Origin of the sequence: Chryseolinea lacunae, from assembly GCF_016735595.1 — a bacterium.
Lineage (GTDB): Bacteria > Bacteroidota > Bacteroidia > Cytophagales > Cyclobacteriaceae > Chryseolinea > Chryseolinea lacunae.
On record NZ_JAERRB010000008.1, the window covers coordinates 173,015 to 230,685 of the forward strand.

Annotated in this window: 43 protein-coding genes (2 of these 43 running past the window's edge); 17 read left to right on the forward strand and 26 right to left on the reverse strand. The window is 52.1% G+C overall.

The window, feature by feature from the left end; all coding sequences use genetic code 11:
* A protein-coding gene (locus tag JI741_RS21570; protein WP_202013364.1) for a vWA domain-containing protein crosses the window boundary here: on the reverse strand, positions 1–116 show its 5' end (the start). The gene continues 1,057 nt to the left of window position 1, outside the view; 116 of the gene's 1,173 nt are visible here — the first part of the coding sequence; it begins with the start codon at positions 114–116; its stop codon lies beyond the left edge, outside the window.
* Positions 117–298: 182 nt separating this feature from the next.
* Between JI741_RS21570 and JI741_RS21575 the strand changes: the two genes are divergently transcribed.
* Positions 299–2,287 carry a tetratricopeptide repeat-containing sensor histidine kinase gene (locus JI741_RS21575; RefSeq protein ID WP_202013366.1) on the forward strand — a complete coding sequence of 663 codons (1,989 nt, stop codon included), beginning with the start codon at positions 299–301 and terminating at the stop codon, positions 2,285–2,287.
* Entirely contained in the window at positions 2,284–3,021 is a 738-nt protein-coding gene (locus JI741_RS21580) for a LytR/AlgR family response regulator transcription factor (RefSeq protein WP_202013368.1), read from the forward strand. The genes JI741_RS21575 and JI741_RS21580 overlap by 4 nt, the downstream gene beginning before the upstream one ends.
* A gap of 157 nt (positions 3,022–3,178) precedes the next feature.
* On the opposite strand, the gene JI741_RS21585 is transcribed toward JI741_RS21580, so the two are convergent.
* Positions 3,179–3,565 carry an SWIB/MDM2 domain-containing protein gene (locus JI741_RS21585; protein WP_202013370.1) on the reverse strand — a complete coding sequence of 129 codons (387 nt, stop codon included), beginning with the start codon at positions 3,563–3,565 and terminating at the stop codon, positions 3,179–3,181.
* A gap of 257 nt (positions 3,566–3,822) precedes the next feature.
* On the opposite strand from JI741_RS21585, the gene JI741_RS21590 reads away from it, so the two are divergent.
* Together JI741_RS21590 and JI741_RS21595 are read left to right on the forward strand one after the other, a co-directional pair.
* A complete protein-coding gene (locus JI741_RS21590; protein WP_202013372.1) occupies positions 3,823–4,050 on the forward strand; it encodes a hypothetical protein in 228 nt (75 codons plus the stop codon).
* A gap of 15 nt (positions 4,051–4,065) precedes the next feature.
* Positions 4,066–4,413: a response regulator gene (locus JI741_RS21595; protein ID WP_202013373.1), complete on the forward strand. Its 348-nt coding sequence runs from the start codon at positions 4,066–4,068 to the stop codon at positions 4,411–4,413.
* Between the two features lie 21 nt (positions 4,414–4,434).
* On the opposite strand, the gene JI741_RS21600 is transcribed toward JI741_RS21595, so the two are convergent.
* The 3 genes from JI741_RS21600 to JI741_RS21610 all read right to left on the reverse strand — a co-directional run bounded on the left by JI741_RS21600 (position 4,435) and on the right by JI741_RS21610 (position 6,648).
* On the reverse strand, positions 4,435–5,082 hold the full coding sequence (locus JI741_RS21600) for an ankyrin repeat domain-containing protein (RefSeq protein ID WP_202013375.1): 648 nt from the start codon (positions 5,080–5,082) through the stop codon (positions 4,435–4,437).
* A 5-nt stretch (positions 5,083–5,087) separates the two neighbouring features.
* Positions 5,088–5,573, reverse strand: coding sequence for an ankyrin repeat domain-containing protein (locus JI741_RS21605; protein ID WP_202013377.1), 486 nt, complete (start codon positions 5,571–5,573; stop codon positions 5,088–5,090).
* Between the two features lie 175 nt (positions 5,574–5,748).
* Complete coding sequence (locus JI741_RS21610; protein ID WP_202013379.1) at positions 5,749–6,648, reverse strand: SAM hydrolase/SAM-dependent halogenase family protein; 900 nt, start codon at positions 6,646–6,648, stop codon at positions 5,749–5,751.
* Positions 6,649–6,770: 122 nt separating this feature from the next.
* On the opposite strand from JI741_RS21610, the gene JI741_RS21615 reads away from it, so the two are divergent.
* Positions 6,771–8,390 (forward strand): ABC-F family ATP-binding cassette domain-containing protein, encoded by a 1,620-nt coding sequence (locus tag JI741_RS21615; RefSeq protein WP_202013381.1) that lies wholly within the window; start codon positions 6,771–6,773, stop codon positions 8,388–8,390.
* A 163-nt stretch (positions 8,391–8,553) separates the two neighbouring features.
* Here the strand turns inward: JI741_RS21615 and JI741_RS21620 are convergent, their stop codons facing one another.
* Positions 8,554–9,021: a hypothetical protein gene (locus tag JI741_RS21620; protein WP_202013383.1), complete on the reverse strand. Its 468-nt coding sequence runs from the start codon at positions 9,019–9,021 to the stop codon at positions 8,554–8,556.
* A gap of 363 nt (positions 9,022–9,384) precedes the next feature.
* Here JI741_RS21620 and JI741_RS21625 point away from each other — a divergent pair, with 363 nt between their 5' ends.
* Positions 9,385–11,133, forward strand: coding sequence for an ABC transporter ATP-binding protein (locus JI741_RS21625; protein WP_202013385.1), 1,749 nt, complete (start codon positions 9,385–9,387; stop codon positions 11,131–11,133).
* 343 nt (positions 11,134–11,476) lie between these two features.
* Complete coding sequence (locus JI741_RS21635) at positions 11,477–11,923, forward strand: hypothetical protein (protein WP_202013389.1); 447 nt, start codon at positions 11,477–11,479, stop codon at positions 11,921–11,923.
* 511 nt (positions 11,924–12,434) lie between these two features.
* On the opposite strand, the gene JI741_RS21640 is transcribed toward JI741_RS21635, so the two are convergent.
* The 4 genes from JI741_RS21640 to JI741_RS21655 form a co-directional block, all read right to left on the reverse strand.
* Complete coding sequence (locus tag JI741_RS21640) at positions 12,435–14,333, reverse strand: polysaccharide biosynthesis protein (protein WP_202013391.1); 1,899 nt, start codon at positions 14,331–14,333, stop codon at positions 12,435–12,437.
* Positions 14,330–14,515: a hypothetical protein gene (locus JI741_RS21645; RefSeq protein WP_202013394.1), complete on the reverse strand. Its 186-nt coding sequence runs from the start codon at positions 14,513–14,515 to the stop codon at positions 14,330–14,332. Before JI741_RS21645 ends, JI741_RS21640 begins: the two co-directional genes overlap by 4 nt.
* Complete coding sequence (locus tag JI741_RS21650) at positions 14,516–19,501, reverse strand: DUF8693 domain-containing protein (RefSeq protein WP_202013396.1); 4,986 nt, start codon at positions 19,499–19,501, stop codon at positions 14,516–14,518.
* 790 nt (positions 19,502–20,291) lie between these two features.
* The gene (locus JI741_RS21655) at positions 20,292–21,110 is read right to left on the reverse strand and encodes a caspase family protein (RefSeq protein WP_202013398.1); all 819 of its coding nucleotides are present in this window, start codon (positions 21,108–21,110) and stop codon (positions 20,292–20,294) included.
* Positions 21,111–21,159: 49 nt separating this feature from the next.
* Between JI741_RS21655 and JI741_RS21660 the strand changes: the two genes are divergently transcribed.
* Together JI741_RS21660 and JI741_RS21665 are read left to right on the forward strand one after the other, a co-directional pair.
* Positions 21,160–22,044 (forward strand): hypothetical protein, encoded by an 885-nt coding sequence (locus tag JI741_RS21660; RefSeq protein WP_202013400.1) that lies wholly within the window; start codon positions 21,160–21,162, stop codon positions 22,042–22,044.
* Positions 22,045–22,049: 5 nt separating this feature from the next.
* On the forward strand, positions 22,050–22,970 hold the full coding sequence (locus JI741_RS21665) for a putative outer membrane beta-barrel protein (RefSeq protein ID WP_202013402.1): 921 nt from the start codon (positions 22,050–22,052) through the stop codon (positions 22,968–22,970).
* On the opposite strand, the gene JI741_RS21670 is transcribed toward JI741_RS21665, so the two are convergent.
* On the reverse strand, positions 22,971–25,880 hold the full coding sequence (locus JI741_RS21670) for an IPT/TIG domain-containing protein (protein WP_202013404.1): 2,910 nt from the start codon (positions 25,878–25,880) through the stop codon (positions 22,971–22,973). It abuts the gene before it with no gap.
* 152 nt (positions 25,881–26,032) lie between these two features.
* On the reverse strand, positions 26,033–29,311 hold the full coding sequence (locus JI741_RS21675) for an immunoglobulin domain-containing protein (protein WP_202013406.1): 3,279 nt from the start codon (positions 29,309–29,311) through the stop codon (positions 26,033–26,035).
* A 513-nt stretch (positions 29,312–29,824) separates the two neighbouring features.
* Here JI741_RS21675 and gldC point away from each other — a divergent pair.
* From gldC to JI741_RS21690, 3 genes are all read left to right on the forward strand, one after another.
* Positions 29,825–30,163 carry a gliding motility protein GldC gene (gene gldC / locus JI741_RS21680; protein ID WP_202013407.1) on the forward strand — a complete coding sequence of 113 codons (339 nt, stop codon included), beginning with the start codon at positions 29,825–29,827 and terminating at the stop codon, positions 30,161–30,163.
* Positions 30,164–30,319: 156 nt separating this feature from the next.
* Positions 30,320–33,238 carry a TonB-dependent receptor gene (locus JI741_RS21685; protein WP_202013409.1) on the forward strand — a complete coding sequence of 973 codons (2,919 nt, stop codon included), beginning with the start codon at positions 30,320–30,322 and terminating at the stop codon, positions 33,236–33,238.
* A gap of 20 nt (positions 33,239–33,258) precedes the next feature.
* On the forward strand, positions 33,259–34,782 hold the full coding sequence (locus tag JI741_RS21690; protein ID WP_202013412.1) for an SGNH/GDSL hydrolase family protein: 1,524 nt from the start codon (positions 33,259–33,261) through the stop codon (positions 34,780–34,782).
* A gap of 112 nt (positions 34,783–34,894) precedes the next feature.
* On the opposite strand, the gene JI741_RS21695 is transcribed toward JI741_RS21690, so the two are convergent.
* The 4 genes from JI741_RS21695 to JI741_RS21710 form a co-directional block, all read right to left on the reverse strand.
* Entirely contained in the window at positions 34,895–35,320 is a 426-nt protein-coding gene (locus JI741_RS21695) for a rhodanese-like domain-containing protein (RefSeq protein WP_202013414.1), read from the reverse strand.
* An 88-nt stretch (positions 35,321–35,408) separates the two neighbouring features.
* On the reverse strand, positions 35,409–36,176 hold the full coding sequence (locus JI741_RS21700) for a YdcF family protein (protein WP_202013416.1): 768 nt from the start codon (positions 36,174–36,176) through the stop codon (positions 35,409–35,411).
* Between the two features lie 69 nt (positions 36,177–36,245).
* Positions 36,246–39,305 (reverse strand): ATP-binding cassette domain-containing protein, encoded by a 3,060-nt coding sequence (locus JI741_RS21705; protein ID WP_202013418.1) that lies wholly within the window; start codon positions 39,303–39,305, stop codon positions 36,246–36,248.
* 113 nt (positions 39,306–39,418) lie between these two features.
* A complete protein-coding gene (locus JI741_RS21710) occupies positions 39,419–40,309 on the reverse strand; it encodes a hypothetical protein (protein WP_202013419.1) in 891 nt (296 codons plus the stop codon).
* A gap of 140 nt (positions 40,310–40,449) precedes the next feature.
* Between JI741_RS21710 and JI741_RS21715 the strand changes: the two genes are divergently transcribed.
* Positions 40,450–40,860, forward strand: coding sequence for a response regulator (locus JI741_RS21715; RefSeq protein ID WP_202013421.1), 411 nt, complete (start codon positions 40,450–40,452; stop codon positions 40,858–40,860).
* A 123-nt stretch (positions 40,861–40,983) separates the two neighbouring features.
* On the opposite strand, the gene JI741_RS21720 is transcribed toward JI741_RS21715, so the two are convergent.
* The 6 genes from JI741_RS21720 to JI741_RS21745 form a co-directional block, all read right to left on the reverse strand.
* Positions 40,984–41,751 (reverse strand): LytR/AlgR family response regulator transcription factor, encoded by a 768-nt coding sequence (locus tag JI741_RS21720; protein ID WP_202013423.1) that lies wholly within the window; start codon positions 41,749–41,751, stop codon positions 40,984–40,986.
* Positions 41,748–42,686 carry a sensor histidine kinase gene (locus JI741_RS21725; RefSeq protein ID WP_202013425.1) on the reverse strand — a complete coding sequence of 313 codons (939 nt, stop codon included), beginning with the start codon at positions 42,684–42,686 and terminating at the stop codon, positions 41,748–41,750. The genes JI741_RS21720 and JI741_RS21725 overlap by 4 nt, the downstream gene beginning before the upstream one ends.
* Before the next feature lie 98 nt (positions 42,687–42,784).
* Positions 42,785–43,192, reverse strand: coding sequence for a hypothetical protein (locus tag JI741_RS21730; protein WP_202013427.1), 408 nt, complete (start codon positions 43,190–43,192; stop codon positions 42,785–42,787).
* Positions 43,193–43,342: 150 nt separating this feature from the next.
* Complete coding sequence (locus JI741_RS21735; protein ID WP_202013429.1) at positions 43,343–44,035, reverse strand: tetratricopeptide repeat protein; 693 nt, start codon at positions 44,033–44,035, stop codon at positions 43,343–43,345.
* Between the two features lie 31 nt (positions 44,036–44,066).
* A complete protein-coding gene (locus JI741_RS21740; protein WP_202013431.1) occupies positions 44,067–46,220 on the reverse strand; it encodes a TonB-dependent receptor in 2,154 nt (717 codons plus the stop codon).
* 110 nt (positions 46,221–46,330) lie between these two features.
* On the reverse strand, positions 46,331–46,762 hold the full coding sequence (locus JI741_RS21745) for a hypothetical protein (protein WP_202013433.1): 432 nt from the start codon (positions 46,760–46,762) through the stop codon (positions 46,331–46,333).
* A 139-nt stretch (positions 46,763–46,901) separates the two neighbouring features.
* On the opposite strand from JI741_RS21745, the gene leuS reads away from it, so the two are divergent.
* Positions 46,902–49,682, forward strand: a complete 2,781-nt coding sequence (gene leuS / locus JI741_RS21750) for a leucine--tRNA ligase (protein ID WP_202013435.1) — start codon at positions 46,902–46,904, stop codon at positions 49,680–49,682.
* A gap of 123 nt (positions 49,683–49,805) precedes the next feature.
* On the opposite strand, the gene JI741_RS21755 is transcribed toward leuS, so the two are convergent.
* From JI741_RS21755 to JI741_RS21770, 4 genes are all read right to left on the reverse strand, one after another.
* Positions 49,806–50,663, reverse strand: a complete 858-nt coding sequence (locus JI741_RS21755; RefSeq protein ID WP_202013437.1) for a tetratricopeptide repeat protein — start codon at positions 50,661–50,663, stop codon at positions 49,806–49,808.
* 257 nt (positions 50,664–50,920) lie between these two features.
* Positions 50,921–51,280 carry a hypothetical protein gene (locus tag JI741_RS21760; RefSeq protein ID WP_236676209.1) on the reverse strand — a complete coding sequence of 120 codons (360 nt, stop codon included), beginning with the start codon at positions 51,278–51,280 and terminating at the stop codon, positions 50,921–50,923.
* 401 nt (positions 51,281–51,681) lie between these two features.
* Positions 51,682–53,637, reverse strand: coding sequence for an NUMOD1 domain-containing DNA-binding protein (locus tag JI741_RS21765; RefSeq protein WP_202013441.1), 1,956 nt, complete (start codon positions 53,635–53,637; stop codon positions 51,682–51,684).
* A 151-nt stretch (positions 53,638–53,788) separates the two neighbouring features.
* Positions 53,789–55,768: an amidohydrolase family protein gene (locus JI741_RS21770; protein ID WP_202013443.1), complete on the reverse strand. Its 1,980-nt coding sequence runs from the start codon at positions 55,766–55,768 to the stop codon at positions 53,789–53,791.
* Positions 55,769–56,157: 389 nt separating this feature from the next.
* On the opposite strand from JI741_RS21770, the gene JI741_RS21775 reads away from it, so the two are divergent.
* The 3 genes from JI741_RS21775 to JI741_RS21785 form a co-directional block, all read left to right on the forward strand.
* Complete coding sequence (locus JI741_RS21775) at positions 56,158–56,745, forward strand: Crp/Fnr family transcriptional regulator (RefSeq protein WP_202013445.1); 588 nt, start codon at positions 56,158–56,160, stop codon at positions 56,743–56,745.
* 81 nt (positions 56,746–56,826) lie between these two features.
* On the forward strand, positions 56,827–57,261 hold the full coding sequence (locus JI741_RS21780; RefSeq protein ID WP_202013447.1) for a carboxymuconolactone decarboxylase family protein: 435 nt from the start codon (positions 56,827–56,829) through the stop codon (positions 57,259–57,261).
* Positions 57,262–57,418: 157 nt separating this feature from the next.
* Positions 57,419–57,671, forward strand: the 5' end (the start) of a protein-coding gene (locus JI741_RS21785; RefSeq protein ID WP_202013449.1) for an acyltransferase family protein. 905 nt of this gene lie beyond the right edge of the window; the window shows 253 of its 1,158 coding nt (coding positions 1–253); the start codon lies at positions 57,419–57,421; the stop codon falls past the right edge of the window.

Below are 57,671 nucleotides of genomic sequence, written 5' to 3' on the forward strand. Positions count from 1 at the left end.
TCCTGGTGTGCAGGGTTGGGTTGGGAGCTGGCGGGCTTGCAATCGGCACAGAGCAAAAGAATCAGGGCAAAGGCCGTTCCTTTCAGCAGGCGGGTGATGGCGGACAAGTGGTGCATGACGTTATTGTTTTTGATAAAGCTCACGCGAAAAAAAAGAAATCGGTACCTCAACTTAGGGAAGGCCCCGTTTGGCCGGGTGAAACGGCCGGGGCACTTCGTGAAGGCTTTCATCCTGCTGTTTTTGCTCAAATGGGCATTTGGAATATTGTATTAACTTTCCCGCACAAACATTTTTTTGCATGCGCGCTCACCGTTTTTTTATGCTCTGTCTCCTTGGCATTTTGCTTTGGGAAACCGGCCATGCCCAGAAGAATGAGAAGCCCAAGGCCGCAGAGAAGACCGACGAGATCAAAGAAACCGACAGCAAAAAATCATACAAGAGTTTCAAGATCAGTTCGTCGCGACAATCCATTGCCGCCCTTCTGAAGGAGGCCAACGCCCTGAAGGAAAAAAGCCCGACCGATGCGCTCACCAAAGTGCAGGAAGCCCTGGGGCTGAGCCTGGCGCAAGGCGACGGGTTGAACGAAGGCCGCTGTTACATTCTGCTGGGCGAAATCAACGAAGGCATTCAGGAATGGAAACTGGCGCTCGAAAACTATGGCCGCGCCTACGAGAAATTCTCCTATCAGAAAGCGGTCCCCGCAGAATATCCACGTGTGCTCCAGGGCATGGGCAACGCCAACCTGAAGCTGGGGCTCTATCCCGATGCCTTGAAATATTTCCAGGAAGCCCTCGCCCAAACAACCAACACCTACCAACGCACAGCCCTTCAGCTCAACATCTCAGAGGTGTATTACCAGATGGGGCAATACGACAAAGCGCTGACGCCTTTAAAAGACATCAACACTCCCAAAAAGATTGCCGACGCCTCCACGTCCAACCAGATTCAAAACCAGGAAGCCAAGATCTATGCGCAGCTGAATCAGTTCGACAAGAGCAAAGAACTCTACGACAATTCCGTGAACACCCTGCGCCAAAGCAAAAGTGTGACGCCAAAGGAAAATGAGTCGTTAACGGAAACCAAAGATGAAATTGCCGGTGTGCTGCGCTCACAGAACCGCTACGACGAAGAGATCGACCTGCGCAACAAATCGATTGTCTACAACCTGGAATCGAAAAACCTCGACGAGGTAACAAAAGACAAAGTGGAGATCGGCAAAACCCTGGATGCCAAAGGTCAGCCCAGGGCCGCGTTGCGCGAAATTCAGGAAGCCGCCAACATGGCCGACACACTCAACAACCCGAGGCAGCAGGTGTATGCCTACCAGACGCTGGCCACGCTCTACGAGAAAAACGGCATGAACATGGAGGCCCTCGATGCCTATCACAAATTCAGTTTCTATGTGAACAAGGCCGACACCCTTTCCAATTTGCAGTTGGCCAAACGGGCCGACCTTATCCGAATCCAGAAAGACATTGAAGAGCTTACCAAGAACGTGTCTATCGGCAAACAACAGGAGTCGCTGGAGCAGGCCACGGTGTTCCGGCAGCAGCTCATCATCTATGGCCTGTCGTTTTTGTTGCTGGTGATTGGTGCCGCGTCTGTTTTCTCCTATAAGAAGGCGCAGGCCAGCAAAGTGGCCAATCAGTTGCTCGCGCTCAAATCGCTGCGCAGCCAGATGAACCCCCATTTTATATTCAACGCGCTCAACTCGGTGAATCATTTCATAGCCCAGCAAGACGAGCGGGCCGCCAACAAGTTTCTCTCGGAGTTTTCACAGTTGATGCGCCTGGTGCTGGAAAATTCGCAGGAGGATTTTATTCCCCTGCAACAGGAGCTGGACATCCTGTCGCTCTATGTGAAACTGGAACACTACCGCTTTCGCGACAAGTTCGACTACACCATCACCGTAGACGAAAACCTGAACACAGACGCCATCCAGGTTCCACCCATGCTCATTCAGCCCTATATCGAAAACGCCGTATGGCATGGGTTGCGCTATAAGCACGAGAAAGGTCACCTGCTGCTCACGTTCCGGAAGGAAGAAAACATGCTGGTGGTTGAGATCACCGACGACGGCATCGGACGCAAGCAGTCGGCCGAGTTGAAGACCACACATCAGAAGAAACATCAATCCATGGGCTTGAAGAACATTCGCGAACGGCTCGATATTTTGAACAACGTGTATCGCACCCACTACCGCATCACCCTGAACGATCCGGCAGAAGGCACGGGCACGGAAGTGCGTATCTATGTACCCCTCACCCCAGCAACCCAAGGCGTATGAAAGCGGTGATCGTTGACGATGAAAAAGACAGTCGCCAGATTCTGGCCAACTACCTTGGCAAATACTGCCCCGACGTAGACGTGTGTGGCTTTGGCGAATCGGTGGCCACCGGCCTCGCCGCCATTCGCGAGCACCAGCCCGACATTGTGTTTCTCGACATTGAAATGCCCTATGGCAACGGCTTCGATTTGCTGGACAAGGTTGGACACCCCGAGTTTGAGACCGTGTTTGTTACCGCCTTCGACCACTATGCCATTCAGGCCCTGAACCTGAGCGCTGCCTATTATCTGCTGAAGCCCATCGACATCGACGAGCTGATCAAGGCTGTGGCCAAGATAAAACACGAGCGCACCACAGAAAACTATCGCCAGCACACCCAGGTGCTGCTCGACAACCTGAAGACTACGGCCCCTCAAAAGATTATGTTGCCCACGCTGGAAGGGTTTGAGATTGTGCCCATCAGCACCATTCTCTATTGTGAGGCTGTGGATAATTTTACACGCTTTCACCTCGAAGGAAACGCGCCGCTGCTCATTTGCCGGACGCTGAAATACTTCGAAGATGTGCTGAAGGAGCACGGCTTCCTGCGCATCCACCGCTCGCACCTCATCCACCCGCACCACGTGATCCGCTACTCGAAAGGCAAGGGTGGCTATGTGACCATGAAAGACAATCGCGAACTGGAGGTGTCGCCCAACAAGAAGCAGGAGCTGCTGGATGTGTTTCAGCGCTAACGCGGCGAAGTCATGTTTTCATAGGGAAAAACGAAAAAATTCCGGACGCTGTCCATAACTAAAAAAGCACCACAAGCGAAGCTCGTGGTGCTTTTTTTAGGACTTGGGTGGTTGTGCCCGGCTTGCGCCAGACCTCGTGTCCGTCCCAGGTTGAATGTTACTTCACGTGTTTGTTCACGATTTTAGCAAGCTCGAACATCGAGATTTGCTCTTTGCCGCCGAACACAACTTTCAGCTTTGCATCGCCATTGATCATTCTTCTGTTCTTCTTATCCTGAAGATTGTTCTTCTTGATATAGTCCCAGATTTTCTTGATGATCTCTGTTCTGGGGATGGGCTTGCTGCCAATTACCTCTGCCAATGATGCGCTGGGAGTGAGCGGTGCCATGAAGGCAGCATTAGGTTTTCTTTTGGCTTTCTTGGGAGCTGCTTTCTTAGGAGCGGCTTTCTTTGCTGCTTTTTTAGGAGCTGCTTTCTTTGCGGCCTTCTTAGGGGCTGCTTTCTTGGCGGCTTTCTTAGCCGTTTTCTTCGCTGTTTTTGCCATAGCGTTTTTAATTTTTAGAGTGAATAATGTTTACGGTAAAAGTCTGGTTTTACACTTGGCTGTGAATATACTATAATTTAAATCACACTTACAATTCTGATATCTTTTACGCTCTAAAATTCACCTCTCGAAAACTCCAAATCCCCTATGAAAACAGGTAGTTTTCAACACCTCATCGCCCTTCATTACAACACCTTTCACAAGACAAAACAACGTGATGCATCCACGCATAAACGCACGATGAAGACCATGAAAACATGAACCCCGTCATTGCTTTTCATAGGCGTTTTATAGTACAACACCCTTCACCCCTTACTATAGCTATCCAATCATATACACAAGAAAGAGAACACGATACGTTTTCAAATATTCAGTGCCGGGCGCTGGATTCCATAGGGCAGGGCAGGCAATTCGCCTATGAAAAATTCATTTTTTATCTGCGTGTGGCATTGGAGTTTGTTGCCGGGAGAGATACTTTTGGATGACCAAAACCGACGTGAATGAAGGTGCTTATTCTGGACGATGAAAAGTTCGATTTATTTGTAGCAAAAAAATTAGTGAGTCTGGAGTTTGAAGCCGAGGGATTCACGGTTCCGCAAGAGGCCCTGGCCTGGGCGCGCACCAACACCTTCGACGTGGTGCTCATCGACTACTACCTCACCACCACCCTGCTGGCGCACCATGTGCTGGAACAACTGCGCTCCTTTGTGACCCACCCGTTCAAAGCCTTTGTGCTCACCAACTATGTGGATGGGGAGCAAATTGCCCAACTCAAAGCCGCTGGCTTCGACGCCGTGCTGCACAAGCCTTTCACCCTGGAGAACTTCAAACTTCAGCTGAGCCGGTAGGCATTTCCCGCCAAACATTAATCAGTATTGTAACAACGCGGCAATGTTGTCGTGTCCTTTTTCCAGCGCCATGTCATAGGGCGTTTTGCCGTCGTCGCTTTTGGCTTTGGCGTCGGCTCCGTACTTCAGCAACAGTGTTGTCATTTCCAGTTCGCCGTGATGTGCCGCTTCGTGAAGGGGTGTTACGCCGCCTTGCTGACGCACGTTGGGGTTGGCCTGATGTTCCAGCAACAAGGTCACGATCGCGTTGCTATGGGCCGCAGCCGCCGAATGCAAGGGCGCAACATGGAAGGCGTTGTTGGAGGCGATGTTGGGATCGGCCCCGGCGGTCAGCAGCAAACTTGCCACGGCGGGCTGGTTAAAGAAACAGGCAAAGCCCAACGCTGTGAAGCCGTCGGCGGAGTAGGCATTCAGCAAGGTTGGGTTGGCTTGTAAGTGTTTCTTCACGGCATCGGCATTGCCGGAGGCGCTGGCTTCGTAGAGGTTGATTTCAGTTTTGTGTTGAAGCATGTAGTGGCTCAGCTCCGGCAAACGATAATAGAAACTCAGCATCAGCAGCGACACGCCCTGGGCGTCTTTGCTGTCCAGCTGTGTGGGGTCGCGCTTCAATTCGTCTATGAGCGCGGCCGTGTTTCTTTCCTTTAGAAGTGTTCCGATTCTCTCGGTCATAGACTTTATTTTATGTTTTGGGATTTCAGAAAAGCCAGCACCTCGGCGGCTTCTCCCTTCTGAGCATGCATCAGCAACGTGATGCCATGGGGACCTTTGCAGTTTACGATGGCTGGAAAAGCGGTGAACATGGCTTTCACAATGTCGAGGTTGTTCATCATGGCGGCGGTGAAGATGTCCATGCGCGAACCTTTGCCGATGAGAAATTCGGCGATGTCTTTTCGTCCCATGTGCGATGCGCCACCCAGTGCGGTTTCAAAATCGCCGTTGCCCCAGTCGTAGGTGGCCTGCAGAATGGAAGGCATTTCTTCCAGCATTTGCCTGGTGCCTGGCAGGTCGCTGTGGCCGAGGCTTACAAACTGTTTCACTTTGTCGACGGCAATGGGATCGGGACGTTTGTCCTGTGCGGGCGTGTTTGCCAGGATCGGCATTGAAATCGTGGTGAGCGAAAGTGCCGAAAGGTGGGTGATGAAATTTCGTCTTGAGGTCATGGGGTGGAGTTTTTTAGAGTATACGAAAGATACAGTGCGCACGATCAAAAACGGAGTCGTCAGTTTAAACGCGAAGCATTAGGTGAAACAGCTTCGCCCCTCGCCTGCCTTCCGAAGTATTTAACCCACCAGTATTTAAACGACCAGCATCTAAAACCTTTCACAAAATCACAACTCACCCCTTCTTCAAAACAATCGTCCACTCGGGGCCGGAGCTGACTTTATGCTGCGTGGCGAAATCGCCCATGTTGATGCCGAGTGAAAAATTGAGGAGGCTGTTCATGTAGGCCAGCGGTTCGCCTTCCTTCACGCCCGAAAAGGTGTTGACAAGGGGAGCCGTGCCTTCATAGGCCAGGGTCTGGTTGTGATAGATTTTCACGGCTACTTTATCTCCCTTTTGGATGTTGAGGCGGGCCAGGGTTGGGCCGTCGATGTTGGTCCACACGTTGCCGTATTGAATGTCGAGCACGGGGATGTTGCCGCGGATTTCGTTGTTTTCGACAACGGGTTTTTGGTAGGCAATGCGCACCACTTCGTTTTTGAGTTTGGGGCCAACTTCTTCAAACGTGATGATGCCGGCAGCGAGGCGAGCACCGGTATAGGCATAGACATCGCGGCCGTGGAAGGTGTAGGATTGGTTGCTGTTTTTGAGACGGTTTTTGGCTTCGTCGATTTCGCGCATTTCCTGAATGCCGAGAGCTTCGGCCACCAGGGTGAGCGTGCCGTTGTCGGGGGTGACAACGTAGTGGCCGGATTGTGTTTTGAGCACGACCGATTTACGGTCCGACCCAACCCCGGGATCGACAATGGAAACGAACACCGTGCCCTTGGGCCAATAGGGCGCGGCCTGGTTGAGGCGATAGGCAGCTTCCCAAATGTTGTAGGCCGGAATTTCGTGGGTGAGGTCGAAGATGCGCAGGTCGTCCGACACGGCGAAGGCCACACCTTTCATGGCGCCCACGGCGCCGTCTTTCACGCCGAAGTCGGATTGAAAAACCAGGGCGCGACGCTGGGCGAACGTCAGTGAGGCCATGCACAGGAGACCGGCAACGAGCAGAAAGTTAAGGAGGCGCATAGTGTCGTGAAATTTAAAAGGGAAGATCATAAATTTCGCAGAATTAATAAAGGATGCTTCTGTTTCCGCGCGGCTGCATCGGGCTTTTCTGTATCTTTGCAGCTTGATTATTTTACATCAACATGATTGCTGCTAACAACATCTCGCTTCAGTTCGGAAAACGTGTTCTCTTCGACGAAGTCAATCTCAAATTCACACCCGGAAACTGCTATGGCGTGATCGGCGCAAACGGTGCCGGCAAGTCCACGTTCCTGAAAATCCTGGCGGGCGACGTTGACCCGACGCGTGGAAACATCAGCATTGAACCGGGCAAACGCCTGGCCGTGCTGCGTCAGAACCACTATGAGTTCGACGAGGTGGCCGTGCTCGACACCGTGATGATGGGACACGCCAAGCTGTGGAGCGTTATGAAAGAAAAAGACGCCATCTACGAGAAACCCGACTTCTCCGAAGCCGACGGCCTTCGCGCCTCCGACCTCGAAGCCGAGTTTGCCGAGATGAATGGCTGGAACGCACAATCGGATGCCGCCGCCCTCCTCAGCGGTCTGGGCATTCCCGAAGAAGATCACTTCAAACTGGTGAACGAACTGAACGGTAACCAAAAGGTGCGTGTGCTCCTGGCCCAGGCCATCTTTGGAAACCCCGACATCCTCATTCTCGATGAGCCTACCAACGATTTGGACATCCACACCATCACCTGGCTGGAAGATTTCCTTCTCGATTTCAAAAACACCGTGATCGTTGTGTCTCACGACCGTCACTTTCTCGATACCGTGTGCACACACATTGTGGACATCGACTTCAGCGCCATCCGCCTCTACACCGGCAACTATACCTTCTGGTATCAGTCGAGCCAGTTGGCGTTGTCGCAGCGTTCGTCGGCCAACAAGAAGGCCGAAGAGAAGAAGAAAGAATTGCAGGAGTTCATTGCGCGCTTCAGTGCCAACGCCTCCAAATCGCGTCAGGCCACGAGCCGCCGCAAGCTGTTGGAAAAGATTAACGTGGACGACATTCAGCCTTCCACGCGCCGCTATCCGGCCATCATCTACCAACAGAAACGCACCGCAGGCGACCAGATTCTGCAAGCCGAAAACCTCAGCTATTCGCTCAACGGAAACGTGCTGTTCAAGAACCTTGACTTCTATGTGAACAAGGGCGACAAGATCGCCTTCCTCAGCAAAGACAGCATCGCCATCACCTCGCTCTTCCGCATCCTCATGGAGGAAGTGAAGGCCGACACCGGCGAATATAAATTCGGACAAACCATCACCAAGGCCTACCTGCCCAGCAACAACGAAGCCTTCTTTCAATCGGACGACAACCTCATTGACTGGCTGCGTCAGTTTGCCGAAGAAGAAAATAAGGACGAAGTATATGTTCGCGGCTTCCTGGGCAAAATGCTGTTCTCGGGCGAAGAAGTGTTCAAGCGCTGCAACGTGCTTTCGGGAGGCGAAAAGGTGCGCTGCATGATTTCGCGCATGATGCTGACCGGCGGCAACCTGTTGATCCTGGATGAGCCCACCAACCACCTTGACCTGGAGTCGATCACGGCCTTCAACAACGCCCTGAAAGATTTCCCCGGCGCCATCCTGTTCACCTCACACGATCACGAATTCACCCAAACCGTGGCAAACCGCATCATCGAAATCACGCCCAACGGATTTATCGACAAGATGATGACCTACGACGAATATATCACCAGCGAAAAAGTGTCGGAGCAAAAGGAACTGCTCTACGCCTAAATCTTCGGGATTTGGGAGACGCAAAAAAAGCAAAGTCGTTGTGACTTTGCTTTTTTCTTTTTGTGATGTCGGCATTTTCGCCGGGGCATGAAGACATAAAAAAACCACCGCCTAAAAAGCGGTAGTCTTTAATCCTATCCTGTATCCGATCCAAATATGGTTGCTATTTCACCGACGAGCTCTCTTCGCCGACACGCTGATAGTAATATTTCATTTTGTCGACATGCTGTCCGCCCTTGGCCGACTTTTCTTTTTTGCGTTGGAGGATCATCGTTTCATCCTTGAAAACAATGGTGTATTCGGTGATCAGCTTGGGCGAGTCTTTTGCAACCCCTGGCTTCACATGGCTTTCGAGGTAGAGCAACGCCTGGTTTTCGTTGAGACGATACGACCCGCTGTCGAGAGATGTGGCGTGGTTCACATAGGTTCCGTCGGAACGGAATTCGATCCACTGACCCGACGTCGGATTTTTTGCAACATCCTCTTTTCCCGAAACGATCTTGGAGACCTTCCACGAGCCAACAATAGAAGCAATGATTTTATCAGGAACGTTTTTCGCGTTTTGTGCCATCAGCAGGGTGGTGAACACGGTGGACAAAATCAAGACGGCAATACTTTTTCTGAGTAGCATAAATGTTAAAAGTTAAGTGAGTGAAGAAAGACCCTGCCTGTGCGGCAGGGCCTTTCCTTTCCAAAGCTCTCCCCGACATGTCGGGGCCGAGGCAAAAAGAGTCCCGGGTTGTATAGGAACCTTCTCTATGGAAAGTTGATTAACCTTGTCACAAAATCATGCCGTGTCCGCTGTGCCCCAAAAAGGCGTGTTGGGCTCCTTGCTGAGGAGAAATAATCACACTTTATCGCGTAACTTTTCCACACCGTCCTATGTTGAGCACTGATCGCAGGGCCATCACAAGTCAACGCTGGCTTTCTCCGATCACCTTAAAATAAAAATCATCTCTATTCCGACTTTATAGTGTCATCCCGTTCAACTTCTATGTCTACACCCAAAGCCAAACCGCGCGTTACCATAGCCCACGTTTTCAAGACCATCATCTGGCCCCGTAAAAACCTGTTGCTGCTTGGGCTGTTGCTCATCATCGTCAGTCAACTGGCCAGCCTGGTCCTGCCCTACTCCAGCAAGTATCTTATTGACGAAGTCATTACCAACCACGACCTGCACATGCTGCGCTACCTGGTGGCCGGTGTGATCGGCTCCATTGTGCTGCAGTCGGTCACGTCGTTCATGCTCACCAAGCTCCTGAGCGTTGAGGCCCAGCGCCACATCTCGGTGTTGCGTTCGCAGGTACAGAAGCAGCTGTTGCGACTGCCCATCCGCTTCTTTGACAACAACAAATCGGGCGCCCTGGTGTCGCGGGTCATGAATGATGTGGAGGGTGTTCGCAACCTCATCGGCACCGGGTTGGTGCAGTTGGTGGGCGGTGTGCTCAGGGCCATTGTGGCGCTTTATTTCCTTATTAAAATCAGCCCGATGATGACCCTCTATGTGCTGGTGCCGGTGGTCATCTTTGGCTTTATTTCCCTGAAGGCATTTGCCAAAATACGGCCCATCTTCCGCGAGCGCGGCAAGCTGAACGCCGAGGTGACGGGCCGCCTCACCGAGACGCTTAATGGTGTACGTGTCATCAAAGGATTCAATGCCGAAGCGCAGGAAATCAAGACATTCGAAGAAGGCGTGGAGAAGCTCTTCCTCAACGTAAAGAAAAGTCTTACTTCCACCAGCCTGGTGACCAGCGCCGCCACCCTGCTGCTGGGCCTGGCCAGCACGGGCATCATGGGCATTGGCGGATGGATGATCATACAAGGGCAAATGAGCCTGGGCGACTTCCTGTCGTTCACCCTTTTTCTCGGTTTCATGATCGCGCCCATCGTGCAGATGAGCAACATCGGCAGCCAGCTTACCGAAGCCTTTGCCGGCCTGGACCGCACCGAAGAACTGATGAACATGGATCCCGAAGACGACGGCACCGTGCGCACCATCAACGCCGGCGAGTTCAAGGGCAACATCGAATTTAACGACGTGTCGTTCTCGTATGAAGAAGGCAAGCCCGTGCTGAAGAACATCACCTTCTCGGCACCGGCCGGCACTGTGACGGCCCTGGTGGGCACCTCGGGATCGGGCAAGACCACCATTGCCGGCCTTGCCGCGAGCTTCATCACACCCGACAGCGGCCTCATTACCGTGGACGGATTGGACCTCTCGAAAGTGTCGCTGAATAGCTATCGCAGCAAGCTCGGCGTGGTGCTTCAGGACGACTTTCTTTTTGAAGGCACCATTCGCCAGAACATCCTCTTCCCGCGCCCTGATGCCACAGAAGAAGCGCTGATGAGCGCCGTGCGGGCCGCCTATGTGGAGGAGTTTACCCAACGCTTCGACGACGGTCTCGACACCGTGATCGGCGAGCGGGGCGTGAAGTTGTCGGGAGGTCAGCGCCAGCGCGTAGCCATTGCCCGCGCCATCCTGGCCAACCCCAAAGTGCTCATCCTCGACGAGGCCACATCGAACCTCGACACCGAGAGTGAAACGTTTATTCAGGAAAGTCTGCGGAGTCTGATGAAGGGTCGCACCACCTTTGTGATTGCCCACCGCCTCAGCACCATCCGACAGGCCGACCAGATTCTGGTGGTAGAGCACGGCGAAATTGCCGAACGTGGCCGACACGAATCGCTCATCGAAAAGAAGGGTCGCTACTTTGATCTCTACACCTATCAGGCGCGTATCTGAGAAGAGAAGAATGCGTTTCTCCACTTGAAAAGTGCCTCGCTGCCGAGGCATTTTCGTTTGTGTGGCGCGCGGAAAAATGCGGGGCTGACGGCAGTTTCTCCTCTGAAAATGAACGAAGGAAAAGGAATTGAAGAGGCCGTGTTTGCATCGGTCAGGCTACCTCTTTCGGCGCAAAAAATCGTGCGTTTCATAGGGGAATTTGCCGCTGAAAAGTCGACAAAAAGACAACGCTATGCGCAGCACTACACGCGAAGTTCGCGTAGTGTTTTAAAAATATTCGGGACGATTGTGTTATGGTGCCACATAATTTATTTATCTTTTGGGTACTAAAACATTAATAGCTATGGCAAAAAAAGCTAAGAAATCATCAAAGAAGGTTGCAAAGAAAGCAGCGAAGAAGGCTGCCAAAAAGGTAGCCAAGAAGGCCGCTAAGAAATCACCGTCAAAGAAAACTGCAAAGAAGGCAGTGAAGAAAGCCGTTAAGGCAGCAAAGAAAGCTCCGAAAAAGGCCGCTAAAAAAGCAGCGAAGTCGGCCAAGAAAGCCGCGAAGCCCGCCGCAAAATCCATCGTAAAAACGGTCGCCAAAAAAGCTAAAGCCATCAAAAAGAAGGTGGTTAAAAAAGCTCAGGACTTCACCAAAGCAGCAGCCGAAAAAGCTGTTGAAGTGAAAGACGCCGTAGTAGACACAGCAGCTTCCGTAGCCGAAACCGTCAGCGAAAAAGTGGCGGACGCTAAAGAAGCGATCGAGAACAAAGCAAGCGACGTTCAGAAGAACCTCTTCGGAGCGTAGTCGAGCATCGGTCAACGCATAAACCTAAACCTAACCTTACAAGGGAAGCGGTGATATTTTCATCGCTTTTTTTGTGCCTTGTTGTGAGATATTTATAGTTTGATGACGGGGTTCGTTGAGGTTCATACATGAGGTGGATGGGGATATCTCGTTGGTTAAATGAGAATCTTAGTTGGATTGAAATCGAAGGTTCTACTCGTTCTATGAGTGCCCAAAGTGCCATTCGAAGCTAACGCCATCGATGTTTTTTCAAGGACAGGACTTAGGATTTCTATTGAATGTATTGCTCTCCTTTGTTCGTGTGCTTCAGGAGGCACCTACGGAGCCGATCCGGTGATATTGCTTTGGGCTATAGACAGGGACTCCCGTGGAGCGGGAGTGCAGCGAGAGGACTGCTAGTGACTCTAGCTTGTTCCTAGATGATTCTTAGGACTACTTCTAATTGCAAGTTTGATTTCGGTTATTCTGGAGGCTTCTTACTTCCGCTATTCCAAGGGAGTCGTTTGGAGGCCTAGGGCATATCCAGCACCTCGAAGCGCGAATAGTTGCTCTTGAATTCGGGCACCATTTCTTTCATGAGGGCCACCATCTTCAATTCGTTCTTATCGCCCATGAGGTCTTCGAGGAGATCGAAGTTCTGGCACACCTCGTCGTACATGTATTCCGACACCTGGGCTTTCAGGATCTTTTCGTGGTGGGTGGGGATTGTGTTCTCGCGGTCGTTCAACAGTTCCTCGTATAGCTTCTCGCCGTCTCTGAGGCCCGTAAACACGATCTCGATGTCTTTGCCAAGTTCTTTGCCCGACAGCAGGATGGTCTTCTTGGCGAGGTCATAGATCTTCACAGGCTTGCCCATGTCGAAGATGAATATCTCTCCCCCCTGCCCCATGGAGCCGGCTTCAATCACCAGTTCGCAGGCTTCGGGAATGGTCATGAAGAAACGCGTGATTTCGGGGTGCGTCACGGTAACGGGGCCACCCTTGACGATCTGGTCTTTGAAGATCGGAATCACCGATCCATTCGAGCCCAGCACGTTGCCAAAGCGGGTGGTGACAAACGACGTCTTGCCCAGCCCAAGGCGATTATAGTGACGATCCAGCGACTGCACATAAATCTCCGCGATGCGCTTCGAGCAGCCCATGATGTTGGTGGGGTTCACGGCCTTGTCGGTCGAGATCATCACAAACTTTTTCACCTTGTGCTGCATGGCCAGATCGGCCAGCGTGCGTGTTCCGAAAATATTGACGGTGACAGCCTCCGATGGATTGCTCTCCATCAACGGCACATGCTTGTAGGCTGCCGCGTGAAAGAGGATCTCCGGGCGGAAGTCGCGGAAGATGCTGTTGATGCGTTGCTTGTTGCAGACGTTGGCCACAAACACCAGCAATCGCGTGTGTTGGGCGCGGCTCCGCAGCTCGCGTTCAATTTCATAGAGGGGAGACTCGGCCTGGTCGATGAGGATCAACGTCTGGGGCCGGTAGTTCAATATCTGTCGCGCCAGCTCCGAACCAATGGAGCCCGCTGCACCCGTGATGCAGATAACACGGTTAAAAATCTCTTTCTCAATTTCGGGGTTATCCAGCTTGATCACCTCGCGCCCCAACAGGTCGTCGATGTTGATGTCGCGAATCTGTTTCATATCCCACTCGTTGCGCAGCCACTTTTCGAACGAAGGCACATAGCTCACCTTGAGGTGATGTTGGAGGGCCTGGTCCACAATTTCATTTTTGCGTTCGATGGAAAGGTTCTTGGTGGCTATCACCAACTTCTTCACTTTATAGCGCGTCACAAGCTCCGCCAGGCGATCCTGATAATAGATGCGTGTGCCGCTGATCTCTTTATTATTCTTTTTGATATCGTCGTCCAGAAACCCCACAAGCTTGTAGAGACTGGACACGTCGGCTTCAATGGCCTGCTTCGTGAGGAACCCGGCGGCACCCGCCCCGAAGATGACCACGGGAATGAGCTGAGATGTATCGGACTTATAGTAGGCAAACACATTCTTCACCAACAGGCGATATTGATACAGCAGCAGCGAAGAGATAAAGAACGAAATGAAGACAACCGAATAGGGAATAACGTTTTTACCAAAGTTGTAGTAGTACCACAGGTTGAACACCACCACAATGGTGAGGCTCAGCAACTCTGTGCCCACAATGCGCAAACCATCCTGGATGCCCGTGTAGCGCACGATGCCGGCATAGCTCTTGGTGATGAGCGTGGACGTCATGGCCGCCGCAAGGCAAAGCAAGGCGCCCAACGCGGGGTTGAAGTGACGGATCTCTTCGACGTTGAAATTGAATCGCAGCAGAAACGCCAGGCTCACAGAAAGAACAACCAACACCTGATCGATGAGAATGACCACACCGCGAGGAAGGACTGTGAGTCGGCTAAATACTTTCTGTATCAATCTTTATCAGCTTTGTTACGATTCTTCAAAAGTCTGGAAACGCCGTAGGCGCCGCCACCGATGAGCAAGTATTCCAATCCAGTGATGGGAACGGGGGGAGTGCTGGCCGGATTACCAGGTTGCGCTGCAACCCACAAAACATTCCCAAGAATTAAGCAAACACAAACGAGAAGGGCTTTCATCTATTTTATCTTAACGATTTTTTCTGTAAATCTTTTTTGTCCGTCCACGATCAGGAGATAGTATACCCCGATAGCACGGTTTCCTAAATCAAATTCCGCCTCCTTCACACCCGACTCACCTTTTAGCGAGTGAGCATCAACCTCCACGCCTGCTGCATCAATCAAAGTAGCTTTCACGTCCTTATTTGTAGAGCTCACTCGAACCAACACCTTTCGCACTGTGGGGTTGGGGTAAATGCTTACCGCGTCATTTCCATTCACTCCGGTTTCGTTGGCTGTGATGGTCACTTCACGCGCGGTCGACGTCGTCTTGCAATCGCCTACAGTCACCTCAACCGTGTATACACCGGTCTCGGTTACCTCAAATTTGTTTGTAGTAGCTCCCGTGATTACTGCACCGTTGCGCAGCCACTGGTTGCCTGTGGCATAGCTGGAAGTCAAGGTAGTGCCTGCTCCCGTTACAGTCACAGGTTCAACTTGGGCCACATTTGCTTTAACCGCAATGCGGTCGCCTTCACAGCCCATCGCGTTCACTGCCGACACATAGTAGGTCTTCGTTTTGTTGATCACCGGCGTCTCGAACGAGGCACCTTGTTGACCGGCAATGGGAGCCGTGTCCGTAATGTCCTCATACCAATTATACCAGCCGTCGGCAGAAGCGCCTTCGGCGGTCAATGTTGCTGCACCTGACTGACAAACATTCCCTTCTTCCACGCGGCTCACCACACCCTTGCTAACAATTTTAATAACAGGCTTGGTCTGCAACGGCATCGTTACGCACGACGAGGCTTTTGCCAAAACTATCACTTCATTTTCGCCTGCAGCCAGCAACGCGGTGCTCACCGGAATGGAGAGAACATTGCCTGTACCTTTGAAGTAGTCTGTCACCTGATCCTTATATTGAATCGCATACAAAACATCGGCCTGAGATTGCTCCAGTGTTACGTTGGCAAACGAGTTGGTCGCGCAAGTGCTTTCGCCACTCACCGTGAGGTCGGTCTTCACAGAAGCTTTGCCTACCGTAAGGTAAAAACGCTTCGACAAATTGGGAAGATCCGTAGCCGACACCGTGAAACTGTAGGTGCTGGCATCGCGAAGATTGACGGTAGTGTTTTGCAACTGATCCACCAGGTAAAGATTCATGTTGGCGCTGAAAGATGGCAACCCGGTGAATGACATCTGATACGTTCCTTTCACCGCTCCTACCATGGCCAGCGGAATTTTTTTATCGCAATCCAAAGCGCCCATGGAGTTGATGGAGAGGCTCAGATTGTCAGTCGTGATCGTAGATAAGCTGAGCTTGCTATTCAAGAGCTTGTAAGCATCATACTGTGGATCGAACGAGTCTGTAGCGGGTGCGTGCAGACGCAGCACGGTTTCGTCTTCGAGGCTCTGTCCTTTCATGGCAATCCGCAGCAGGTTCGGAATATCTTCCTCGCGGAAAAACTGGGCTGCGCCATTGTCTTTGTCATCTTCCTGGAACGTTACGGTCGCATTCGCGGTAGCACGTACCCAGAAGGCCTGACCTTGAGCGATCAACCCGGCATAGCCCTGAACACTAGGCACTCCATTCACATAGGAGACATACTTCAAGCCGGTGCCTTGACCGCTGTTGTTAAAGTTATCGGAGATGTAGATAGCGTTGTTCAGCCCGGTAGGAATGGTCACGTTGTTCCAGTTGATGGCCGACGGGTAAGGGTTACCGATAAGGTTCCAACCATCGTTGCCCCCTGCCGAATGAGCGGTCACCGGCACGGGGACAGCGCCCTGTCCGAGTGTACCACGCGAGTCGAACGTCGCGACTCCTGCGGTGTTCACGTTCGCGGCATAGCCTCTGCCTTGCGTGAGGGCACCGGTAAGTGCATAAGAGCGATAGCGTGCCTCAAGCGAAGGTCCTGCCGTGTAGTTCGTTTCATCATACCAATAGATGGCCGTGATGGGTATCTCGGTGCGCCAGTCGGTTACGGTCGAGCCCGTTACTGGAGCAGACAAATAGCGATAGCTGACAGAGCCTGATGTGTTGGGCATGTAACGTTGCACAATTACCGATCCGGTTATGGACGCGCCTGTCGCTAACTGTGTGACACGAGCCGTGAAAGCAGCGTTTGACAATAACCGAAGTTGGTTTGTGCCTGCATTGATCGTATGCGCCGTGCTCACCGTTACAAAGTGTTGCACGTCTACAGGTGTTAATATATTCAACGGGTTTGGAGTGCCCGATTTGCTTACTTCCAGATTGTAGAGGCCCACAGGTCCAGAGCCCGTGGTGCGGGTAATTGATTGAATTGTTCCGATGCCGTTAAACAACACCTTGCCCTGACGCGCCACAAACGTTCCGTCCGTAACGAAGTCTTCGGCAATAGAGATCTGGTAGTTGTTGGTACTGGCGTCGAGGGTTGATGTTGATCCAATCTTGAGATCGTTTACCACGGTCATGGCCTGACCGAGCGTAGTTGTTCCTGTGCCCAAAACATACACCGAATAAAAAGGTTGCCCCCCCGAAGTGATGGTCTGATTTGTGCCTACAAAATCAACACGGCTAATGCCGGGTGTGAAGGTTCCTCCAGACACGTTCCATGTGCCCGCTACTTGAATGCGATAAAGGGCTGAGTCAGGGACGGGTTCAAGAAAATCAGCAAGATCAAGTGTTAAGGCGCCGGTAACCTGCACGTTGTTGAAGTTTCCAAGAAGAAGAACATCGGTTGTGTTGGTTAGCGTAGTGTTGCCATTAAAGACAGCCGTGCTTGTGCCACCATAGATTTTTCCATTGTTGGTCACATTACCTGCGATGTTAACGGTCGTGCCTGTTCCCAGATTCAGGGTGTGGTTGAGGTTAACTTCGAACGCACCCAAATTTAAGGGAATAGAACCGCTAACAACAGATGTTCCATCAAACTTTACCGGGCTGGACGTAAACGTGCCACCTGCATTGCTCACAATGTTGCCGCGAAAAATCACTGCGTTTGATCCGGCGTTGAATGTTCCGTTGCTCAGGGTCAGCGTTCCGTTAATGGTTGTTGGCTGCGAAAGACTGATGATGCCTGTGCCCAGGTTTGTTACATCAGTCAAGCGAGTATCATTGGGGTTGTAAGGCAACTCAGGACCTGTGCTGATATTTGATGACGTGTTATAAATGACATTGTAGGCAGAAACGGCTCCCGGGGCCGTGGTGATTGTGCCCGCTGCCCGGGTTATTGTTCCGGCAGTAGCCATTCTAAAAGTCGGCGAGGGACTGAATGCTCCCGCGGTAAGATTAAGCTGCGTCAAGTCTAGGGCAGAACCAACGCTCAGCGTCTCAGCAGGGCGATTCATATTGATTGCCAGCATAGGACTCCCGCCTTCATTCACAAAGTTCACGTTGCCGGTCATCGTTCCTGTGCCATCCACCTGCAGACGGGCATACTCATTCACGATCAACGTTCCTCCCGTAATCGACACGGGTCCCGACAAGGTTAAAAGAAACCCGCGAATATCGAGGTCCCCCTGGGATTGTGTAAACACCCCATTTATTTTGAAATCATCAAAGACCCAAACGCGTCCGTTGGTACGATTCAATGTGAAATTGTTTATTGTCAGGGGAGCAGTGCCGGTTAGATTCAAAATGCCATTGGGATTTCCTGCACCAAAGGATCCGTTGCCGGTTATGGCAATATTGGATGTGGGCAAGACGGCAATGGAGTTGCTATTCATTGTCAAATCGCCTCCAATGGTAAGCGTGCGATTCAACACGGATAAATTTCCGTTCGTCAAAGTCAGCGGACCACCGAACGTTACGTCCGAAGCGAGCGACACGCCGTTTGTGTTATTGATCTGCGTAGTTACGCCGGTTGTTCCGGGATGGCCCAGGCCGATAAATTGTGCAGCCGCACCGTTGTAGATGATGGTAGAGCCCGACGCAAAAGTGCGCGTTCCCGTTACCCGGATGTTTCCGTTGAAAGGTCCTGTTTGAATTGCGCCGGCTACGGCGGTCGAGCCGACCTGCAATGTTGCACCATCCGAAAGCGTGAACGATCCTGCACCGCCAAAGAAATTGTCGGTAGCAAGGGACACGGATGCACCGTTCGCGATATTATAATTGATCGTTCCACCAATGGGCGTCAACGTAGACGTATAGATCTGCGGTGTTGTTCCGTTAAAAACAAAATTAGAAACACCACCGCTGGTGAAGAGTGAACCTCCTGTTTGAGTATAGTTGCCTTTCAGGTTAAAGGTGGTTACTGCTGTGGTCGCAGCGAAATCTACCTGACCGTCTGTGTTGAGGATAAAATTTCCATTGCACGTCATTGTCAGGTCCTGATCATCGGCAAACTGAATGTAGCCCGTGCCTGAGATGTCAATATCGCCCGATATGGCAAGTGTTCCTGACGTGCCGGATACAAAGGCAAATGTCCCTCCCGTAACTTCAAGATCGTCGCCAATATTAAGCGTCCCACCTGCACCTAATGAATGATAGAGCGCATCGCCCCCTGTGTCAACTATGCGAAAATCGCCCGTAACACTAACAGGGAAACCCCCAAGGCTCAAAAACCCATCGTCGCTTGCCTGGCCTGGGCAGTTCCACACGAAGATGCCAAAGGACTGATTCAAGTTTGTGGGAGCAACCAACACGCCCGTGGTGAACCCTGTAACGCTCATCGTGGAATTAGCATCCCATGTGGCGAGGGGTATCGTGCCTCCGGTGGTGAAAAGGTGATTGTAGCTCGCCCCGGATAAGAAACTAAGCTTTAGGACGGTCGCGCCAGATAATGTGCCTTGATTGTTCAGTGTGCCGGCAACCACCATCGTGCGATTGGGAATACCGCCAAAGGTTATGGTACCCGAAAGATTCATCGTGCCATTGAGGGCTATTTCGGTGCCTGTGCCGTTTGCAAGTGTGACGTTAACCCCGGCATCTACAGTCATCGTACCACCAGCATCTACCACAGTCTGATCAATGGTGACGTTCGCCGTAACGGTCACAACGTGCGGGCTTCTAATGGTAATCACACCGTTCGCACTCGTTGGCGCTGCACCGGCTGCCACCCATGTCGCTCCGTTATACGTTTGCCATGTTCCCGCTGTGCTCCAGGGACCTGATCCATTGCTACGGTAGTCGCCAGTAGCCTGTCCCCACGAGTTAGTCACTATAAATCCTATAACAGCAAAAAGTAGTAAAGCCTTTTTTATCATAAACTATGTCTAGACGTCAATTGCCAATTTTATTCATAATCCTCAAAAAGAATCCATATTCACACCTCAACCTTAGCCAACGGAACCCATTGGCCAGAACTGAAGTACTTTATATTTCTCTCCTGATCAACCTAAACCACCCTGGATTTCTGTAATCTGGCAAACGAGCCACAAAAATTACATGTCGCCAGGGTGTTCCGTGTATCACATTGCAGCAAAAGTAATGAATTTAATGCGAAGTCTTCAACTGTCGACTGCACAGCAAATTCATTCAACAAAAAGACCAATTGTAACCCTGGTCGGGGAAAACTTTCCCGGGGTTGTGCCTCATCCCAAACCTACAGCTTGTTCGCAAAACACATATAACCGTCAAATACCTTACAAGTTTGCACAATTGGCGATGATCTCGTCCGCAAAACGCAGGAAACGCCGGTGATGCTAACTGTCCTTGAAGACTTCCTTGAGTAAAGATATGAAGTTATACAGGATCCCTCGTGATTCAACGACCTTCCCAATTTACTACGGACGGTTGTATGGCTCGATATGCGGGTTACTCCGTGCCTGCATGTTTAAGGGTTAACATCCAGCGTAAACCCCCGGCGGGTCTTCAATTCCGCGTAAAGTAAAAGTCTCCCATCAGCGAATTGCTTTCCCAGGGCACCTGCTTGTTGCCGGAGGCCTGGCTCACCTCGATGCGCACTTGTTTGAAGATGTCTTCGATCTTGAGGCCGGGCACGTTCATGTATTTCATGAGTTTGGCGGTGTAGAGTCCGTTTCGGGCGGTGCCGTCGGAGGCAGTTTTGCCGGGGGCGGTTGAATAGGCTACGATTGATCCCGTGGGTGCTTCCACCCGCAGCATGCCTTTTTCGCCCGAGCGCGAAAACGATTTGAAAGGGCTGTTGCGGCAGGCGTCCAGGATCATGATGTTGAGGCGGTTGTTGGACGACTCCATGAACCGGAGAATGGACGCCACGCTCACGCACACATCGGGCACTTCCTCTTTGTATTCGTAGGACGCGTCTACCGGTACCAAATAGTTGTCGCCGTCCACCTGCACACCGTGCCCGGAGTAATAGAACAGCCCAACTCCGCCCTGGGCGATCTTTTCAGTGAACTGGCGCACGGCATTGCGCATCTCCAGGCGTGTGCCGTCAATTACTTTGTGTACCTCGAAGTTCTTTTGCCTGAGCAATTCGGCCAGATCGTTGGCGTCGTTCACGGAGTTCTGCAGGGGTGACACGGGGTAGTTCTTGTTGCCGATCACCAGGGCGATCTTCCGTTCTTCGGCGGAGCGGGTGGCACTGTCGGTGGCAGTAGCCACAATGTTGTAGACCTGTTCGCCGCTTCGTGCTTTTATCATTTGCTGCGCCGTACCGGTGGAGATGGCAAACGCGAGTAGCATGCCGGCAACAAAAAGCTTTTTCATTTGGGAAGGGTCTGGTCGTTTCATTAAATTACGATAATATCTTCCGCTCATGAAAGTGCCCTCTCTCTTTTTCCAGGTCTTCCTGGCGCTTACTGGTTTGTGTCTCCCCGCCCACGGGCAAATTATCGGCGACATTCATCATGAGCCGTTTCGCCAGAAAGTGCTCCTCACCTATTCCGTGAACGGCCTCAGCCCAAACCAGCGCATGGAAGTGAATCTCTACTGCTCCGACGACGGTTTCAAGAACGGGCTGACGAGCCTTAGCGGCAACGGTTCTGGCGACCGTGTGCAGGGCAACGGGCAGAAAACCATCATCTGGGATGTCTTAAAAGACCGACCCAAACTATCCGGCACCGTATCGTTCGAAGTGCGGGCAATCGTTTTTAATGAATCGTCGCCTACAGCCTCGGCCGGACCTGCCACGGTGGTGACGGTGTCGCCGGAAGAACATAAGTCGGCCGTGTATGCCGAGATGTCGTCGGCGTTGGGCAGCTTCATCATCGAAGCCAAAGACCTGGTCATCGCCTTCCGCAAGAGCAACGAAAACATGTTTGAAGACAACCTCACGCTGCGCCAGCTCACCGACGCGGTCATCAACTACAACACAGCATTCAACAAGCTGAACAATGACCGCATGTCGTATGAAAAGCAAGTGCTGGTCTACTGGAACAACGAAGCGCTCTATAACGATGTGCGCTACCTGTTCGACTATGCCTTGGGCGAACTCCACTCGGCCAATGTACTGGAGCTGAACAGCGCCCTCTCCACCATCAACGACATCAACACCGGCAAGATCTCGGGCCGCAAAAACGAACGCGACGCGAAAGAGAAAGTGCTCATGAGCATCTACCAGAACACCACTCAACTCGACAAGCGCATCCAGGAGCTGGAGCGCCGCGCCAACCGCATTCTCTATACCCTCTCTAATCGATAATGCCCATGAAAGCCACCGGAAGTATTGTAGTGCTGCTGCTGATCGCCTGCGCGAACCTGCACGCACAGAACATTGACCAGGACAAACTTCTGCGCATGCGCGACTCGCTCGACAACCTGCTGGTCATCAATCCCAGCGCATCGGCCATCCTGGTGAAGCGGCGCGAACTGGAACTCTACTCCTACAATTCCTTTCTCAGCAGCAAACAATTCAACGACAAAACGGGCAGCAATGCCAACCTCGCGGGCAAACAACTGCTCTTCAACTCGCTCTTCCAGATCAACTATGGCGCCTCGCGCAACCGGCGCTTCAACATTGGGGTGGATGTTAACTTCAGGGCCTATCGCTACGACATCGACAAGAACAGCCAGGTGATTTCGCTGTTCAAAGACAACCCGGGCAACGAGCGCTCCGTCACCTACGTTGGGCCACGCGTACGCCTGCAACCGTTTCGGCGCGCGAACAATTTCACCTTTCAAAGCTATGTGTGGATTCCGGTGGCACAGAAAGAACTTCAAACGTCCCTTGGCAGCAACAAAGTCAACTGGGGCAATACGCTTTTTTTCTATAAATATTTCAGCCCCAAGCTGGGCATCTTCACCCAACTGAACTTCGCCTTTGCCTTTCCTTCGGGTAACAGCGAGACCGGTTCGAAAACGGAATTTTATTTACCCGCCAGCGTTTCCCTCAGTTATGTGGCCACCCGAAAAGACCTGCTGTTTGCCACGCTCTCCTACAGCTGGACCAACACGGATGTGAGTCACGTGACCGAAGGTGCCGACAGCGATTTTGTGCAGTATGGTGCGGGATATCAACACCTCTTCAGCAAACATTTTTTTGTTAACGCCAGCTACACCGGCACCCTCATGGCACGCAACTATGGCATGTGGAGTGGCGTGAATGTATGTGTGCGCTACGTCTTTTAGTTAGTTGCACGTTGGATTGGTGGTGGGATTGTTGCAACCGCCGCCCAACATGAGCTGCCGCCCGGTAGTGCGACTGGTGAGCAATATGCCCCCGTTGCAAAACTGCCCGTCGTAGGTCACGCCTTCGATGATGAGGCCCGTCACATATCCCCCTTTAAATCCTGCCGAGTTGTTGATATATCCCGAGGTCTGACCATCTTCGTCGGTATCGAGACGCACGGTGCCGGTCCAGAACGAGTCGTCGTTCAGGTCGTTGTAGGCGATGGACCAGTTGGCGTCGATGTTTGGCGCAAGGTTCACAGGCGGTGCCGGCGGCAGGAAGATGATGGGTGGAGGAATGGGGCCAGGAGGTGGCGCGGCGAGAATATTAAACGCGAAGTCAACTTTGTAGGAAGTTGAATAGTCGGACGTGTAGAACAACCGTAGGGTCACCGAGCCGGTGGTGCCGATGTTGCTGGGTACTACAAATGTGATGGCGTTGGAAGTTTTGTAGTTGGGAACAATGTCTTTTCCGTTCAAAGTCACTTTGGTGACGGTGCCCAGGTTAGGTCCTTCGATCAGCACGGGCCAATCTACCGGGTTGTTGTTGGGTTTTAGTTTCAGTTGTGCTGTGGCAGGTTCGGCCAACAGCAGGAAGCCCGCGTTATTTGAGTTGTCGGCGGCCGTTTTCACGCTCACGTTCACGCTCTTGCTCACGGTGGTGTTTACCGGCACGGTCACCTTCACGATCTTGTCGCTCACAAAGGTTCCTGTTACGGACGTGCCGTTGAAGACAACCGTGACCGGGTTCGTGAAATTCGATCCGTTGATCGTGACCTGTTGCCCCACGGTGCCCGACGATGGCACCAGGCTGGTGATGGCGGGTTTGCCTGCCACAACAAAATCTGTTGACGTCGTGATGGGACTTAGCACGGCGTCGGTCTTCACACTGATCCTGCCCGTGGCCGTACCCGCAGGCACTTGCACCACCAGTTGTGTTGGTGACACAGACTTCACAAGGGCGTTCACACCGTTGAAAAACTGAACCGTGGGATTGTGTTGCAGATTGGTTCCCGTGAGCGTCACCAACGCACCGGCTACGCCTGCCAACGGCGCGAACGACGTGACCGATGGTGGCGACAAAATTTCAAAGCTGCTCTGGCTCACCGTGGTGCCCGGTGTAGTGGAAACACTGATGGTTCCCGTCACAGCGCCCGAAGGCACCTTCACCATCACCTGATTGTCGGTGCCCGCCCCCACTTTGGTGGCCGTGACATTGTTGGCAAATTTGATGGTGGCCCCTGAAAGATAAGCGCCGCTGATCGTAACTTCCGTATCAACTCCACCTTTCATCGGCGCGATGGCGGTCACAACCGGTTTCACATTCAAAACAAAATCCACAAGGCTAAGCGCTCCGTTCACATTGATCTTTCCGGTCGATGCTCCTGCAGGTGCCTGGCACACAATTTCCGTTGACGACGACTTCACCACAACGGTAGCCTGCACGTTGCCGCCGAAGCGGATGTAGGGCGAGGATGGAAGATTTATGCCGGTGATGGTGACAACCGTGCCCGGTACACCGGAGGTTGGATTGATGGCGGTGATCTGCGGCGCACCCAGCACAGTGAAGAGATCAGAAGTTTCAAACGTGCCTCCGGGACTGATCACAGAGATCTTGCCGGTAACTGTACCTGTTAATACCTCCACTACTATTTCCGTATTGGTTTTGCTCACGATTTTCAAATCTTTCAAAGCCACTTTCGCCCCGGTCACATTCGAAAGGTTTAGGCCGGTCAGTGTGATTTGTGTTCCTGTGACACCCGACGCCGGTGCAAACTTCGTGATGAGGGGCGCACCCTGCACAACAAAGTCGTCGGCAGACAAGGCGGTGCCTGCAGGCGTGGTGATCGAAATTTTCCCGCTGCTTCCCCCTACCGGCACTTTGGTTTTTACGACAACTCCGGTGTTGGAAATGATCTGCGCGGGCGTGTCGCCAAATTTCAATTCGAAAGCTCCGGTAAAGTTCACGCCTGTGATCTGCACGTCGGTTCCCGGCGCCCCCGTTGACTTGTCTGTTGACTGAATGGCGGGGCCAGGCACGACGGTAAATTTCTTGTCCGTTTTGCCTTTGCCTCCTCCGGTGTAAACAAAAATTGTGTCGGTGGCTGCCCCGACGGGTACCCGCACCGTGATGGATTCGGCTGCAGACGTAACCAACTCACCTGGCACGGTACCAAAGGTGACCTTGGTGGCCTCCTGGAGATTTTCGCCGGTGAGGGTAATTACTTTCCCTACAGCGCCTTTGTCCGGGGCGAACGATACTACTTTCGGGGCCAGCAGCACCGTGAAGGTTGCCGGATCAGAATCGCCGCTGGGTGAGGTGATGCGTATGTCGGCAGCATCGGGCGACAAACCTGTGGGCACGGTCACTACGGCGGTGTCGCCAATCACTTTGAACACGGCGTCGCGGGCTGTGCTTTGGTCAGGCGACCGGAAACGTATGGCGGATACATTGCTGAAATAACTTCCTGCTATTTTGATGACAGCGCCTATGCCCGCACGGGGTGGCACAATGCTTCGAATGATGGGCACTGGCGGAAGCACCGTGAAAGCCTTTGGTTCTGACGCGCCATACTTTGTTTTTACGTTGAGGCCCACTTCTTTCGCCTGGGTGGTGAAAGGCACAAAAAATTGCACTTCGGTTGGCGTGGGGGTTCCGGCCGTGCTCACGGCCACATTGTTGATGAGCACCTGGAGCGAGCCGTCGAAGTTGACTCCCGATATGGTGACCAGTTTTCCAGAGGGTGCCGCTGTTTCACTCAGCGATGTGATCTGCGGTGGCAGCAGCACTTCATCCCGAATGCAGCCGTCCACGCCCACCATCAACAGGCAAAGGGCAGACTGGCACAACACGCGTAGTATCCGTTTCATTCCTATAGAATTTTAACAAGCTTCTCTATCGAAATTCACAACGAGGTTCCGCGCGCCTCTTTTTCTCCACCAAACAAAAAACGCCTAACATCTTATTCTAAGCATCCATTCTACACAACTCCGCCGCGCTTCATTTTTAGCGCGGCATTATGCTAATGTTTTATAACCACACGCTTTCCGCCCGCTCCCTTTGCTTCGGGGAATACCAGCCAATACAAACCATCGCTCAGGTGCGAGGCTTCCACCAAACCGTCGGCGCCGGTGCCTTCGGATGTGTGCACTAATTTGCCTTGAACGTTATACAGCTCAAGCCGCGTTGCCGGGGCTCCCGTCAGTTGAAAACTGCCGTTGCTGGGGTTGGGATAGACATTGAAAGAATGCGATTGTGTTTCGGCAATGCCGGTAATCACACAGGTATTGTTCCACACCACGGTGTCGGCACATGCGCTGGTGGTCTTCACGATCTTGTATTCACCCGTGGCTGAAATATCCATCAACGTGAGGGGTTGTGTAGAGCCAGCTTTGTACAGTGCATATTGACCCACGGTGTTTTTGGTATCCGTCACGATCTTGCTCCACTCGGGCTGAAAGTGAATGCAGTCCACCACGCCCACCAGCACCAGGTTGGGCTTTGGATTGAGGGTGACGTCGATACCATCGGAGATGGCCGTGCCACCACAGCTTCCCGACACCTCGCAGGTGTAGCGGCCTTCATTGAGCGACGATGCATGCGCAATGGTGAGCGTGGTCGTTTTGGCGCCACTCACCGTGCCTCCGTCAGAAAGGGTTGCTCCGTTTTTCTTCCAGGTATAGGTAAGTGCGTTGCCGGTTGCTGTAATGCTTAACACGATCTTTTCGTCTTCACAGGCTTTGTGTGTGGTGGGTTGTGCGGTAATGGCCGTGCCTTTGTTCACGGTCACAGCAATAGCGCCGGACGTGAGCGGGTTTCCGCAACCCGACTTTAGTTCGCAGGTGTAGCTGCCGGCATCCGCTGCCGTTGCCGAGATGATGAGCAGTTCGTTGGTGGTGGTGCCGGTCACGGCCGCACCGTCAGTGAGATTCACGCCGCCCTTCTTCCATTGATAGGTGAAGGTGCCTTCGCCGGGCGTGATGGAAAGTTTGCCTACCGTGCCTTCACACAACACGGCGTCGCCCGATTTGGCCAGTATGGAGGGAGCTGTGTCGATGGTGAGCTGCGCGGCGTTGGAAACTAGTTCGGGTCCGCATGGGTTGTTTATGGAGCATGTGTATGCCCCCGCTTCTGCCGCCGTGGCAGCCGTGATGGTGAGGGTGGCCGTGCCTGCTCCGCTATATTTTCCTCCATTGGAAATCACGTTGTTGCCCTTCTTCCAGGTGTATGTCAAACCCGTTCCGGTGGCGGTGATGGAGAAAACGACATTGGTGTTGGCGCAGACTGATTTGCCAACGGGGTGTGCCGTGATCTGCGAAGGTGTGGTGAGCGTGACCGTGGTAGCCGATGACGTAACGGGGGCGCCACACATTCCTGTGACCACACATGAATATTGTCCGGCATCGCCGGCAGCAAGTTGTTTCAGTGTGAGGGTGTTGGTTTTAGAGCCCGTCACCGTCGCGCTTTCCACGAGGTTGGTTGTTCCTTTCTTCCATTGATACGTCTCATTTGCTCCCGATGCCTCCAATGACAACACGAGGTTGCTTCCCGAGCAGGCCGACGCCGTTGCAGCGGGTTGCTTGGTTATGGATGCCGGCAACAACACCGTGAGCGATGCATTCTGACTCGACACCGGCACGGCCGAACAATCGGTGGTGACATCGCACGAGTAGAGTGCCGCGTCGCCGGCGGCTATGGTTTTTAATGTAAGCTTGTTTGTTTTGGCGCCGACCACCAACGTGCCGTCTACCAGCGCAACGCCGGCTTTCTTCCATTGGTATTTCAGGTTTGAGCCGGTTGCTGCAATGGTGAAATTGATCTCCGTTCCCGCACAAGCTTCCACGGCCGTTGGCTGGGTGGTGATGTTTGCTCCTGCCAAAAAGCCAAGTGTCACCGCAGTGGTACTGGTGGAGTGGTCGCAGCCGTCGAAGATGTCGCAGGTGTAGCTGCCAGCATCGTCAACCGCGCTCGCGCCGGTGATGGTGAGTGTGGCCGTGGTCACACCCGACCAGTGTCCTTCGTTCTTGAGGATCACGCCGTCTTTTTTCCACTGATACAAAAGGTTCAGTCCGGTGGCTGCCACGGTGAATGTGGTGTTGGCTCCGGGGCAAACATTCTGACTTTGGGGTGCCGTGTTCACGGTGATGGAATATTTGCTGCACGGCACCAGGTGTCGCACGCAGGTCTGCGACGTAGGCACGAGATAGTCGCCTTTATAATCCAGTATGCCACCCGTGATGGGACCGTTAAAAATGGACTCGTTCAGTTTTGTTCCCGTGGCACTGTAGCGCACCAACGTGCCGGCCGATCCCAGACCCTGGTCTTCTATGGTGTAGGCAATAGCCGCCGTGCCGTCGGCTTCAATGTTGAGCGACACATAAGAATAGGTGTTGTCGTAGGCATTGTAGGTGTCGATGTAGTCGAGGAACGTGACGGGTGGGAATGTGCTGCTGTAATTCACGAGCGTGTAGTCGCCGTTAAAATTTCTTCCCACCAGCACCGGGTCGTTGCCACGAAACGCCATAATGGTTTTTCCAATGTCAAAGAGCTGGTCCTCCAATATGGCTCCATCCGAAGCCTGCACCTTCAGCAACCGGGTGGAGCTGAAATCCCATATCAAGGTGTAGACGTTGCCGTCGGGGCCAATGGTGACTTTACCCGTGGTGAACGTGTAGTTGATGTCTTTCTGCCAGCCGAATGTGCCGGACGATGAATACTTAAATAAGGTGTAGCCGGACGTGGTGTTGTTTATGGTCAGCACAAAAACATCGCCCGCGGCATTGGTCACCACCGACAGGCCCGTGAAATCGCCCGGAGTTTTTGACCAAGATGAAACGCCGGCCGACGTGAATTTCTCGAAGTAGAGACTGGTGGCGGGTCCGTCATAGCCGGTCACGTACACATCGGTGTTGTCATCGAAGGTGGCATCGGCCACGGTGGGGGCTATGAAGTTTTTGGACCACGCGGACGTGCCGTTGGCCGCGGCATATTTAGTGAGGATGTTGTCGGTGCCGTGAATGACCAGCACGTTTCCGTTCTTGTCGATGTCGAAGTCCTGCACGCTGGTGGTGAGATTCTGTTCCCAGCTTTTGGCGCCGTCTTTGGTGAGTCTGAAAACTTTCAGGTTCCCGATCATGGCAATGTCGCCGGTGGCGTTGCGAATGATGTTGGATGAAAGCGAAAATTTATTGGAGGCGTCGTCTTCATAGTTCGCGACATCAAGACACGACTGATAGAAGAATTGACTGTGGGCGGGCAGGCACACGACTAACGCCAAAGCAACAAGAAGGAGGGTTCTCATGAAGATTTAAGCAATAGACAATATCCTAAGGTACGGAATTCTCATGGCCAAACAATGTGCGCGCGACAATAATCTTGTGATTTGCAACATCCGAATCAAACATCTTCAACGGTGAGGCAAGAGTTCTACACATCCTTCCCTGAAAGCTTGGAGAGACGTTGCCTGATCATCCGCGCATAAAAAATGTAATCAACTTCAATCTGATTTTTAATCCTTTACAATTCAACCTTTTTCTATGGGATGTCTCATGGCAAAAACACCTCCGACAGTTCTTCCTCCAAGCGCCAATAAATCATCAACTGTTTGAAAAGCTACAACGCAAGTATCTCAGATACATCATCATCTACCATGTGCCTTCATTTTCTAAACTTTCGTCAGGCCACTAGGGCACGCCTGATCCGTACAACACATAATCATCTTTACGCGGCCAAAAAAGCTTGTCGGGGCCGCCTGCGGATCAAAAAAAATCGTGCAAAGCAAGGGCTTGGAATTGGCCCGGTATTAACTTGCGCCATGAAAAAATCTACCATCAACTTCACGGTTGAACTCGATCAAAATAACGTACCCGATAAAATCCTGTGGGATGCCACCGATAAGCCCGACCCGGGCCAGAGCGAAACAAAATCCATCAGTGTGGCCCTGTGGGATCACGCCCAGCGCAACACCCTGCGCATCGATTTGTGGTCAAAAGATATGCCGGTAGAGGACATGAAACGCTTTTATATAGACTGCATTGGCGGCCTGGCCCAAAGCGCTTTGTCGGCAACGGGCGACGAATACATGGCTTCGGAGCTCAATGCCGTGTGCGAACGCCTCATCAAACACGTCCAAAAAGAGAACCAGGCCTCCTAACCAGCTTCCGGTCTATATTGTCTTTGGACGGCCAAAAGCCTTCCACAAACGTTTGTATTTTCATAAATTTTTGTACTTTGCTGGAAAAATACTCGGTATGCATACTATTTTTCATGCCTGAGGATTTCCAGTTACCATACTTAATACAAAGCGTTTATGAAGAAATTCTACAAACATTTGCTGGCCTCGGCTGCTTTGCTGCTTCTTGGGGTCACCGCCACATTTGCTCAGACTACGGTCTCCGGTAAAGTCACTGATGGGGTGAGTGGAGAAGGCCTGGCCGGCGTAAACATTGTGGTGAAGGGCCGTGTGATCGGCACCATCACCGACACCAATGGCGCCTACAGTCTGAAGGTGAACGATGCTCCACCTTTCACGCTCACGTTCTCCTTTGTTGGTTATCGCACCCAGGAGATTGACATCAGCAATGCGGCCACCAGCGGCCTCGATGTGAAACTGGAAGAGCAAACGGTGCTCGGCCAGGAAATTGTGGTCTCGGCCAGTCGTGTGGAAGAATCCATTCTTCAATCGCCGGTCTCCATCGAAAAGATGGACATCCTCGGGGTGCAAAGCACAGCCTCCGAAAACTATTACAAAGGCCTCATCAACATGAAAGGCCTCGACATGACGCAAAGCAGCGTCAACTTCCAAATCATTAACGCACGCGGCTTCAACTCCACCGGCAACACACGTTTTGTGCAGTTGACCGACGGCATGGACACGCAAGCCCCCGCGCTGAACTTCCCGATTGGTAACCTCAACGGCCCTTCGGAACTGGATGTGGAAAGCGTGGAGTTTATTCCGGGATCGGCTTCGGCTTTGTATGGTCCCAACGCCTTCAACGGCATTTTGCTGGTGAACAGCAAGAACCCCTTTGAATACCAGGGACTGAGCGCCTTTGCAAAATATGGAATGAACCACATTGGCGATGCCGATTTGAATACGGAAGGCCAGGGAAAGATCGGACCCGGTTCGGCCCAACCGATGTGGGAAGGCGCCATCCGTTATGCGAAAGCATTCAACAACCGCTTTGCGTTTAAAGTCGCCCTCTCCTATAGCAAGGCCACCGACTGGTATGGCACAAACCTGAAAGACAAAAATACTGCGCTCAACGCCGGCTATGCTACCAATCCAGGTTCAGATCAGGTGCATGCTTTTGGTGATGAAGTGGCCACCAACATTGGTCTGCTTGGCCTCAATCCTGCCTTCCAAACGCAGGTGAACAGCATGGGCCTTGGTGCCTATCTGGGCGACATTCCCAATGATGTGGTGTCGCGCACGCCTTATCGCGAACAATACCTGGTTGACTACAATGCCCACAACTTCAAAGCAAACCTGGGCCTTAACTATCGCATCACCGACAAGATCGAATTGCTGTATGCTCTTAATTATGGATCGGGTACTTCGGTATATACAGGTGCGCAACGCTATTCGCTGAAAGACTTCAGCATCCAACAACACAAGCTGGAGTTGAGAGGCAGCAACTTCTTTCTCCGCGGCTATACCACCATCGAAAATTCGGGCGACTCGTATATCGCCGACCTCACGGGCGTGCTCATTAACCGCGCCTGGAAAGCCGACACACAGTGGTTTGGCGAATACACCGCCAACTATCTTGGCTATCTCGCGCAAAACGGCATCGCTCCCGGAGCAGCCACGCTGGATAATCGCAACGCTGCACACCTCGCAGCACGGGCTGCAGCAGACGTAGGTCGTTATCTGCCCGGGACACAACAGTTTGAAGACGCGAAAAACGCCGCGCGTTCGAAGACCATTCCCAACGGCTCCCTCTTCGACGACAAGACATCGCTCTATCACTTGGAAGGTCAATACAACTTCAAGAATCAAATCGACTTCATGGATCTTATGATCGGCGCAAGCTACAGATTGTATGACCTCAATTCGAACGGAACCATCTTCGCCGACACCGCTGGCAACAACATCACCATTCAGGAAGTGGGCGCCTATGTTCAGGCCGCAAAGAAATTTTTTGCCGACAAGGTGAAGCTGACCGGATCGTTGCGCTATGACAAAAACGAAAACTTCGACGGCCTCATCAATCCACGCATCTCGGGTGTGTATTCGCCCACGCCCAACCACAACTTCCGTGCATCGTTTCAAAGCGGTTTCCGCAACCCGACCACCCAAGGCCAGCACATCAACCTCGATGTGTTAACCTACAGGTTGCTGGGCGGGCTTCCGGAATATGCGAAGGCGTATAATATCTTTCAGAATGCCTACACGGTTGAGTCGGTGAACCGCTATGCGGCCATCGTTGCCCAAAAGGCAGGCAAAGGTCCGTATGCCGGAGGAAACGCCGGCCTTGCCATTGGCGATCCCGAAGCGTTGAAGCAACTCACGCCCATCACCGATGCCAAACCTGTGACGCCTGAGAAAGTGAAAGCCATTGAAGTGGGCTATAAAGGTTTACTTGGTGACAAGCTGATGATTGACCTCACCTACTATCACAACTCTTACAACAACTTCATCACCCAGGTGATCCTCCGTCAATCGGCGGGTCCGTTGGATCTGAACGCTACGGCACCTACCGAACAAAACGTGCGCAACGCACAAACGCTGCTCACGCCGGGAACAGACGCCAGCGGACGTCAGAATTCCTATTCGGCCTATACCAACCTCAGCAAAAAAGTGACGGCACAAGGCGCCGCCATCGGGATGGAATACAGTTTGCCCAAAGGATACAAAGTGGGCGCGAACTACAACTGGAACAAACTGAACGACCAATTGGGCGACGGTTACCTGTCGGAGTTCAACACACCCGAACACAAATTCAATGTGACGTTTGGCAACCGGAAGGTCACCGAACGGTTAGGCTTCAACCTTGCCTATCGCTGGCAACAGTCCTTCCTGTGGGAAGCCACGTTCGCACAAGGCACCGTGCCTTCTGTAGGGCTAATGGACGCGCAGGTGAGCTATAAAGTGAAGCCCATGAAGTGTATGTTCAAACTGGGTGGGTCCGACATCTTCAACACACGCTATGTGCTGAACTACGGCGGCCCCACACTGGGCGCGATCTATTATGTGTCTGTCACCTTTGATCAATTGATGAATTAATCCTTAACCGGTTTAAGACTATGAGAAACCTGACCAAATATTTTGCCCTGGCTGCGGGCATGACCCTGGCCGGAGCATGTACATACGATTTCCCCGAAGCCGAAGAACCCACACAAGGCGAAGCCAATTTCACCAAGACTGTTGTGGTGGGCAGTTCACTTTCAGCGGGATTCATGAATGGAGCCCTGTATGATGCGGGCCAGAAAAATTCGTTCGTGACCATTCTCGCCACGCAGATGAAAGCGGTGGGCGGTGGCAACTTTAACCAACCCGACATCAACGCCACAGATGGCTATTACGGTGTGGCTACCGGCATTCCGGGCGTGCCCGACGGAACCATTCTGGGGCGTCTTTACCTGAAGGGAACTACAAGCCCCTCGCCTACTCCAAAAATTCCGGGCCAGGCCATTGGGCCTTTTGCTGGCGACAAAGCTGCTCTTAACAACTTCAGCGCCTATGGCGTCTCCATTCAGACATCGCTGGCGCCACAGTTGGGAGGACCTGCCTCGGCCAACCCCTACTTCAATCCTTACTATGCACGTTTTGCCTCGAACCCCGGCACATCGACATTGATTGGCGATGCGGCAGCGGCGCTTGCAAACGGTTCGTTTCTGGTGTTCTGGCTTGGCAATGACGATGTGCTGGGCTATGCCACAAACGGCGCAGATCAAAACGATCCCACCAAACCCATCACTTCGGTACCGGCATTCACGGGCGCGTACAACGCGGCCTTTAACGCTTTGCTGGCGGCCAACGCCAATGCAAAAGGCGTTGTGGCCAACATCCCCGATGTGACGGCCCTTCCCTACTTTTCCACGGTTAACCCGCTGGCCATCTCGGTGCCGGCGGCCAGTCGTCCTGCCCTGCAGGCAGGCCTTGGACAATTGAACGCGGCCATCAACGGATGGAACGCCGGTGTGGATGCCAACGGTGGTCTCACACCCGACCAGAAGGCTGCACTGAAACGTCCTGTGCTTAGCACAGCGTTCGACAAATATCCTATTGTGATTCTGGATGTTACGCTTTCGGATGCACAAGTGCCCGATGGCAACGGCGGAACATTTACAATCCCCAAGATTCGTAACGCAAAAGCAGACGACAAACTGTTGCTTACCCTGACGGCCGCGTCACAACTTCTTCCGACCGGCGCGGGCATTGACCCTACCAAGCCGGTGAACGAAGCGCAGCACGACAAATATTACCTGACCGCCGCCGAGCAAACCGAAATCCAGGCGCGGATAACGGACTTCAACGCCGTGATTAGTGCTGCTGTGACATCGCATGCCGATCGTTTTGTGCTGGTGGATGTGAACAAGCTTTTGCTTTCGCTGAAGACCAACGGCGCCAGCATTGGCGGCTCTGCCCTCTCGGCCACAATCTCGCCTCCCTTTGGCGGGTTCTCACTTGACGGCATACATCCCAACGCCCGTGGCAACGGCTACATCGCCAACGCATTTATCGAGACCATCAATTCGAAATTCAAATCGGATATACCGCTTTGCAATCCCAACAACTTTGCCGGGAACGAGCTTCCTGTGCCTTAGTGAAAAACATCACGCATAACCTAAACCTAAACTGAAAAAGCCAGGACTGTGAAAAGTCCTGGCTTCTTTGTTTATGGATACTGATCTCGTTAAGACTCTCCGTTGTAATAGATCACTTCCACGCGTCGTAGCCGCCCTTCAGGTTGTGCAGTTCCTTGAACCCGTTTTCTTTCATGTAAGAAATGGCTTTGCTGCTGCGTCCACCGGCTTTGCAGTAGACATAGTAGGGTTTCGATTTGTCGAGCGTGGCGATCTTGTCCTGAAAGTCGGGCGCATTGAAGTTGATGTTTACGGCGTTGGGGAGTGCGCCCTGGGCCACTTCTTCGGGTGTACGCACGTCGAGCACGATGGCGTTGGGATCGGTGGCCAGTTTCTCGCGGAAGGCTTCAGGCTCCAGCACGTCGTCGATGGTGGCATTGGCGGCCACGGGTTCAGGGGCGGTTGCCGTGTCGGCCACGACGGCTTCAGTAGGGGCTTCCTTTTTTTGCGGCGTGCAGCACGCCAGGGCGAGCAGGATGAGGATGGGGGTTGATTTCATGAGCGTTGCTTTTTTGTTCGGTATGCGTTCTGATGTTTTCCTAATAAGGATTTTGTATTGCGTTCGGTTCACGATCGTCGTTTCTGTTTCAAATGTAACCCGCGGCTTTGTAGGCTGCCAGACCAATCCATTCTTTAAAAAGCTTTTGCCAAATGGCGATGGCGTCGAGCTTGGGCAACAGCAACGTTTCGATGGACCACACACGCGGATGTGAATAGAAGTCGGTGGTGAAAGGTTGCAGGTCCACACCCGCCTTATGATAGCACGCCAGTGAGCGGCGCATGTGAAAGGCCGAGGTGATGAGCAGACAGTTTGCCGCTTCGTAGTGCAGCGAGTCGAGCATGGGCTTCACGGCCACGGCCGACTCGTAGGTGTTGCGCGTTTCGTTTTCGATGTAGATGTCTTCTGGTGCCACGCCCATCATGATCATGGCCTTTCTGAATTTGTTGGCTTCGGGTTCGTCTTCACTCAGCAACATGCCCGAGCCGCCGCTGATGAGAATTTTTTTGATGAGGCCGAGCGAATACAGTTGCACCGTGTGCGTTACGCGGTCGGCGCCGCGATGAAAATACACGCGGTCGTCAGGCTTCAGGAAGGGCACGGTGGAGCCGGTGAGCACGATGCCCAGCGCATGGGGTTGCATGTCTTTGTAGGCTACCGTGGGCAATTCCCAGGCGTGCATGGCTTCGTTGGCGATAAAGTCGTTGGAGAAGAACACCAGCAAGCCAATGCCGGTCCAAAAGCAACGCCGGCGCCATACCATATTTTTCAGGAACGCGGAAAGGATCAGCACCACGAAGATGATCGTGAAGGGCATCACCAGGTAGCTTACGGTTTTCGAAAGAAAAAAGAACATAGTGCAATCGGGCTTGTAGATATTTGGGTCGCAGCGCTTTCGGCGCTGCGACCCACGAAGGTAGCGTGATTATTTTTTTCTATACAAAGGGTTCGACAGGTTGCTAATGCCATCGATGATTCTGCGCAGCACGTCGAAATACAACGCGAGTGCCAGCACCAGCGACATGGACCAGATCACCCCGGTGTTGAAATAGAACGTGTCGATGTTCCGGTTCAGGAAGTGTTTGGCCGGCATGTAGAACTGCGCATCGAAGTCGATGGCATGTTCCGGGTCGGGATCCTTGTATACGGGATAAATCTTTTGAATGAGCTTGCCGTCCATCTCCACAATGCGATGCGTTTCCTGCAGGTTTTTTACCAGGTCGGTGATGGCGTCGTTGTGATAGGCTTCGCGGAATTTATTGAAGGCCTCCTGCTTCTCGGGCGTGTTGGTGAGCTCGAAGATTTTTTTCTCTTTCGACTGGTCGGCCGTGTTGTAGCGGTTCACATAATATTTCTTCAGGTGTTCAAGATAGGTGGTGACTGCCGTGTAGGTGGCAGAGTCGAACGTGGCCGGGTCAAGCTTGTCGATGGCCGGGAGTGTCTGGCCGGTGTGTTCCAACGTGCCTTCCACTTCGCGACGGATTAGCTTCAGGTCAGTGGCCACTTTTTTCTGCACGTCGGGCTCGGTCGACTTGAAATTATTCAGGCTGTATTGCAGCTTGGTTTCAAGCTCCGGAATGAAGTATACTTTTTTGTAGTCGGCGTCGGCCATGGTTTTATCATACACAAAAAATTCGCGCTCGTAGGTATTGTCTTTGAACTGCGACACCATGGCGGCTTCGAAGGCCCATCGCGAGGCCATGAGGTCGCCCACCATGGGCACCGTGGCTGTGTTGCCAATGGCGGGATTGAGTTTATCAAACCGCACCACCACCCCACTCAGAATCAACTGCGGAATGAGCAACAGCGGAATGAGGATGTAGATCGTGACTGCCGAATTGAACGCCGACGAAATGTTCAATCCCAGCAGGTTGGCAAAGCAAGCCGTGGAAAACAGGATGAACCAGTGATGAAAGAACATGCCCTTTATCTCCAGGATATAATTCCCCACTGCCACAAACGCCAGGGTCTGCACAGCCGACAGGATGAAGAGTATGGAAATTTTTGAGAAGATGTAGCTGCTGCGGCTCAGGTGCAAAAAGGCTTCACGCTTCAATATTTTTCGATCGCGGATAATTTCTTCGGCGCTCACTGTAAGCCCCATGAAGAGCGCCACGATCACACTCATGAACAGGTAGGCCGGCAGGTTCAGGTTTTTGCTGAACGAATAGCCGGTCAGAAATTTGTCGTCCACATTGTAGTAGCGCACAATAAACGCCAGGATGAACGCCAGCACCGGAGCTTCCAGCAAGTTGATGATCATGTACTGGCGGTTGTGAATTTTTGCCTGGATATCGCGCATCGAAAACAGGTGGGCCTGTTTGAACCGCGTGGGTATGTTGAGCGTGGAGTGCGGCACTTCCTTGGACGGCTCTACCGAAAACGGGCGATAGTTGTTTTTGAAAATGGCGTTCCACTGCTCCGCCGATATTTTGCGCTCGTTGGTGAAGTGACCGTATTCGTTAATGACTTTTGTTTCGATGATGTTAAAGATCTGCTCGGGATTCACATTGCCGCATTCGTGGCACTCCCCTTCCTCGCTGTTCACCAGGTTGATGCTCTTCTTGAAATAGACGATAGAGTCCACCGGGTTGCCATAGTAGATCTGATATCCCCCCGAATCCAGAATGAGCAACTTGTCGAACATCTTAAAAATGTCGGACGACGGCTGGTGAATGACGGCGAACACAAGCTTGCCTTTCAGCGAAAGCTCTTTGAGCAGGTCGATGATGTTTTCGGAGTCGCGCGACGACAAGCCGCTGGTGGGCTCATCGCAAAACAGCACGGCCGGTTCGCGCAGCAATTCCAGGCCGATGTTGAGGCGTTTGCGTTGACCACCACTAATGGTTTTGCGCAAGGGCGAACCCACTTTCAGATCTTTTGTTTCGGCGAGGCCAAGATCTTCCAGCACTTTCATCACCAGCGTGTCGATCTCCGCTTCGGGCTTGTCGCTAAAACAAAGTTTGGCGGCGTAATAGAGATTTTGATAAACGGTGAGGTCTTCGATGAGCAGGTCGTCTTGCGGCACGAAGCCAATCACGCCCTCAATGCTTTTGGGGTTTTTATGAATGTCGATGCCGTTGATGAGCACCTGGCCCTGCGACGGACCGTCGGAGCCGTTGAGCACATGCAGCAAGGTCGATTTGCCCGCGCCACTGCCGCCCATCAGCGCGATGAGGTTGCCCGATTCTTCGGCGAGGTTTACTTCGCGCAGGCCCAGCTTGCCGTTCTTGAACTTGAAGCTAAGGTTGCGCCCTTCGAACGAGAGGCGCGGATAGCTTCCGAATTTTTTAAAGCGGTTCAGGATGTCGCCATAATACACCGGCTCGTCCTTTTCCCAGCGCAGCATGCTGCCCACGGCCAGAACGGCGATGCGTCCCGACTTCACGGGCACGCCGTTGAGGTAGACGTCGGAGCCGCCCAGGTATTTTATGAAATAGATTTCGGCGGTCTCCACATGCAGCACGGCCACGAAACCATTGAGGTGCGGACGCACGATGTGATGCGACTTCTGAAAATGTCCCGACGCCGACGCGTCCACGATGAGGATGTGGTCGTTGTCGAGCGCGGCCACCTGCTGGCCCAGGATGAATGTTTTGATGGCGTTAACATCGGCCGGGGCAATCTTGAAGTTTTCGCCGATGGCGTTGAGCAGCGCTTCTTCGCGGGCCGAGATGCTGCCGTCGGCCTGAATGATGTTGATGAGCTCCAGCACAATGACCACCTTCTGCTTTTGGGTGAGCAGCGGGTTCACTTCCTTGCAAAGGGCTTCCACGTTCACCAACTCGGCAGAGAGTTCGGCAGAGCGCGGGGGCAGGGCTTGCACATAGTCATCGAAAATCCTGAGATACGACTCCACTGCGGCGCGGCTTAGGTGCTCGTCGAGGAAGCGGCGAATCTGGTCGCGTTCCTGTTGCGTCACATCGTCTTCGTGGGCCACTACGGCAAACAATCGGAGGATGGCTTTGAGTAGCTGTTCGCTCATCGGATTAAGGTCAGGTCGTTAAAGATAGTCAAAGTGGTCTATACAACTGAAGCGAAAAAACAAGGGACTGGTGTTGCTACCAGTCCCTTTTTATTTGATCTGCAAAACGGCGGTTATTCCGTGATGCTCTTGCGCAATTTGTCAACAATCGTTGTGATCTCGATCAGGTTCTTGTCGGTGAGCACCAGATTGGCTTTGTTGTTCTTGATTTGTTCGTCGATGTTCAGGGCTGTGTAGGCTGCTTCGAGCGACTTCAGGTCGGCCACGATAGTCGTCACAGATTCTGTTTGTTCGCTGGCCGAAAGCATCTTGATGAGTTCCGAAACCGAGTTCTTCTGTTTCACCACCACACGCATCAGGGGTGTGAGCACCACGGCGCGCTGGTCGTTGGGCAGCAGATCTTTAGGATAAGATTTCACCAGACCTGTCGAAATGTAGAGACCTTCCACGAAGCTGCCGGTCACCACCAAAGCCGAAAGCTTTGTGCGGTTGTCGTCTTTCAGGAACAGTTCTGTTTTTTTGATCGTTTGGTTCAGGATGCTGGTCAGGGAATCCTTGTTGGAGATGTTTTCCTCGAATTTCTTCAACACGTCAGCATCAAACGAGCCGATAACGTTCATGTTATCCGCCAGGGTCTTTGCCGAGTTGAGGTAATCGATAGCCTCCTGAGTCTTGTCGTAAGAGCTAAGGTAGCCGATGTCGGCAGCGTAAACACCCAGGTTCAAAGCAGCCTTGTCGGCGCGTGACGCGTACTGATCAACTTTTGTACGGGGATTAACGAGGCTTTCGTTGAATTCGGCACCCGTGGCCTGCAACAGGTAAGGGATTTCGGTGGGGGAAGGAATATTATATACGACTTCTTCGATCTGTTTCTGCAAGCTCTCTTCAGCTTCCTTAAAGTCTGACGAGTTCTGGTCTTTTTCGCTGGAAGACTTTCCACATGAAGCCAAACCCGTGGCTATCAGGGCGCTAAAAGAGAAATAAAGGAGGTGTTTGAATTTCATGGTTAATGCTTAGGTGTTTAGAGTTTCAATTTTAATACATTTTTCAAAGCTTTAAAACCCGCCTTTTATAATTTTAGGTGATTTTTTCCCGTTTTGGTTACTTTTTACTAAGTTTAATAATGCACCTTTGAAAAAGTGTTATGCCCAAACCAAGCCTAGTAGATAAGACGGTGTTAATAGACGACAGTGACATAGACTTGTTCATTCAACGTCGGTTTCTGGAAGTTTACAATTTCTCTAACGAGCTGTTCTTATATAAATCTGCCGAAGAAGCACTCTCCTGGCTCAAGAACATCAATGGCGATCCCGCCCCCGACATCATCTTTCTGGATTTGAACATGCCCGAAATCGATGGCTTTTCGTTTTTGAAAAATTTCAAGGACCTCCCCGAGAAAATACAGACACACTCCAAGATCGTTGTGCTCACCAGCTCCAACAGCACAAAAGACCGCGATCAGGCCTTCACGTTCAACAATGTCATTCAGTTCATCACCAAGCCGCTGAAACAAACAGACATTGAAGAGCTGAAGAAACTCATCAACAAAAATTAATTCCGGCCAGGCGCATTACCGCTCAACCGGAAATTCAACCGATAACATTTCCAACAATACCCACAGAGGTGATGCGCTGATTTTCAGCGACAGCATTGGTACGTCCGCCTTAACACGTCACGTCTAGCGGTCGAGCCAGTCTTTAAATTCCTGCACACGTTCGCGGGCTACAATGATGTCGTTGTCGTCCGAATTTTTCAACACCAGCTTGAGGCGGCTGTTGGTGTGGCTGATCATGTCCACCAACGCCTCGGCCGACACAATGTATTTCCGGTTGATCCTGAAAAAGCGCTGCGGGTCCAACATACCTTCCAGCTGATCGAGGGTGAAGTCGAGAATGTTCTTGCGTCCATCGCGCATGTGGCCAAACGTGGTTTTTTCGAGGCTGAGAAAAAAGAGAATGTCCCCCACCTCCACCGACCGCAGGTGTTCGCCCACTTTGATGACGAAGCGGGTCTTGTATTTTTTGGTGAGCATGGCAATGGCCTGCTCAATATTCTCCAACGCGTTTTTGCTCTGTGGCGCAGGTTCCGTCTTCGCTAGCTTTTTGAATTTGGTGAGCGCGGCCGTCAGCTCATCTTTGTCGACCGGCTTCAGAATGTAGTCGATGCTGTTCACCTTGAAGGCCTTCAGCGCATATTCGTCGTAGGCCGTGGTGAAGATCACGGGCGAGTGCACTTCGCACTGTTCAAAAATCTGGAAGCTGATGCCATCGGCCAGCTGGATGTCCATGAAGATGAGGTCGGGTGTGGCGTTGCCCTTGATCCACGCCACGGCGTTTTTCACAGTGTCGATTTTGCGGAGCACCACGGCCTCGGGCACGATGGTTTTCACCAGCGTTTCCAGGCGTTGTGCTGCCAGGGGTTCGTCTTCGATAATCAGGATGTTCATGCAGGAAGGATCGGAAGCTTCACGGTGAATTTTTCATTTTGGACAACCTCCACGGCTTTGTCGCTGAGGAACTCGTAGCGTTTCACAATGTTCTCCAGCCCCAGCCCCGAAGACTCTTCGAGTGTCACGGATTTTTTCTGCAGATTGTTCTCCACGACAATGAAGCCGCCTTCCGCAAATAGCCGGATCGTTAAGGGATTGTCTTCCGAAATCACATTGTGTTTGATGGCGTTCTCTACCAGCATCTGCAACACCAGGGGCGCCACCATGCTTTCCACGTCGGCGAGCCGCACATCCATTTTTAGTTTCTCGCCAAAGCGGATCTGTTGCAGGAACAAATAGGCGTCGAGAAATTTCCGTTCGTCTGCCAGGTTCACCACTTCCTTGTCGCGCGTGTCGAGCACGTAGCGGTAGACTTCCGAAAGCTGTTTGATAAATTTTACGGCCTTGTCCTGGTCGTCGTAGACGAGGTTTGTCAACGCGTTAAATGAGTTGAACAGGAAGTGCGGGTTCACCTGATTCTTCAGGCTTTCGTATTTGGCGATGGAACTCTCTTTCTTAAATTTTTCCGACTCAATGGCCATGTCGCGCCAGTTGAACAGGAACGAGCGGCTGGTCATGAACAACGTAATCACAAAGGTGATGGCAATGGTGGTGTAGCCGGTTTGCTCAAGCGAGGAGAACCGCATGCTGAAAACAAGTTCAAAAAATTTTGTCAACAACACGATGGCAATAAGCGTGTAGACCACCATCACCAGAATGCCCACGGCAAAGCGCTGAAGTGGCTTTTTTGTCCACTCAATTTTGTGATCGAGGTAGTCGGCCAGGTATTCATTTCCAAACCACATAAACATCCAGGACGTGACCATGAATGTTGCCACTTTCAGAAACACGTGCAGCACGGTGTGGCAGGTGGTGCATTCGAGGTAAGTCATGATGATGGCCCCCGCCAGCAGCCACGGTATCAGTTTTAGCCGACACCGGAGGTAGGACAGAAAAGGTTGCGGGGATTTTTGAGTTTTATCGTGTGGCATCAGCGTAACAATCCGATGCCAAGAATAATAAGGGAAAGCGCCAAAACAAAAATCCCCACATAAATAAGTTTGATAAGGCCATTGGGTTTGGTCGCACCCTTGTTGAGGGCACACGCAAAGAACCCGCCGCTGATGAGCAGTGCCGCCGTGGGAACGCCTGCGCGCACCAACCAATTCAAGCCCACGGGCAACGTGGCGTCGTCGGCCATGAGCTGGCAAATAAGCGACAGGATCACGATCACCCCGGCGTGGGCATGGCCCGCCCGGAACATCGACTTCTGGAACCCGGTGAATTCCATCTTCTGAAATTTTCCGGTCAACACCGTCAGCAAAAAATAGCCACCATATTCAATGGTGGGAATGGTGAGCAAAGTGATGCCCGACATGAGTTTGGCTTCGTAGGTCATACGTTCGTTTTGTTTTTTTATTTAGTTCTTCCCTGCACGAAACAGCGATCAGCGAAGAAGGTGAAGCGCAGTTGCTTCACCTTCTCTAAGATAAACCATTTTGGATCGCACGTCGCATCGGTTTCCCGTCGACATGTTTGTGTTTCGCTGCTATTTACATTTCTCTTTCAGACCCATGGCCATGCCCTTGCCCCACTGCGGCGCGAGTTCGCTTGTGGCCTTGAAGGTTTCGAATTTCTCAAGTGATTTGTTCAACGTTCCACACGCTTCTTCGGTCGACGATCCAAAAAACTGCGCCGTGCCATATTGCATCTGGGCCAGCAACGCCAGGGCGCGGGGATTTTCCGGATTGAGTGCTACGGCCTTGTGAAAGCTTTGTGTTGCCAGGCCGGAATACTGCTGCCCGCGCGTGGCCGGGTCGACGGTGACGCGGATCATGTGGATGAACCCTTCGAGTGCCGTGATTTCGGAGTCGCCCTGCTGAAGCGCCTTTGCTTTGTCGAGGGCGGTGGTGGCCTGGTCGAGGTAGCCATCTTTTTTGGCGCCATCCTTTTCGCGGTTGGCCATCATCACATAGCCAAACGAGGCATAATAGAACGGCTCCCACTTCGATTTTTCGGCGGTGCCGATGCGCTCCAGCGTGTTCACTGTGTTTTGCAATTCAGCAACAGTCTGCTGTGTGTAAACGGCCTGTATGTTTTTCTGCATCGCCTCTGTGTACTTATCTGTGGCACGCGACGACAACGGCAAGGCCACCAGAAGAAACAGCACGATGTGCAGGAAACGCGAGACGCTAATGTTTTGCTTAGATACTGTGGAGTGAAGGTTCATAGAAGTTTTCATAACTTATTTTTTTTAGGGTGAAGGATTATTTTTAAAGTGTTGGCAATTGGTTTGTTGATTTGTCTTTGGAGAGGGTGATGAAAATGCCGACGAACAAAAATCGCGGTGCAGGCTGGCGTATGGCCCGGCTGCCATACACACCCGAAGCATCGGGCGTGGTAGCATATTCATAGCCAAAAATATTGTCGCGGCCCAGCACGTTGGTACACGACACGTGCACAATGATGTAGGGCTTGGGCAGATACGAAAGGTTCACGCTGAGGTCGGCATAGTAGGGTGTTTTCCCGCCGTTGAAGACCGCCGTGTTCGGATTGTTGTAAGGACGGCCGGTGGTGTAGGAATAGGTCACACCAACCTGTGTCTTGAGGGGCGTCACAAAATATTTGGTAACCAGCGACACGTTGTGCGCCGACGCAAAGGTGGGCACGGCACGTTGTGGAAAGTCGAGGTAGTTGCGTTTGGTGTCGAGGAACGAATACGAAAGCCAGTAGTCAACATTTTTGATCGACTTGTAGTCGCGCCAGAAAAATTCCACGCCTTGTGCATAGCCGTCGCCGCCGTTGTAGAGCTGGAGCGGATCGGCATTCCGGTATTTCACCAGGTCGTTGTAGCGTTTGTAGTAGGCTTGCAGGCGCAGAGTTCGGTTGTTCTCCATCACCTGATAGTTCAGGATGAAGTGCTCGGCCTTTTCGGAGCTCAGGGTGCTGTTGACACGAAGCATTTCGTTTTTGGCCGCCTGGCGAAACGTGCCATACGCAAAGTAGACCTGGCTGATCTTGCCTGTTTTGTAGGCCAGCGACACACGCGGATCTACGCTGAACTTTTGGTTGAGGCTGTTGTATTCCGCCCGCGCGCCGCCCTGCATCACAAACTTGTTGCTGGTGTAGACGTCGGCTTCCACAAAGGCTGAAGAAAGTGTTTCGTTGAACGACAGCGTATAGTCCTGCCCCACCTTCAGATCGAAAGCCTGATCGTAGTTTCGTTGAATCACTTCGGCACCGGCCTTCACTTCCACTTTGTCGGACAGCGAACCTTCGAAAACCGTTTTGGCATGAACACCCTTTTGTGTTTCCACAATGTTGTCGTCGTTTAGCCAGGTGTTGTTTTTGATGCCGGTATACGAAAGACCGCCGCGCACATTCCACTTCTCGTTGAGCATGGTTTTGTAGAAGCCGTTCAGGTAGCGATAGTCGTTGGTGAGGTCGTAGAGTGATGTGTTGCTGTGGTCTTCGATGGCGTGGTTATAGAGCGCGAAGTCCGAATGGTTGTAGTTGCCATACACCTTCACCATGCCTTGTTTGCCGACGCGTTGCCGAAAAGCGCCGATGCCTTCGATGGACGCGGGCGGTGTTTTCCAGTCGATCTCCTGGTTGATGAGGCCGTAGTAGGGACGGATGTTTGTGTATTGCACCTTGCCCGCCACCGAGCCCCCATCCCAAGCCTGCGTGTGAGCCACGTCGGCACCAACCGACAGGATGCCGATGTCGGTGCGTGTCATCTCCGCTTCGTCTTTCGAATCGAGCGCCAGCACCGACGACAACGCTTGTCCATACTCGGCAGAATATCCACCCGTGCTAAAACTTGTGCCTTTGAACATGAAGGGCAGGAACCTTCCGCGCGACGGTGTGTTGGGTGCCGAGGTGCCATAGGCATCGAGCACCAGCATGCCGTCGATGAATGTGCGTGTTTCGCTGCCATCGCCGCCGCGCACAAAGAGCCTTCCGGTCTCCCCCACTTTTTGCGTCCCCGGCAGTGTGTTCAACGCGCCTGCAATGTCGGCCGTGGCGCCAGCGGTTGTCGCGATGTCGATGGCCTTGAACACAGTGCGGCGCGAGGCGTCGCCAGCGGTGAACGAACCGGCGGTGATCGTCACGGCTTCCAGCTCGTTGATGGTTTCTTCGAGCGCAATCGCCACCACCAACGGGGTGGTTCCCAGCGTGACAGCGCGGCGATTTTCCTTGAAGCCAATGAACGACACTACCAGCGTTTGCTGACCCTGTTCGGATGTGGTGAAGCTGAAGTTGCCATTCGCGTCAGACGTGGTGCCGTCGTAGGTGTTGGCCAGCGTGATGTTGGCGCCGGGAATGCCCTCACCTTTGGTGTCGGTGACTTTGCCCGAAAGGGTAGTCTGCGCCACAACGGCGTGAAGCATGAGCAGAAAAAAAACGGTAAAGAGTAGTTTCATAGGGAATCTTTTGTCGTATTACCGTGTAAAGATTCCCGCAGAATGTGGGGTTTGCCAATGGGAGTTACTGAACTGTTGGCGGAGGTGGATGAACTGTGGCTTTCGGGCGACTAGGCCTGACTTTCCAACAAGCCTTTTTTGATATCTTCATACATTCTGAACCCTTCGATCAGAATTTCCTCCAGTTCTTCATAGTTGGCAAATCGCGGAGGTTTGAAGTTATCATCCGTACTCACAAACGTACACATATACCTGAACGGCCCTCCATCGCCCTCGCCATCCACTGTGGTACTGAATATGAAGTCAACAATACCAATGTCAGTACTTAAATTCAGACTCAGGTTAGGCTGAACATTATCGATTTCGAAGAATTTACCATTCTTATGATAGCGGCACACATACCCCAACTTTTCAATGATTGCCTGTACTTTTTCAGGATCCGCCTTTCTGAAAAAATTTCTGTGCGAATGCTTGTCAAACAACGCAACGTATCTGCTCTTAAAATCTATTCTCAACAAAACGCTTTTTAGTCTTTCCGTCATTCCATTCGGGTTTGCTGCTGGTCAAATTTAGATAATCCGCCTTCCGAAAAGGAAGAACTTATTCTGCCAGCCACCTTTTCGACGGGCAACCACGTTCTTTTTCCCTAAATCCTTATTTTTGCACCCTTATCACTACAACATGGCCGATTACAGCAAAGAAGAAATTAAGCGTATTGAAGAAAAATGGCGGGCGGCGTGGCAACAGAAGGGCGTCTATAAAACTGACAATCATTCAGATAAGCCAAAATACTATGTGCTGGACATGTTCCCCTACCCTTCCGGTGCGGGCCTCCACGTAGGGCATCCCCTGGGCTACATCGCGTCCGACATTGTGTCGCGCTACAAGCGCCTCAAGGGCTTCAACGTGCTTCACCCCATGGGCTTCGATGCATTCGGCCTGCCCGCAGAACAATATGCCATCCAAACCGGCCAACACCCGCGCCTGACCACCGAGAAAAACATTGCCACCTACATCGAGCAGCTGCGCAAGATCGGTTTCTCCTACGACTGGGACCGCAAGGTGGAAACCAGCGATCCATCGTATTACAAGTGGACGCAGTGGATCTTCATGCAGCTGTTCAACGCCTGGTATGACCGCAACACCAATCAGGCCCAACCCATAGCACAACTGATTGCCACTCTCGACAAACAAGGCAACGCGGGCATCAACGCCGTGTGCGACGACGAAACACCCGCCATCAGCGCGCAGCAGTGGTCGGCGTTCAACACCAAAGAGAAAGAAGATTTCCTCCAAAAATACCGCATTGCCTACCTGGCCGAAACCATGGTGAACTGGTGCGCCGCACTGGGCACCGTGCTCTCGAACGACGAAGTGAAAGACGGCGTGAGCGAACGCGGAGGCTACCCGGTGGAACGCATCAAGATGCTGCAATGGAACATGCGCATCGCCGCCTATGCCGAACGCCTCCTCAACGGACTGGACACCATCGACTGGCCCGAGCCCGTGAAAGAAATGCAACGCAACTGGATCGGCAAATCGGTGGGCTGCGAGCTGGACTTTAAACTGGCCGACGGCACCGACACCATCCGCGTGTTCACCACCCGCATCGACACCATATATGGCGTGACCTTTATGGTGATTGCACCCGAACACGAACTGGTAGATAAAATCACCACGGCCGACCAACGCAAGGTCGTGACCGACTACGTGGAAATAGCAAAGAACCGCAGCGAACGCGAACGCATGAGCGAAGTGAAACGCATCAGCGGCGCCTTCACCGGTGCGTATGTCATCAACCCGTTCAACAACGAGAAGGTGCCCGTGTGGATTGCCGACTATGTGCTGGCTGGCTATGGCACCGGCGCCGTGATGGCCGTGCCCTCAAGCGACACCCGCGACTACGCCTTTGCCAAACACTTCAACCTGCCCATCGTGGACGTGTTGGAAGGCCCCACGAGCGACATCACCAAAGACAACTTCGAACCCAAGTCGGGCAGCATGATAAACTCCGGCGACCTGAATGGGTTGCCGTGGCAACAAGCCATCGAGAAAGCTTTGCAACGCGTGGAGACACTCGGCATCGGCGTGCGCAAAGTGAACTACCGCATGCGCGACGCCATCTTCGGACGGCAGCGTTATTGGGGCGAACCCTTCCCCGTGTATTTCGACAACGGCATTCCGAAACTTGTAGACGAAAAAGATCTCCCCGTGACTTTGCCCGAGATCGATGCCTACAAACCCACCGAAACCGGCGAGCCTCCACTGGGTCGTGCCAAAGACTGGACCTATAAAGGTCACCCCTACGAGCTCACCACCATGCCCGGCTGGGCTGGGTCGAGCTGGTATTGGTTCCGGTATATGGATCCGAAAAACGAGAAGGAGTTCGCGTCCAAAGAAGCATTGGCCTATTGGAAAGACGTGGATCTCTACATCGGTGGCTCGGAGCATGCCACAGGCCACTTGTTGTATTCGCGCTTCTGGAACAAGGTGATGAAAGATCTGGGCTATGTGGCCTCCGAAGAGCCTTTCAAGAAATTGATTAACCAGGGTCACATACAAGGCATTTCCAAACTTGCCTACCGCGTGAACGGCACCAGCAAGTTTGTGTCTCACAACCTGCGCAAAGACTATGAAGTGACGCCGTTGCACGTAGACGTTACGTTTGTGGATGGCGATGTGTTGGATGTTGAGAAATTCAAAAACTGGCGCGACGATCTGAAGAACATCGAGCTGATTCTGGAAGATGGCAAATACATCTGCGGATCGGAAGTGGACAAGATGTCGAAGCGCTACTATAACGTGGTGAACCCCGACGACATGGTGAACAACTATGGCGCCGACACCCTGCGCATGTACGAAATGTTTCTCGGCCCGCTGGAGTTGTCGAAGCCCTGGAACACCAACGGCATCGACGGCGTGTTCAAATTCCTGCGTCGCTTCTGGAACCTGTTTCACGACAATCAGGGCGCCTTCCGCGTGAGTAACGACGAACCTACGCGCGACGAACTGAAGGTGCTGCACAAAACGCTGAAGAAAATCGAATATGATATCGAACATTTCTCATTCAACACCTCGGTGAGCGAGTTCATGATCTGCAGCAACGAGCTCAGCGCCATGAAATGCAACAAACGCGCCGTGCTGGAACCGCTGCTGATCACCCTCGCCCCCTTCGCCCCACACATCGCCGACGAGCTGTGGGAAAAGCTGGGCCATGCAGACACCATCCTGAACGCCACCTTTCCGAAACACAACGAAGAATACCTCACAGAAAGCTCGTTCGAATATCCCATCTCCATCAACGGCAAAGTGCGCGTAAAAATGAACTTCGCCCTCGACATGCCCAAAGATGACATTGAGAAACTGGTGATCGCTTCGGAGATCGTTCAGAAATGGACCGAAGGCAAAGCACCGAAGAAGGTGATTATCGTTCCGGGAAAAATTGTGAATGTGGTGATCTGACAGATCTAATATCGATGAAATAAAACAGTACAGCTTCATTGAGGCTGTGCTGTTTTTATTTCTATTCTATGCCAAGCGACACCTTATACTGTTGCTCTGAATAGGAAGCAATATCATTTGCCCTCATTCATAACTGTGCTGATCATAATAATCAATACCCGTTTCCTCAAACCACGTTTCCAAAGTTCTCGACAGCAGTTCTTCAGACGTAGACGCGATGCCAATGAGAAACTCATCAACGTCTTTTTTCAAATCCTCATCATGTTTCTCATGAGGAGTGCCTTCACTACATTTCCGGCAAAGCAGGCGCACCGTTGTGGTCCAATTCTGAATCTCGATATCAACGGCTTTACAACGCCCCTCTAAATCTTTATACTGCGATTCACTCAAGACCCTGCACTTGAGGCTGAACGTTTGATATCGCGACTGCTCAAGATGTTGAAGTTCGTCGAACACCGGATATTTCACCCCGTCCGACATTCTGTATCCGTTGGGAGCACCGTCGTTAAGTATCATGTCGCGAAACCTATGCTTTGGCGCAAAGCAGGGTATGTTCAGAATGACCGCTCTAGCCGGGCAGATACGTCTGGCCCACACTACTTCGGCCTTGTTGGATGGATCTATGCGCACAGGGGAATCGCCAACATTACCCGCAGTGTCCTCATCGATCAACTCGTATTTCATACCAAAAAAATTCCAGCACTGGCGCGCCAGCTTCCAATCTTTCAACATGGTGGCGGCGATGCCTAAATTCCAGTGCGCTCCTGCATTGTCTGACTCGAGAGCAACGGCGCGTTTGTTGTGATAATACGACTTATCCCAGGTGTTCTGGTATTTATAGATCAAGCCCAAATTGTAGTGAACGATAGCCCAGTCTTCTTTTTCTGCAAGAATCTTTTCATACAACACAATGGCTTCTTCCTGATTGCCCCGATCGCTGGTGGCAAGGGCCTTATCAAAGAGTTTCTGTAGGCTCGGCATGTGAACCGCAATATATTATCTGTTCGCCAATCCTGTCAATTACCAAATTATTAATATGAGAAAAACCATTGCTAACGACGTCACCGGTCGTGCCATAGTCTCCGTTTCGGGACTATGGCGTCACTTACTGCGCATTCCCTTCAGTTGAACATTACGTTTCAAAGTCACACAGTTCCCTGCGCGGCGACCGATAACGTTGGTAAAAAAGACCTGTTTTTCTAACACAGAAGACTGCCGTATTCACCGATGTCAGCTTGTCAGGCAACACAAAAAAAATGACGCAACACATAAAAAAATAACGGCAAAATGTCCAAGGAAGCAATTGAATGCACGACGTTGCCCATTGAAGCGAGGGCCGTGTTGATTGTAATAATTTCCATTACAATGAAAATAAAATTCGTTTCAATGAATGCTAGGCTGATTTCAAGGAAAAAAAACCACACTTCAATTGAATGGCATTTTTTTACATGTGGCACAGTAAAAATTACAATTGAAACGGCGGGCGTGTTCACTGAAATATTTTCCGTTACGGCTGGAATACTTTCCGTTACCATTGCATAATTTCCTTTTACAATGAAAAGAATTTCCGAAACACCAGGTAGATTTTTCCTTTTCATGGTCTGCCCGAATACTACAACTGATTGCCGCGCCGAGTCAATTGAAAAAAATTCGGCTGCACATGACACGGTGGGATTGTTGCATGCAAATAAATTAATTTTCAATTGAGACGTAATTCACTATCCCTGCACAGAAACTTTTGTCATGTGTATCCCGAATTATCCCTCTTGTATCCCTCTTGTATCCCTTTTTGTGTTAATTGCGCGGCGAATTTTCCCAACTGCTTCCCCAAATATCTTCTGTGTTTCGGAAATCAAAATCGTGGAATGGACTTTGAAAATGATGTTTCGATAAGAAACACCGGCAGGCCCTTCGTTTTTCCACAAGTGAAACGCAGATATTCATTACATCCTTTTTCGCTGACGTTTTGTCATTCGTACGCGTGTGGATTTCCGCAAAATCACTCCACCAACCTCCACAAAAAACCACCTGCCGATTTCGACTTCCCATTCACCACCGACGATATGCGCCCCAAGCCAATGCCCTCTTCTATAGCCGCTGCGCGAAGGCTGGGATATTCGCGAACAAACTCGCCTTCAATAGTGTACTTCGCCACCTTCTTGCTCATGCGCTCCACAGCTTCGCGGGTCGAGGCAAAGTGTGCTTCCACGTCGATTCGTTTGGAGGTGTCGTCATATTTCCAGATGTAGCCGCCGGTTGATTTCAATTTTCCACGGGCCACTTGCGAGATGCTGGTGGCGCTCACACCGGTGGCGGCTTCGGCTTTTTTTGTGCTTTCGTAGACGCCTACTTTGCGACCCTTCAGGTCGTATTGTGTAACTTTTTTTGCCTGGTTGGCCGCGGGTGTTTTGGCCAGCGCGCCGCGATACAGGTTTCCTTTCGTGCGCCACACAAATCCTCCTGCCGAACGCGTAGCCTTGTTCAACACAGTGGATATGCCCCCGGCGCTCACGCCCACCGCACGGGCCGCGTCGGTCATGCTGGAGTACACGGCAAGTTTTTTTCCTTCGATGGAATACTGAATCACTTCCGTGCCCCCCACGTCGCTGAGCGTGTAAGCCGAGGGCTTAAATTCCGACAACTTCTTCACTTCTTCGGGCCGGGCTTTTCGCCATATAAATCCGCCTGCCGTTTTGTTTGCACCAATCACATTTTTTTGAATGTTGGCACTGGTGAGGCCCGAGGCCTTGGCCGCTTCTTCGATGGTGTGATAGGTGTTCAGTCGTTTTCCCTCGGGCGAACATTGTGTGACAGGTTTGCCTACGCTATAGTGCTTGAATTCGCCACGGTATGAATCGTTTTCAAATCGCCACACAAATCCGTGCGAAACACGGGTTCGTTTGTGGGCACAGTCAAGCAGTGTGGCGGCGGTGAATCCTGTTTGCGCCGAGGCTTCGTTTGCACTGTCAAAGCGCGCCACCACCTTTCCCTCAAGGCTATATTGCACGATCTTTTTCGCCTTGTTCTTGATCTTGTTTTTAAATTCTCCCCGGTAAGGATTGTCGTCATAGCGCCACACATATCCACCCGCGATCCGCGACTTTCCCAAAGCACACTTGCTGATGGTGCCGGAGTCCAGTCCATTTTTTCTTCCCGCCTCCTTCAAACTTGGATATCGCTTCAGCATCTTGCCGCTCAGCTCATATTGTGTGACGGGCTTTTCGTAGGAGAAGTCGGCGTGTTCGCCTTTGTAGGGATCGCCTTTGAAACGGTATATAAACCCATTCAACTGAACGAGCTTCTTTGAAGCCACGTCGCGAATGCTGACACGATAGGATTTGTTTGCTTTCGCCGCTTCGGCCACGCTGGCATAGGTCTTCACGATTTTTCCGTCGAGGGCATACTTAATAATCGGCCGGGGTGCGTTGGACTCTGACCACGTGAGTTTATCCTTGTCCTTCTTGATGATTCGGCCGGTGCGGGGAATTCTGTTGAGGCGAAGGTTGTGCGAATACAGCTGTGTGCCGTTCATCAGCACCAGGTTGTCGGCGCGGTTGTTGCAATTGTCGCCATCCTTGTGCACCACCGCCAGTCGTTCGTCTTCCAGGTTGATTGGTGTCACGAAATAGTGGTATACGAGCCGGTTAACTTTAAACGAATGGCTTGTGCGCTCGTAGCGCAGTTTCACCGACAACTGTTTCGTATAGGTTTTGATGTGCTTGTTGTAGTAGAGCGTCACGTTCTGTTTCCGAATGCGTTCTTTCGTAAAATAAAGTTGCCCGCGGGTTGAAAGGATGGGGCGGGGTGCGGCCCAGATACGTCCGTAGTTCGAGATGCAATAACATCCGTCGAAGCCAGCAATGTCATGCCAGGTTTCGTTCTCCATGCTTTCCAGGGAAAAGTTCATGAAGGGATATTTAGTATACTCTTCCGGCTTGGGTTTCTTACGATCCATGATTAAACGTTGACTCGTTTCTGAATACACATCTGTTGAAATGAAGTAACCCCGTCGACCTTCAACAGGCGATTCCTTCATTGTCAAAAACTTCAAAGATACAAGTATTACTAAACTCCAGAGGGATCGGTGCACGGGTTAATCGCGCACCCTATCGAATCGAAATGGCTTCCAACACATCTTTTGTTTTATAAATCTTCTGACCTTTAATGACGGTCTCCACCTTGCGGATGTCGCTCATCGTGGTGAGGGGATTGCCGTCGATGATGATGATGTCGGACGTTTTGCCGGCTTCGAGCGAGCCAAACAGTTTGTCTTTGCCGGCCACCGTGGCCGATTGCAACGTGGCAATCTTGAGTACGGCAGCGTTCGAGATGCCGGCGCGTGCATAGTTCTCAAGTTCTGTGTGCAACACAAACCCCGGGATGTCGTCGGTGCCGGGCACAATAGTGACGCCGTTGTCGTGTAGCACCTTCACCATCCTGAGCATGTTCTGAAATGATTTGGCATAGGTTGCTTCCTGGCCTGCCGGAATGTCGAGCGCGCCGCTGCTGCTGAGTTGACGTTGCATGTCGAGCGGCAACCGGTCGATGACGGCCGCGATGGTGGGCTGTGGTTTGCCGGGGCCAAGCACAAACATGGTTTCAAAAAAGCTGATGGTGGGGTCGAGCACAATTTTTTTGTCTGCCATTTTTTTGATGAAGGCCTTCACCTCGGCACTGTTGAAGTTGAGGGTGGCGGCATTCTGGGCCACGGCGTGGAAGCGCACGGGTGTGCGGGTGTCGAGGTCTTTGCCCAGGAAGTTGAGAAAGAACATGTTCATGTGCTGAATCTCGTCATAGCCCGCGTCAATGGCTTCGGAGGCGAGCATGTGGGCGGGAATGTGGCCACTCACGCGCATGCCGTTTTTGTGTGCCTCGGCGGCGATGGGCTTCACCCACTCGGGCTTCAGGGAGCTGTAGAGTTTCACTTGCGTGTAGCCCAGACTCTTGTATTTCTTCACGGCGGCAACACCCTCTTCGGCCGAATTGATTTTGGCGCCCGTTGGTCCGGCATAGGGACCGGCGCCGTCAATGAAACCACACATGGCCTGGATGCGCGGACCCGGCACCAGATCTTCGTCAATTTGTTTTTTCTTTTCCAGCAGCGATTCGCCGTTGCCCATGTCGCGCACGTTGGTCACGCCCGTGCCAATTTCCAGCAGGCCGTCTGTGCCTTCGCCATAGTGCACGTGCATGTCCCACAAGCCGGGCATCACAAATTTGTTTTGCGCGTCCACCACATGGAAGCCCGTGGGCACTGAAATGCTTTTGCCGGCACCCACGCGGGTGATCATGCCGTTCTCGATCAGCAAGGTGCTGTTGGGTTGGGTTGAGCCGGTCTTCGGATCGAACAGCGTGGCGTGCACCACCGCGATGCCCGTGGTGATTCTGTTCGCCAGCTTTCCTTCGAGCTCCTTGTAGAAATTCTCCCGGTAAGTATCCTGGATGGCGCGCAGTTCGTCGCTCGTGTTTTCATAGCCCTTGGGCATCACACTAAACCAATCGCTGGGTATGGCGAAGAACTGATGACGTTCGTCAAGCCACACGTACTGCGGCGTCAGTCCCGTGCCCGACAGCGACACCAGCGTCACTTTCTTGCCATCGCCCAGTACATGGTCTTTCAACACCGTGAGCTTCTGCCGACCCGACGGCAACAGGGTGAGTGTGTGGTCGGTCGCCGTAAAGAATGCTGCATACGATGTGCCGCTGTTTATCTTGAGCGGAACATAACTCACGTTCCCGGTCACTTTGCGTTGTTCTTTCTCGGCCGAGTTCTCCCACGAGGCCACACCGTTTTCAAGACGAAAAGTTTCGAAGACGGGCTTCTTATAGTAGTCTTTTCCCCTGGCATCGATCCAGGTGATGTAGCCCTGGTCGTTGAGGCGATAGCGACTTACCGTGCTGTCGCCACGGCCGCGGTCGTTGTATTGAAACCATTCGGTGAAAGTGCCGTCGGCGTTTTTCAATTGCTTCTGAAACCCCACCTTGTTGCCTCCCATCATCACGTTCCATTGCACGGTGTCGGCTTGCGCGGCGGCATGATGATAGAAACACCAGGCCACAACAACGAATAGGGAAAATTTTTTCATGGGATTTTTCTTTGAAGGGATAAGATAAGTCCTTCGGTTGAAAAATCCATCGGATGGGTGGACTAGTGTATCAAGTTTCGACACAAACTTTGCCATATGCTGTAAAGTTGGAATTCCTGCCTGAACTAGGAGCAACAAATGCCAATATTAAAATCATAAAACTTTCCAGATGATGTCTTTGATCCAAGCGAATACGGGTTCACCAGCATGTCGAGCAAACCGATAAAACTCATGCGTTTGGATCGTTGAGAAAGGCTACAAAACCTTAACCATCAAACCAGGTGCAACCCTCCTTTTTTTAAGAAAACACAACGTTTAATCTTCTTCATGAATCCTTAAATTTGTTCCAAACAAAAACCAAACAATCACCCTCTTCCTGTTTTCCAATCATGACCACGCCCGAACCAGCCGATGCTCTTCTGAACCACATCCGAAAGTTCATTGCTCTTAGCGACGACGAAGCAACCTTTCTGCTGGACCACGTGCAATTCAAAACCCTGCGCAACAAAGATTTTCTGCTGAAGGCCGGCGATGTGTGTCACGAAAACTTTTTTATCGTGCAGGGATGTGTGCGCATGTATATGCACATCGACAATGGCACGGAGCAGATCATTCAGTTTGCCATCGACAACTGGTGGATGACCGACTACATGAGCTTCGACCACCAGAAGCCCGCGCAGTTCAACATCCAGGCCGTGGAGCCCACGCAGGTGGTGGTGTTTTCGCGAAGCGCTCAGGATGTGGTGTTCGAAAAAATCCCAAGGCTTGAGCGCTACTTTCGTATCATTTTGCAACGGGCCTATTCGGCATCGCTCATGCGCATTCACTTCATCTATAACCAAACGGGCGAAGCGCGCTATCAACAATTCACCAGGTTGTTTCCTGACTTTGTGCAGCGGGTGCCGCAATATATGCTGGCGTCCTATTTGGGTTTCACGCCCGAATTTCTCAGCAAGATCAGGGCAAAGAAAGGGTGAGCTTTCGTTCTTGAACTAGATTAAGTTTTTTCCGGCCCACGCGGTGTTGCTTTGCTTCACAAAACAAAAACAACACATCTTATGCAAACCAGAATGAAACTCGGTGAAATCGATCCCGAAGCCTACAAAGCTATGTCTGCACTTGAAAAATACCTGGGCAGCACGGGCCTCAACGCCAAACACCGCGAGCTGATCAAGATCCGCGCATCCCAACTTAACGGTTGCGCCTATTGCGTGGACCTGCACACCAAAGATGCCCGCAAGGCCGGCGAAACCGAACAACGCCTCTATGCCCTCACCGTGTGGCGCGAAACTCCCTTCTTCACCGATGAGGAACGCGCCATCCTGGCCCTCACCGAAGAAGCAACGTTTATTGCCGACCGTGTGTCGGACGCCACCTATAGTCAAGCCGTGACCGTGCTCGGCGAGAAATATACAGCCCAGGTGCTCATGGCCATCATCACCATCAACGCCTGGAACCGCATTGGCGTGGCCACCAACATGATGCCCCAATAACATCGCCCTTCAGCGCACCTTCAATGAAGAAGCGTGCGGACGATCATTTAAAATAACCCCCGTTCCTTTTCGGGGGTTTCTTTTTGAGAACGATCTTGGGGAAGGCAAGCAACCTTTCGGTTTGGGAAGGCATCTCTACAACTGATTCCACAAGACTATGACCCCACTACCCGCAGGCTCACCGCTCTACACCCGCCAACACTACATCGACTGGATTCGTGTGCTGGCTTTCATGCTCCTCATTTTCTTTCATTGCTCCATGCCGTTTGTGCGGTTTGGATGGGAAGTTAAGAACGAAGAACATTCCCTTTTTCTGGACCGCCTCATCATCTGGATGCATCAATGGCGTTTGCCGTTGTTGTTTTTCATTTCAGGTGTGGGCGTGAATTTCTCGCTTCGCAGGCGATCGG

Coding starts and splice junctions, on each gene's coding strand:
- JI741_RS21715 (WP_202013421.1), top strand. CDS start 40,450: ATGCCCAAACCAAGCCTAGTAGATAAGACGGTGTTAATAGACGACAGT.
- JI741_RS21740 (WP_202013431.1), bottom strand. CDS start 46,220: ATGAAACTACTCTTTACCGTTTTTTTTCTGCTCATGCTTCACGCCGTT.
- JI741_RS21635 (WP_202013389.1), top strand. CDS start 11,477: ATGGCAAAAAAAGCTAAGAAATCATCAAAGAAGGTTGCAAAGAAAGCA.
- JI741_RS21695 (WP_202013414.1), bottom strand. CDS start 35,320: ATGAAATCAACCCCCATCCTCATCCTGCTCGCCCTGGCGTGCTGCACG.
- JI741_RS21595 (WP_202013373.1), top strand. CDS start 4,066: ATGAAGGTGCTTATTCTGGACGATGAAAAGTTCGATTTATTTGTAGCA.
- JI741_RS21720 (WP_202013423.1), bottom strand. CDS start 41,751: ATGAACATCCTGATTATCGAAGACGAACCCCTGGCAGCACAACGCCTG.
- JI741_RS21690 (WP_202013412.1), top strand. CDS start 33,259: ATGAGAAACCTGACCAAATATTTTGCCCTGGCTGCGGGCATGACCCTG.
- JI741_RS21675 (WP_202013406.1), bottom strand. CDS start 29,311: ATGAGAACCCTCCTTCTTGTTGCTTTGGCGTTAGTCGTGTGCCTGCCC.
- JI741_RS21775 (WP_202013445.1), top strand. CDS start 56,158: ATGACCACGCCCGAACCAGCCGATGCTCTTCTGAACCACATCCGAAAG.
- JI741_RS21745 (WP_202013433.1), bottom strand. CDS start 46,762: ATGACGGAAAGACTAAAAAGCGTTTTGTTGAGAATAGATTTTAAGAGC.
- JI741_RS21620 (WP_202013383.1), bottom strand. CDS start 9,021: ATGCTACTCAGAAAAAGTATTGCCGTCTTGATTTTGTCCACCGTGTTC.
- gldC (WP_202013407.1), top strand. CDS start 29,825: ATGAAAAAATCTACCATCAACTTCACGGTTGAACTCGATCAAAATAAC.
- JI741_RS21575 (WP_202013366.1), top strand. CDS start 299: ATGCGCGCTCACCGTTTTTTTATGCTCTGTCTCCTTGGCATTTTGCTT.
- JI741_RS21780 (WP_202013447.1), top strand. CDS start 56,827: ATGCAAACCAGAATGAAACTCGGTGAAATCGATCCCGAAGCCTACAAA.
- JI741_RS21665 (WP_202013402.1), top strand. CDS start 22,050: ATGAAAGCCACCGGAAGTATTGTAGTGCTGCTGCTGATCGCCTGCGCG.
- JI741_RS21735 (WP_202013429.1), bottom strand. CDS start 44,035: ATGAAAACTTCTATGAACCTTCACTCCACAGTATCTAAGCAAAACATT.
- JI741_RS21765 (WP_202013441.1), bottom strand. CDS start 53,637: ATGGATCGTAAGAAACCCAAGCCGGAAGAGTATACTAAATATCCCTTC.
- JI741_RS21755 (WP_202013437.1), bottom strand. CDS start 50,663: ATGCCGAGCCTACAGAAACTCTTTGATAAGGCCCTTGCCACCAGCGAT.
- JI741_RS21600 (WP_202013375.1), bottom strand. CDS start 5,082: ATGACCGAGAGAATCGGAACACTTCTAAAGGAAAGAAACACGGCCGCG.
- JI741_RS21685 (WP_202013409.1), top strand. CDS start 30,320: ATGAAGAAATTCTACAAACATTTGCTGGCCTCGGCTGCTTTGCTGCTT.
- JI741_RS21660 (WP_202013400.1), top strand. CDS start 21,160: ATGAAAGTGCCCTCTCTCTTTTTCCAGGTCTTCCTGGCGCTTACTGGT.
- JI741_RS21770 (WP_202013443.1), bottom strand. CDS start 55,768: ATGAAAAAATTTTCCCTATTCGTTGTTGTGGCCTGGTGTTTCTATCAT.
- JI741_RS21585 (WP_202013370.1), bottom strand. CDS start 3,565: ATGGCAAAAACAGCGAAGAAAACGGCTAAGAAAGCCGCCAAGAAAGCA.
- JI741_RS21590 (WP_202013372.1), top strand. CDS start 3,823: ATGAACCCCGTCATTGCTTTTCATAGGCGTTTTATAGTACAACACCCT.
- JI741_RS21670 (WP_202013404.1), bottom strand. CDS start 25,880: ATGAAACGGATACTACGCGTGTTGTGCCAGTCTGCCCTTTGCCTGTTG.
- JI741_RS21700 (WP_202013416.1), bottom strand. CDS start 36,176: ATGTTCTTTTTTCTTTCGAAAACCGTAAGCTACCTGGTGATGCCCTTC.
- JI741_RS21760 (WP_236676209.1), bottom strand. CDS start 51,280: ATGAAAAGGAAAAATCTACCTGGTGTTTCGGAAATTCTTTTCATTGTA.
- JI741_RS21705 (WP_202013418.1), bottom strand. CDS start 39,305: ATGAGCGAACAGCTACTCAAAGCCATCCTCCGATTGTTTGCCGTAGTG.
- JI741_RS21725 (WP_202013425.1), bottom strand. CDS start 42,686: ATGACTTACCTCGAATGCACCACCTGCCACACCGTGCTGCACGTGTTT.
- leuS (WP_202013435.1), top strand. CDS start 46,902: ATGGCCGATTACAGCAAAGAAGAAATTAAGCGTATTGAAGAAAAATGG.
- JI741_RS21730 (WP_202013427.1), bottom strand. CDS start 43,192: ATGACCTACGAAGCCAAACTCATGTCGGGCATCACTTTGCTCACCATT.
- JI741_RS21625 (WP_202013385.1), top strand. CDS start 9,385: ATGTCTACACCCAAAGCCAAACCGCGCGTTACCATAGCCCACGTTTTC.
- JI741_RS21580 (WP_202013368.1), top strand. CDS start 2,284: ATGAAAGCGGTGATCGTTGACGATGAAAAAGACAGTCGCCAGATTCTG.
- JI741_RS21645 (WP_202013394.1), bottom strand. CDS start 14,515: ATGAAAGCCCTTCTCGTTTGTGTTTGCTTAATTCTTGGGAATGTTTTG.
- JI741_RS21615 (WP_202013381.1), top strand. CDS start 6,771: ATGATTGCTGCTAACAACATCTCGCTTCAGTTCGGAAAACGTGTTCTC.
- JI741_RS21655 (WP_202013398.1), bottom strand. CDS start 21,110: ATGAAAAAGCTTTTTGTTGCCGGCATGCTACTCGCGTTTGCCATCTCC.
- JI741_RS21710 (WP_202013419.1), bottom strand. CDS start 40,309: ATGAAATTCAAACACCTCCTTTATTTCTCTTTTAGCGCCCTGATAGCC.
- JI741_RS21605 (WP_202013377.1), bottom strand. CDS start 5,573: ATGACCTCAAGACGAAATTTCATCACCCACCTTTCGGCACTTTCGCTC.
- JI741_RS21610 (WP_202013379.1), bottom strand. CDS start 6,648: ATGCGCCTCCTTAACTTTCTGCTCGTTGCCGGTCTCCTGTGCATGGCC.